This window comes from Streptomyces sp. 6N223, assembly GCF_052246635.1.
Classification (GTDB): domain Bacteria; phylum Actinomycetota; class Actinomycetes; order Streptomycetales; family Streptomycetaceae; genus Streptomyces.
The window spans coordinates 54,285-110,964 of the sequence record NZ_JBQQCA010000018.1; the positions used below are offsets into that span (position 1 = coordinate 54,285).

47 protein-coding genes and 2 pseudogenes (2 of these 49 only partly in view) are annotated in these 56,680 nt (G+C 73.1%); 24 read left to right on the forward strand and 25 right to left on the reverse strand.

Features of this window, described 5'->3' with window-relative positions:
- The 4 genes in view from ACTWQH_RS13940 to ACTWQH_RS13955 are tightly spaced (at most 11 nt apart) and all read right to left on the reverse strand, a layout consistent with a single transcriptional unit that may run on beyond the window.
- A protein-coding gene (locus tag ACTWQH_RS13940) for an ABC transporter permease (protein ID WP_443286813.1) crosses the window boundary here: on the reverse strand, positions 1 to 146 show its 5' portion. 820 nt of this gene lie to the left of the window's left edge; the window shows 146 of its 966 coding nt (coding positions 1-146); its start codon is at positions 144 to 146; its stop codon lies beyond the left edge, outside the window.
- An 11-nt stretch (positions 147 to 157) separates the two neighbouring features.
- On the reverse strand, positions 158 to 1,714 hold the full coding sequence (locus ACTWQH_RS13945) for an ABC transporter substrate-binding protein (RefSeq protein ID WP_443286814.1): 1,557 nt from the start codon (positions 1,712 to 1,714) through the stop codon (positions 158 to 160).
- Positions 1,707 to 2,669: an NAD-dependent epimerase/dehydratase family protein gene (locus ACTWQH_RS13950; RefSeq protein WP_443286815.1), complete on the reverse strand. Its 963-nt coding sequence runs from the start codon at positions 2,667 to 2,669 to the stop codon at positions 1,707 to 1,709. Before ACTWQH_RS13950 ends, ACTWQH_RS13945 begins: the two co-directional genes overlap by 8 nt.
- Positions 2,666 to 3,547, reverse strand: coding sequence for an SMP-30/gluconolactonase/LRE family protein (locus tag ACTWQH_RS13955; RefSeq protein WP_443286816.1), 882 nt, complete (start codon positions 3,545 to 3,547; stop codon positions 2,666 to 2,668). The genes ACTWQH_RS13950 and ACTWQH_RS13955 overlap by 4 nt, the downstream gene beginning before the upstream one ends.
- A 302-nt stretch (positions 3,548 to 3,849) precedes the next feature.
- Here ACTWQH_RS13955 and ACTWQH_RS13960 point away from each other — a divergent pair, with 302 nt between their 5' ends.
- From ACTWQH_RS13960 to ACTWQH_RS13975, 4 genes are read left to right on the forward strand one after another with little or no spacing between them, the layout of a single operon-like run.
- Entirely contained in the window at positions 3,850 to 5,082 is a 1,233-nt protein-coding gene (locus tag ACTWQH_RS13960; protein WP_443286817.1) for an ROK family transcriptional regulator, read from the forward strand.
- A complete protein-coding gene (locus ACTWQH_RS13965) occupies positions 5,079 to 6,200 on the forward strand; it encodes a mandelate racemase/muconate lactonizing enzyme family protein (RefSeq protein WP_443286818.1) in 1,122 nt (373 codons plus the stop codon). The genes ACTWQH_RS13960 and ACTWQH_RS13965 overlap by 4 nt, the downstream gene beginning before the upstream one ends.
- A complete protein-coding gene (locus tag ACTWQH_RS13970; protein ID WP_443286819.1) occupies positions 6,197 to 7,432 on the forward strand; it encodes an SDR family oxidoreductase in 1,236 nt (411 codons plus the stop codon). Before ACTWQH_RS13965 ends, ACTWQH_RS13970 begins: the two co-directional genes overlap by 4 nt.
- Positions 7,429 to 8,379: a dihydrodipicolinate synthase family protein gene (locus ACTWQH_RS13975; protein WP_443286820.1), complete on the forward strand. Its 951-nt coding sequence runs from the start codon at positions 7,429 to 7,431 to the stop codon at positions 8,377 to 8,379. The genes ACTWQH_RS13970 and ACTWQH_RS13975 overlap by 4 nt, the downstream gene beginning before the upstream one ends.
- Here ACTWQH_RS13975 and ACTWQH_RS13980 read toward each other — a convergent pair.
- Positions 8,348 to 9,382: a hypothetical protein gene (locus ACTWQH_RS13980; protein ID WP_443286821.1), complete on the reverse strand. Its 1,035-nt coding sequence runs from the start codon at positions 9,380 to 9,382 to the stop codon at positions 8,348 to 8,350. The two genes, ACTWQH_RS13975 and ACTWQH_RS13980, sit on opposite strands and share 32 nt — an antisense overlap.
- A gap of 324 nt (positions 9,383 to 9,706) precedes the next feature.
- On the opposite strand from ACTWQH_RS13980, the gene ACTWQH_RS13985 reads away from it, so the two are divergent.
- Positions 9,707 to 10,864: an ROK family protein gene (locus tag ACTWQH_RS13985; RefSeq protein WP_443286822.1), complete on the forward strand. Its 1,158-nt coding sequence runs from the start codon at positions 9,707 to 9,709 to the stop codon at positions 10,862 to 10,864.
- A 12-nt stretch (positions 10,865 to 10,876) separates the two neighbouring features.
- On the opposite strand, the gene ACTWQH_RS13990 is transcribed toward ACTWQH_RS13985, so the two are convergent.
- Positions 10,877 to 11,002 (reverse strand): hypothetical protein, encoded by a 126-nt coding sequence (locus ACTWQH_RS13990; RefSeq protein WP_443286823.1) that lies wholly within the window; start codon positions 11,000 to 11,002, stop codon positions 10,877 to 10,879.
- 52 nt (positions 11,003 to 11,054) lie between these two features.
- On the opposite strand from ACTWQH_RS13990, the gene ACTWQH_RS13995 reads away from it, so the two are divergent.
- Entirely contained in the window at positions 11,055 to 11,735 is a 681-nt protein-coding gene (locus ACTWQH_RS13995; protein ID WP_443286824.1) for a GntR family transcriptional regulator, read from the forward strand.
- Here ACTWQH_RS13995 and ACTWQH_RS14000 read toward each other — a convergent pair.
- The gene (locus tag ACTWQH_RS14000) at positions 11,724 to 13,142 is read right to left on the reverse strand and encodes an aldehyde dehydrogenase family protein (protein ID WP_443286825.1); all 1,419 of its coding nucleotides are present in this window, start codon (positions 13,140 to 13,142) and stop codon (positions 11,724 to 11,726) included. The two genes, ACTWQH_RS13995 and ACTWQH_RS14000, sit on opposite strands and share 12 nt — an antisense overlap.
- A gap of 82 nt (positions 13,143 to 13,224) precedes the next feature.
- On the opposite strand from ACTWQH_RS14000, the gene ACTWQH_RS14005 reads away from it, so the two are divergent.
- Positions 13,225 to 13,836, forward strand: a complete 612-nt coding sequence (locus tag ACTWQH_RS14005) for a bifunctional 4-hydroxy-2-oxoglutarate aldolase/2-dehydro-3-deoxy-phosphogluconate aldolase (RefSeq protein WP_443286826.1) — start codon at positions 13,225 to 13,227, stop codon at positions 13,834 to 13,836.
- A gap of 59 nt (positions 13,837 to 13,895) precedes the next feature.
- On the opposite strand, the gene ACTWQH_RS14010 is transcribed toward ACTWQH_RS14005, so the two are convergent.
- The 3 genes from ACTWQH_RS14010 to ACTWQH_RS14020 form a co-directional block, all read right to left on the reverse strand.
- Positions 13,896 to 14,747 carry a helix-turn-helix domain-containing protein gene (locus ACTWQH_RS14010; protein ID WP_443286827.1) on the reverse strand — a complete coding sequence of 284 codons (852 nt, stop codon included), beginning with the start codon at positions 14,745 to 14,747 and terminating at the stop codon, positions 13,896 to 13,898.
- A gap of 200 nt (positions 14,748 to 14,947) precedes the next feature.
- Positions 14,948 to 15,787, reverse strand: coding sequence for an SAM-dependent methyltransferase (locus ACTWQH_RS14015; RefSeq protein ID WP_443286828.1), 840 nt, complete (start codon positions 15,785 to 15,787; stop codon positions 14,948 to 14,950).
- A 141-nt stretch (positions 15,788 to 15,928) separates the two neighbouring features.
- Positions 15,929 to 16,459: a DinB family protein gene (locus tag ACTWQH_RS14020; RefSeq protein ID WP_443286829.1), complete on the reverse strand. Its 531-nt coding sequence runs from the start codon at positions 16,457 to 16,459 to the stop codon at positions 15,929 to 15,931.
- 195 nt (positions 16,460 to 16,654) lie between these two features.
- On the opposite strand from ACTWQH_RS14020, the gene ACTWQH_RS14025 reads away from it, so the two are divergent.
- From ACTWQH_RS14025 to ACTWQH_RS14060, 8 genes are all read left to right on the forward strand, one after another.
- Positions 16,655 to 19,870 carry an amidohydrolase family protein gene (locus tag ACTWQH_RS14025; RefSeq protein ID WP_443286830.1) on the forward strand — a complete coding sequence of 1,072 codons (3,216 nt, stop codon included), beginning with the start codon at positions 16,655 to 16,657 and terminating at the stop codon, positions 19,868 to 19,870.
- Positions 19,871 to 20,020: 150 nt separating this feature from the next.
- A complete protein-coding gene (locus ACTWQH_RS14030) occupies positions 20,021 to 21,043 on the forward strand; it encodes a LacI family DNA-binding transcriptional regulator (protein ID WP_443286831.1) in 1,023 nt (340 codons plus the stop codon).
- A 129-nt stretch (positions 21,044 to 21,172) separates the two neighbouring features.
- A complete protein-coding gene (locus ACTWQH_RS14035) occupies positions 21,173 to 22,426 on the forward strand; it encodes a sugar ABC transporter substrate-binding protein (protein ID WP_443286832.1) in 1,254 nt (417 codons plus the stop codon).
- A 24-nt stretch (positions 22,427 to 22,450) separates the two neighbouring features.
- Complete coding sequence (locus ACTWQH_RS14040; protein WP_443286833.1) at positions 22,451 to 23,416, forward strand: carbohydrate ABC transporter permease; 966 nt, start codon at positions 22,451 to 22,453, stop codon at positions 23,414 to 23,416.
- On the forward strand, positions 23,413 to 24,258 hold the full coding sequence (locus ACTWQH_RS14045; protein ID WP_443286834.1) for a carbohydrate ABC transporter permease: 846 nt from the start codon (positions 23,413 to 23,415) through the stop codon (positions 24,256 to 24,258). Before ACTWQH_RS14040 ends, ACTWQH_RS14045 begins: the two co-directional genes overlap by 4 nt.
- A 29-nt stretch (positions 24,259 to 24,287) precedes the next feature.
- A complete protein-coding gene (locus ACTWQH_RS14050; protein ID WP_443286835.1) occupies positions 24,288 to 26,312 on the forward strand; it encodes a glycoside hydrolase family 31 protein in 2,025 nt (674 codons plus the stop codon).
- A gap of 89 nt (positions 26,313 to 26,401) precedes the next feature.
- Positions 26,402 to 29,026, forward strand: coding sequence for a cellulosome protein (locus tag ACTWQH_RS14055; RefSeq protein WP_443286836.1), 2,625 nt, complete (start codon positions 26,402 to 26,404; stop codon positions 29,024 to 29,026).
- A gap of 120 nt (positions 29,027 to 29,146) precedes the next feature.
- The gene (locus ACTWQH_RS14060; RefSeq protein WP_443286837.1) at positions 29,147 to 29,956 is read left to right on the forward strand and encodes an SAM-dependent methyltransferase; all 810 of its coding nucleotides are present in this window, start codon (positions 29,147 to 29,149) and stop codon (positions 29,954 to 29,956) included.
- 79 nt (positions 29,957 to 30,035) lie between these two features.
- Here ACTWQH_RS14060 and ACTWQH_RS14065 read toward each other — a convergent pair whose 3' ends face one another.
- Positions 30,036 to 31,592, reverse strand: a complete 1,557-nt coding sequence (locus ACTWQH_RS14065; protein WP_443286861.1) for an SPFH domain-containing protein — start codon at positions 31,590 to 31,592, stop codon at positions 30,036 to 30,038.
- A 70-nt stretch (positions 31,593 to 31,662) separates the two neighbouring features.
- Entirely contained in the window at positions 31,663 to 32,358 is a 696-nt protein-coding gene (locus ACTWQH_RS14070; protein WP_443286838.1) for an ATP-binding protein, read from the reverse strand.
- Positions 32,359 to 32,372: 14 nt separating this feature from the next.
- Between ACTWQH_RS14070 and ACTWQH_RS14075 the strand changes: the two genes are divergently transcribed.
- Genes ACTWQH_RS14075 through ACTWQH_RS14085 form a run of 3 tightly spaced genes read left to right on the forward strand, consistent with a single transcriptional unit; the run spans position 32,373 to position 36,720 of the window.
- Entirely contained in the window at positions 32,373 to 33,218 is an 846-nt protein-coding gene (locus tag ACTWQH_RS14075; protein WP_443286839.1) for a helix-turn-helix domain-containing protein, read from the forward strand.
- Positions 33,219 to 33,234: 16 nt separating this feature from the next.
- Entirely contained in the window at positions 33,235 to 33,510 is a 276-nt protein-coding gene (locus ACTWQH_RS14080; RefSeq protein WP_443286840.1) for a DUF397 domain-containing protein, read from the forward strand.
- A gap of 60 nt (positions 33,511 to 33,570) precedes the next feature.
- Positions 33,571 to 36,720: a WD40 repeat domain-containing protein gene (locus tag ACTWQH_RS14085; RefSeq protein WP_443286841.1), complete on the forward strand. Its 3,150-nt coding sequence runs from the start codon at positions 33,571 to 33,573 to the stop codon at positions 36,718 to 36,720.
- A gap of 72 nt (positions 36,721 to 36,792) precedes the next feature.
- On the opposite strand, the gene ACTWQH_RS14090 is transcribed toward ACTWQH_RS14085, so the two are convergent.
- The 6 genes from ACTWQH_RS14090 to ACTWQH_RS14115 all read right to left on the reverse strand — a co-directional run bounded on the left by ACTWQH_RS14090 (position 36,793) and on the right by ACTWQH_RS14115 (position 42,919).
- A complete protein-coding gene (locus tag ACTWQH_RS14090) occupies positions 36,793 to 37,599 on the reverse strand; it encodes an SGNH/GDSL hydrolase family protein (protein WP_443286842.1) in 807 nt (268 codons plus the stop codon).
- 186 nt (positions 37,600 to 37,785) lie between these two features.
- Entirely contained in the window at positions 37,786 to 38,355 is a 570-nt protein-coding gene (locus ACTWQH_RS14095) for a TetR/AcrR family transcriptional regulator (protein WP_443286843.1), read from the reverse strand.
- A gap of 4 nt (positions 38,356 to 38,359) precedes the next feature.
- A complete protein-coding gene (locus ACTWQH_RS14100) occupies positions 38,360 to 39,976 on the reverse strand; it encodes an MFS transporter (RefSeq protein WP_443286844.1) in 1,617 nt (538 codons plus the stop codon).
- A 97-nt stretch (positions 39,977 to 40,073) separates the two neighbouring features.
- Positions 40,074 to 40,874: an ABC transporter permease gene (locus ACTWQH_RS14105; RefSeq protein WP_443286845.1), complete on the reverse strand. Its 801-nt coding sequence runs from the start codon at positions 40,872 to 40,874 to the stop codon at positions 40,074 to 40,076.
- On the reverse strand, positions 40,871 to 41,521 hold the full coding sequence (locus tag ACTWQH_RS14110; RefSeq protein WP_443286846.1) for an ABC transporter ATP-binding protein: 651 nt from the start codon (positions 41,519 to 41,521) through the stop codon (positions 40,871 to 40,873). The genes ACTWQH_RS14105 and ACTWQH_RS14110 overlap by 4 nt, the downstream gene beginning before the upstream one ends.
- 99 nt (positions 41,522 to 41,620) lie before the next feature.
- Positions 41,621 to 42,919 carry a preATP grasp domain-containing protein gene (locus ACTWQH_RS14115; protein ID WP_443286862.1) on the reverse strand — a complete coding sequence of 433 codons (1,299 nt, stop codon included), beginning with the start codon at positions 42,917 to 42,919 and terminating at the stop codon, positions 41,621 to 41,623.
- Positions 42,920 to 42,969: 50 nt separating this feature from the next.
- Between ACTWQH_RS14115 and ACTWQH_RS14120 the strand changes: the two are divergent.
- A pseudogene (locus ACTWQH_RS14120) lies at positions 42,970 to 43,068 on the forward strand (helix-turn-helix domain-containing protein); the annotation flags it as partial.
- Positions 43,069 to 43,223: 155 nt separating this feature from the next.
- Here ACTWQH_RS14120 and ACTWQH_RS14125 read toward each other — a convergent pair.
- Both ACTWQH_RS14125 and ACTWQH_RS14130 read right to left on the reverse strand, forming a co-directional pair.
- Positions 43,224 to 43,370, reverse strand: coding sequence for a hypothetical protein (locus ACTWQH_RS14125; RefSeq protein ID WP_443286847.1), 147 nt, complete (start codon positions 43,368 to 43,370; stop codon positions 43,224 to 43,226).
- A 47-nt stretch (positions 43,371 to 43,417) separates the two neighbouring features.
- Positions 43,418 to 44,266: a response regulator transcription factor gene (locus tag ACTWQH_RS14130; protein WP_443286848.1), complete on the reverse strand. Its 849-nt coding sequence runs from the start codon at positions 44,264 to 44,266 to the stop codon at positions 43,418 to 43,420.
- 202 nt (positions 44,267 to 44,468) lie between these two features.
- Between ACTWQH_RS14130 and ACTWQH_RS14135 the strand changes: the two genes are divergently transcribed.
- From ACTWQH_RS14135 to ACTWQH_RS14150, 4 genes are all read left to right on the forward strand, one after another.
- Entirely contained in the window at positions 44,469 to 45,146 is a 678-nt protein-coding gene (locus ACTWQH_RS14135; RefSeq protein WP_443286849.1) for a lytic polysaccharide monooxygenase auxiliary activity family 9 protein, read from the forward strand.
- Positions 45,147 to 45,259: 113 nt separating this feature from the next.
- On the forward strand, positions 45,260 to 46,627 hold the full coding sequence (locus tag ACTWQH_RS14140; protein ID WP_443286850.1) for a glycoside hydrolase family 6 protein: 1,368 nt from the start codon (positions 45,260 to 45,262) through the stop codon (positions 46,625 to 46,627).
- 29 nt (positions 46,628 to 46,656) lie between these two features.
- Positions 46,657 to 47,613, forward strand: a complete 957-nt coding sequence (locus ACTWQH_RS14145; RefSeq protein WP_443286851.1) for a DUF389 domain-containing protein — start codon at positions 46,657 to 46,659, stop codon at positions 47,611 to 47,613.
- 7 nt (positions 47,614 to 47,620) lie between these two features.
- Complete coding sequence (locus tag ACTWQH_RS14150) at positions 47,621 to 48,427, forward strand: Fpg/Nei family DNA glycosylase (RefSeq protein ID WP_443286852.1); 807 nt, start codon at positions 47,621 to 47,623, stop codon at positions 48,425 to 48,427.
- A 6-nt stretch (positions 48,428 to 48,433) separates the two neighbouring features.
- Here ACTWQH_RS14150 and ACTWQH_RS14155 read toward each other — a convergent pair whose 3' ends face one another.
- The 4 genes and pseudogenes from ACTWQH_RS14155 to ACTWQH_RS14170 all read right to left on the reverse strand — a co-directional run bounded on the left by ACTWQH_RS14155 (position 48,434) and on the right by ACTWQH_RS14170 (position 53,002).
- Positions 48,434 to 50,587, reverse strand: a complete 2,154-nt coding sequence (locus ACTWQH_RS14155; RefSeq protein WP_443286853.1) for a PQQ-dependent sugar dehydrogenase — start codon at positions 50,585 to 50,587, stop codon at positions 48,434 to 48,436.
- 143 nt (positions 50,588 to 50,730) lie between these two features.
- Positions 50,731 to 51,678 carry a sugar phosphate isomerase/epimerase family protein gene (locus ACTWQH_RS14160; protein ID WP_443286854.1) on the reverse strand — a complete coding sequence of 316 codons (948 nt, stop codon included), beginning with the start codon at positions 51,676 to 51,678 and terminating at the stop codon, positions 50,731 to 50,733.
- Positions 51,679 to 51,961: 283 nt separating this feature from the next.
- Positions 51,962 to 52,696 (reverse strand): annotated as a pseudogene (locus tag ACTWQH_RS14165) (lytic polysaccharide monooxygenase auxiliary activity family 9 protein); the annotation flags it as partial.
- Between the two features lie 174 nt (positions 52,697 to 52,870).
- Entirely contained in the window at positions 52,871 to 53,002 is a 132-nt protein-coding gene (locus ACTWQH_RS14170) for a hypothetical protein (RefSeq protein WP_443286855.1), read from the reverse strand.
- Positions 53,003 to 53,060: 58 nt separating this feature from the next.
- Between ACTWQH_RS14170 and ACTWQH_RS14175 the strand changes: the two genes are divergently transcribed.
- Positions 53,061 to 54,998, forward strand: a complete 1,938-nt coding sequence (locus ACTWQH_RS14175; RefSeq protein WP_443286856.1) for an autotransporter — start codon at positions 53,061 to 53,063, stop codon at positions 54,996 to 54,998.
- A gap of 133 nt (positions 54,999 to 55,131) precedes the next feature.
- Here ACTWQH_RS14175 and ACTWQH_RS14180 read toward each other — a convergent pair whose 3' ends face one another.
- Positions 55,132 to 56,680, reverse strand: partial view of a vWA domain-containing protein gene (locus tag ACTWQH_RS14180; protein ID WP_443286857.1) — the 3' portion only. It continues 251 nt past the right edge of the window; only the last 1,549 of its 1,800 coding nucleotides appear in the window; its start codon lies beyond the right edge, outside the window — the gene reads right to left on this strand; the stop codon is at positions 55,132 to 55,134.

The window sequence follows — 56,680 nt, forward strand, 5'->3', positions numbered from 1 at the left end:
GCCGGGTCGGCCTGCTCGCCGAGGATCGTGCCTGCCGGGCTGCCGGGCAGCAGGGTCGTCATCAGGAAGACGACGACCGAGGCGAGCACGATGGTGACCAGGGCCGCGGGGAGGCGGCGCAGCAGGAACGCCGTGATGCCGGCCATGTGTACTCCTCTTACTCCAGCGTCGCGTCGGCGAGGAGCAGTTCGTCCCACACGGAGTAGTCCCACTGCTTGACGCCGAGGGTGACCGTGGTGTTGGTGCCCTGCACCAGGTCGCAGCAGAACGCCTCTTCCAGCAGGAACTCCGTCAGCGCGTCGTACGCCGTGCGCTGCTCCTGCTCGCTCTCCGCTCGCAGCGCGTCCTCGGCGAGCGTCTCGTACTCGGGTGAGGAGAAGTTGAAGAGGTTGTCGGTGACCCGGTAGGGCGCGGCGGAGAAGATGAGGTTGGTGGGGGTGAGGGCGCTGTAGCCGTGCTGCGCGATGTACAGGCCCTCGTAGGTGTAGTCGCGGTTGTACTCGTCGATCTGCGCGGCGGTGAGCACCTGGATGCTGGGGCGCAGACCCGCCTCGCGGAGGTTGAACTCGACGATCTCGGCGACCTGGCTGGTTGCCCCCGCCGTCTGGAGCTTCACCTCGGCGCCGTCGGCACCCGCGTCGCGGAGCATCTGCTTGGCCCGGTCCAGGTCGCGGGCGTAGCGGTTGCCGAGTTCCTCGTTGTAGGCGGGGCTGGTGGCGGACCACGGGCTGGCGGTGGCGTTGGCCTGGCCGAGGTAGACGTCCTGCTTGATGCGCTCACGGTCGATGGCGTAGTGGATCGCCTGGCGGACGCTCTTGTCCGACAGCAGCTCGACGTTGACGTTGGCCCCGAGGTAGATGCCGCCGCTGTAGTTCTCGTACGGCGTGGCGGTGAAGCGGTCGTCGCCCTCGATCTGGCGGAGGTCCTGCGGGGTGAGGCCGGTGGCGAGGTGAAGCTGGCCCGAGCGGAGGGCCGACATCCGGGCCTCGGGCCGGGTCATGATCCGCACCAGGATGCTGTCCAGGCGCGGCCGGCCGGCGTCCCAGTAGTCCTCGTAGCGATTCAGACGCAGGCTGACGCCCTGCTGGTACTCGCCGAAGGTGAAGGGGCCGGTGCCGATGATGCCGTTGGCCAGCGACAGCGCGTCCGAGGTGGTCTCCCGGTCGAACACGACCATCAGCGACAGCATGTCGAAGAGGTTGTTGACCGGCTCGGTGAGCGCCAGCCGCACGGTGCGGCGGTCGGTCACGTCGATGCTGTCGAGCATGTTGACCAGCCAGGCGAAGGCGAACGGCGGCTGCGCCTCGCGCAGGAACTCCAGCGTGAACTTCACGTCCTCGGCCTCGAAGGCGCGGCCCGAGTGCCAGGTCACGCCGTCCCGCAGGGTGAGGGTGGTGACCCTGCCGCCCTCGCTGTCGGTCCACTCGGTGGCAAGGCGCGGCTGGACCTCGCGGGTGGTGCGGTCCAGGCGTATCAGGGTGTCGAAGACCTGCATCCGCCAGGTGGCGTTCTGCGCGGACTGGTTCATGCCGTTCTGGGCGATCAGGTCGGACGCCTGGGCCACGACGAGCTCGCCGCCCGGGCCGCCCCCGCCGCCTTCGTTCTCCTGGTCGACGGCGGACTCGCACGCGCTCGCGCCGAACAGCGCCGCCGTGCCGGCCGCGCCCCAGCGCAAAACGTTCCTCCGGCTGGCCGTGCGAAGTATGTCAGGCATGGCTGGTGATCTCCGTGTCGTGGTGCGGGTCGTGGTGCGAGTGGTGGTGCGGGTTCTCGTGCGCGTCGCGGGCGCCCCGCGGCGTGTGCTCGTCGCGCCAGCTGCGGCGGGGCCGCCAGCCGAGCAGCCGCTCGGCCCGGTCCAGGGCCCACACGGCGGCGTTGCCCGGGATGGGGCGGCGCAGCTCGGTGGCCGGGTGGTGGGTGCGCAGCAACTCCTCGGTGGGCAGCTCGCTGAGCGTGTCGGCCGCCGCCACGCCGATGACCTCGCAGCCGAGGCCGGGCGCGGTGAGCGCCGCGCGGCAGGCGGAGACGGCGTCGTCGAGGTGGAGGTAGGTCCACAGCGCCCGCTTGGCGCTGGCCGGGTCGGCCGCCACGCCGGCGACGCGGCGCCGCATCCGCTCGCCGGAGACGACGGCCGGCATGCGCAGCACGGCGACGGACAGGCCGTGGGCGCGGTGCATCATGGCGGCGGTGGCCTCGTCGGCCTGCTTGCTCAGCCCGTAGGGGTCGGCGGGGCGCAGCGGGTGGTCCTCATCCAGCGGCGCGTAGCCGGGGGAGACCTCCTCCGGGGCCCAGAAGATGCCGTACGCCGAGCCGCTGGAGGCGAGCACGGCGCGGCGTACGCCGTGGGCCGCGGCGGCGCCCAGAACGCCGAAGGTGACGCTGGTGTTGTGGCTGAAGACGACCTCGGGCCGGTGGCGGCGGGGGTCGCGGATGGCGGCCAGGTGCACGACCTGACCGATGCGTTCGGCGGCGAACAGCGCGGCCACGGCGTGCGGGTCGGCCAGCTCGGTACGGCGCCAGCGCACGCCTGTCGGCAGGCCGTCGGGCGGGCGGGAGCGGTCGGCGGCGACGACGGGCAGGCCGTCGGCGGCGAGCGAGGCGACGAGGGCGCTGCCGAGCACCCCGGCGGCGCCGGTCACGAGGATGCCGGTCTGGCGCCGCGGGCTCATCCGGCCCACTCCCCGGGCGGGCGGCCGGTGGTGCCGGTGGCGCGGGTTCCGACGGCGAAGATGCCGCCGGCGTATGGCTGTTCACGCGGGTCGCCGTCCTCGGGGCGGGCGCTGGCGGTGGTGACGAAGAGGGTGTCCAGGCCGGGGCCGCCGAAGGCGAGGCTGGTGACGCGCTTGACGGGGATCTCCACGGTGCGGTCCAGGCGGCCCTCGGGCGTGTAGCGGCGTATGGCCCAGCCCTCCCACAGGGCGGTCCACACGCAGCCGTCGGCGTCGACGGTCAGTCCGTCGGGGCGGCCGCGGTCGACGTCGGCCAGGCGGCGCCGTCGGGTGATGGCGCCGGTGGCCGGGTCGTGGTCGAAGGCGTCGATGCCGCCGGTGGGGCTGTCGTTGTAGTACAGGGTGCGGCCGTCGGGGCTCCAGTCGAGGCCGTTGGAGGTGGTGACGCCCGTGAGCATCCGGTGCACGCCGCGGTCGGGATCGAGCCGGTAGAGCGCCCCCGAGCCGGGAGTCCCTCCGCAACTCCCGGCCCAGAGGCGGCCGGTCGCGTCGCAGCCGCCGTCGTTCAGACGCCCGCCGTCCCGAGCGACCGCCACGGTCGCGACCGGTTCGCGGGCCCCGCCGTCCTCGTCGCACGCGACCAGGCTGGCCTCGGTCGCCACCACGAGTCCGCCGCCGGCCCGCAGCAGCACCGCGCCGACCCGCCCGCCCATCTCCACGTGCGTGTCCCGCCCCGTCGACGGGTCGAACGCGTGGACTTCCCCCAGGCGTACGTCCACCCAGCGCAACACGCCACTCGGGCCTCTCGCGTCCCACACCGGACCCTCCGCGATGCGGGTGCGGGCGTCGAGTGCGAGGTCAACGAGGTCAACGGCCATGCCGCGCACCGCCTCCTAGCGGTTCGGTCCGGCTGTGTCGGCTGGGTTGGTGCGTAGGTGGGTGGGGGGTCCGGCTGTCGGCTGCGGATTGACTCGGAGTTAATTCAGCCATGAAGATAATGAGGTGACAGGGCGTCGTCAAGGCGTTGAACCACAGGCGGTCCGTCACGGCGTGGCCGGGCGGGACCTGGCGTGGCCGCGGCGGCACCGGCGTTGACGCACGGGCGGCCTGATATTATTTTCTATACACAACTTATCTGCACAGGCTTATCCGGCTGTGGGGACTGGCTGGGAGTTCTTCCGTGAGGTCACATGACGTGCGGCGCCGCAACACGGCGGCCTTCGTGCGTGCGTTGGCCTCCTTCGGCCCCAAACCCCGCGGCGAGCTGGCCGCCATGCTCTCCGTCAGCCCCGGCACCGTGACCCGTATCGCCGCCGAGCTCTCCGCCGCCGGCGTGCTCCAGGAGCTGCCCAGCCAGCCCTCCTCCGACGTCGGGCGGCGCCGCGTCCCCGTCCAGCTGCGCGCCGACGGATACGCCGCCCTCGGCGTCCACATCGGCCTGCTGCAGACCACCATCGGCCTGGTCGGCCTGAGCGGCGCCGTCATCGGCGACCCGCTCGAAGTGCCCCACACCAGCGACTGCCGCCCCGGCGAGGTGCTCCGCGAGGCGGCGCGCGGCGCCGCGCGCCTGACGGGCGGTCACCCGGTCCGCGTCATCGGCACCGGCCTGTGCGCGGGCGGAGAGATCGCCGACGGCACCACGCGCTTCCACCGCATCGACACCCTCGGCTGGCGCGACGTCGACGTGGCCGCGCTCGCCGACGGGCGGCTCCCCGAGCCGCTGCTCGCCGACAGCACCCACCGCGCCCTCGCCCGCGCGGAGATGCGCTTCGGCGCCGCGCGCGGCGAGACCGACTTCGTCCACCTCTTCATCGGCAACGTCATCGGCGCCGGCGTCGTCCTCGGACCGGGCCGGCGCCGCGCCCCCGGGGACGCGCCGCCCTCCCAGCCCTCGCCGCGCCTGGCCGACGTCGCGCACCTGCCGCTGTCCCGCTCCGCGCTCGGCACCTGCGCCTGCGGGCGCCCCGCCTGCCTGACCTCGGTCGCCGGCGACCAGGCGGTCTGCGACCGCGCCACCCGCGAGGGCTTCCCCGCCACCCGCACCCTCACCAGACTCCACCGGCGGGCCCGCGAGGGCGACCGGGCCGCGGACTACCTGCTGCGCGACCGCGCCCGCGCCGTCGGCGAGGCCGTCGCCATGCTCTTCGAACTCCTCGCACCCAGCCGCGTCTTCGTCTCCGGCAGCCCGCTGGCCGTGCCCGGCCACCTGGCGGAGATCCGCGGCGAGGCGGCGCGGCGTTCGCAGGTGCGCATGGACGTGGAGCGGGTGATCGTGCCCAGCGCGCTCAACCGGCACGCCCGCGTGCTGTCCGCCGCGACCGCCGTGCTGGAGCGCTTCTACGACGACCCGGTCGGCGTCCTGGCCGCCGCGCGGCCCGCGCCTTCCCCATCCGGATCCGGAGGTACCGCATGAGCTGGCGCATCACCGACGTCCGACTCCGCCGTTTCGTGGCCACCCCCCGCTCCACCTGGATGTTCCTGGAGACCGAGACCGAGAACGGCACGACGGGCATCGGAGAGTGCTCCGACAGCGGCCAGCCGGGCCGGGTGCCGTACGCCGTCAAGCGGCTCGCGGAACGCGTTCGCGGCAGCGACGCGCTGGCGGACCGGGAGGAGCTGTGCGCCCGGCTGCGCCGGGAGTGCGCGGAACTCGCCGATCCCAAGGAGCGGTTCATGCAGCGCACCGTCATCGGCGGCCTCGACATGGCGCTCGCCGACATCGCGGCGCGTGCCGAGGGCGTGCCGCTGTGGCGGTGGCTGGGCGCCGAGCCGCGCGAGCGGGTGCCGGTCTACGCCAACATCAACCGCAGCGGGGGGCGGCGCCGCCCCGAGGCCTTCGCGGCGAAGGCGGCGGCGGCCGTCGCCGACGGCCACGAGCGGGTGAAGGTGGCGCCCTTCGACGGCCCGCCGCTGCCCGGCCGCACGATCGTCGAGACGGGCATCGCGATCGCCGCCGCCATCCGCGAGGCCATCGGCGGCGGGCCGGCGTTGATGATCGACGTCCACCACAAGCTCGACCGCGACGAGCTGGCGGCGGCGCTGCCGCGCCTGGACGAGCTGGGCATCGCCTGGCTGGAGGACGCGGTGGACGTCACCGACCCGGAGGCCGTGCGCTGGCTGGCCGCCCGCACCAAGGCGCCGCTCGCGGGGGGCGAGACGCTGCACACCCCCGAGCAGATCGACGCGGCCCTGTCCACGGGCCTGCTGCGGGTGCTGCTCCTGGACCCCAAGTACACGGCGGGCCCCACGCGGCTCGCCCGCCTCGCGGAGCGGGTGCGGGGCGTGGACGTGACCTACCACAACCCCTGCGGCCCCATCAGCACGGCGGTGTGCGCCCATCTCGCGGGCCTCCACCCGGAGTTCACGCTCCTGGAGTGGATGTACGGCGAGGACGTCGACCGCCCGCCGGTCGTCGACCCGCCGGAGCACGTCAGCGCCGCCCACCTGACGGTCCCGACGGGCCCGGGTCTCGGCGTACGCCTTGCCCCGGGGCTGCGCTGCCTGCCGGAGGACGGCGAGGAGGGGCGATGAGCGCCGTGGGGGAGCGGAGCGCCGCCGCCGGTCCCGTGGCGGCGGCCGCGAGCAGGCCGCCGGGCGCCGGGGACCTGCCGTGGACTTCCGGCGGCTCGCGGGCGTCGGCCGACGCCGCGCAGGCGGGACCTCCGACGGCGCCGGAGAGGGCCGACCGCGGCGGCTCTGCCGCCTCCCGCACCGCCATCGCGGCGGGTGCGCGGGGCGTTGCCGGGCAGGCCGGGGATGCGGTGCGCCCTGGTGGCTCACCTCGCCCGTCGGCGAACGGCCGGTCGCGGGCGGCCGCGACGGGCGGCGGCTCCGCCGCCCGGGGCGTGGCCGGTGACGCCGCCGCTCGTGCCGCCGGCGAGCCCGCCCCGGGCGACGCCGACGTCCCGCACACGGCCATCGTCACGGGGGCGCGTGGCGGCATCGGGCGGGCCGTGGTCGCCCGGCTCGTCGGCCGGGGCATACACGTCGTCGCGGTGGACGCGGCGCCGCCGCCCGAAGCCGACGCCGACGCCGAAGCCGACGCCGCCGTGGGTGCCCGCGGCCTCGGCGTCAGGGCCTACGCCGCCGCCGACGCGGCACGTCACGCGGTCCCCGGCGCGCCCGGCGGCCGGTTCGCCGACGCCGCCGAGCCCGCCGCCGGCTCCTCCGCCCGCGTCACCGCCGTCACCGCCGTCACAGGCGATATCACCGACGAGGACACCCTCGCCGCCGCATTCAACGCCGCGCCGACGCCCGTCACCTCGCTGGTGACCTGTGCGTTCACCGAGGAGCGGGCCTCGCTGCGCGAGGTCACGCGCGACGGGTTCGCGCGGACGCTCGACGTGTTGCTGACCGCGAGCTGGCAGTGGGGTGCCGCGCTTCGCGAGCGGGCAGCGGGCAGGCCCGCGGCCATCGTGCACGTCGCCAGCGTGCAGGCGTTCGGCGCCATCGAGGACAACGGCCCCTATGCCAGCGCCAAGGCGGGCCTGGTCGCGCTGACGCGCGCCATGGCCGTCGAGTGGGGACCCGACGCCATCCGGTGCAACGCGCTCGCGCCCGCGTTCGTCGCCGTGCCGCGCAACGCGGGCGTCTGGCAGGACCCTGCGCGCCTGGCGCGGATCGAGGCGCGGTACCCGCTGCGCCGCTCGCCGACCGCCGAGGACGTGGCCGCCGCCGCGTGCTTCCTGCTGTCGCCCGACGCCGCCGCGATCACCGGCGTGTGCCTGCCGGTGGACGGCGGCCTGCTCGCCGCGCTGCCGTGACCGCCGACGTCATGGCCCTCCGGGGCGTCAGCCCGGTGCTGCCCACCCCGTTCGCGCCGGACGGCGCGCTGGACCGGCGCTCCTTCGCCCGCGTCGCCGAGCACGCCTGGGGGCTGGGCGTCGCATCCGTGATGTATCCCGGCTTCGCGTCGGAGTATCGCTCCCTCAGCGAGGCGGAACGCCGGGCCCAGCTCGCCGACCTGGTGCGGGCGGCGCCGCCCGGCCGCCTCGTCATCGGTGCCGTCTCCGACCACGCCACGCGCGTCGCCGCCGAACGGGCCCGCGACTACGCCGAGCTGGGGGCCGGCGCGCTGAACATCCTCCCGCCGCACCTGGGCGATCCCCCGCGCGCGGCCGTGCTCGACCACCTCGCGGCCGTGCTGGAGGCCGCCGCGCCGCTGCCGGTCATCGTCCAGTACGTGCCGCGCGAGACCGGCACCGAGCTCACACCCGAGGAACTGGCCGCGCTCGCCCGCGAACGTGCCAACCTCGCCGCCGTCAAAGTGGAGTGCCGCCGGCCCGGGGCGTATATACGCCGTCTGCGCGAGCTCGGCCTGCCCGCCCTCGTCGGCAACGCCGGGATCGACCTGCCCGAGGCGCTGGACGCCGGGGCCGTCGGCGTGCAGCCCGGCGGCGGATTCACCGACCTCTACACGGCGTTGTGGAGCCAGTGGGGCGACGGGGGGCAGCGGCGCGGCGCCGCTCTCGCGCTGCACCGCCGCCTCGCCCGCCACCTGGAGCGCTGGTGGCCCCGGCACGGCTGGACGCTCGCCATGGCCAAGGCCATCGCATGGCGCCGCGGGCTCATCGCGAGCCCTCACTGCCGCGCGCCGGGCCCCAGCGTGCCCGCCGACCCGGGCGATGCGCACGTCGCCGAAGCCGACCGCTTCATCGCCGAGTTCGGGCTGCCCCCGCTCAATTCGACTGGCCCTCGGACATCAGCTTGAGGTCCTGGTACGCCTGGCCGTCGGGCGAGGGCGGATCGTTCAGCCAGTCCGAGCGCGCGTCGAAGAACTCCATCTCGATCACGCCGAGCGCTGCCAGCTCGTCCATCACGCCCCGCACACCCTCGATACACGCCGCCCGGTGCTCGTCGGTGCCGCGCGCGTCCGTGCCGCCCGTGGTGTTGAGGTCGCACCCGTACTCCGCGATGAGGATCGGCTTGGAGGCGAAGTTCTGCTGGGTCGTGGAGTTGTCCACCAGCCACTGGGTGCGGCTGAGCATCTTCTCGGCCAGGCGTTCTGGCGCCTCGTCCTTTCGGATGTACGGATCGTGGCCGACGATGTCGACCACGTCGTTGCCGGGCCACAGCTCGGCATACAGCGACCGCCACTGCTCGTATCCCTGGAGCACCCAGACGAGCTTGACGTTGTCGGCGCCGACGCGCTCGCGCGAGTCGGCCACCCGCTGCCACAGGCCCCGGAAGTCGGCGGTCGTGAAGCCCGAACCGGCGGTGTTGACCACCTTGTTCTCCGGCTCGATCTCGATGGACAGCCAGCAGTCGGGGCCGCAGTGGTTCTTCAGGTCGGTCATGACCTGGTCGATGGTGTCGTCGTACGCCCCCGAGGCGGTGTACGCCCAGTCCTCGCCCGCGGGGCGGGGTTTCCAGGAGATGTGCAGGGGCTGGCCGCTCTCCGCCGCGGCGATCTCCTGGTCGGTCATCGGGGGCGGGTCCTCCGGCGCGTGGTAGTTGCGCCAGTGACCGGCGAAGTTGCCGTAGGTCTCCTCGGCCGCCTCCATGCGCGCCAGCCAGCCCTCGGGTTCGGTGTTGTCGCCGGGGTGGTGGTTGCGCCAGTGGCCGAGTTCGGGGAGGGGCGCCTGGCTCGTCGCCGGGCCCGGCGCGGCGTCTAACGCCGCTTCCGAGCCCGCCGAGGGCGTGGCTCCGCCTCCCAGCACGGCGACCACGACGGCCACGACGGCCGCCGCCCTCGTCCGTGGATGGGTCCGCATCGTCTCTGCTCTCCTCCCAGTGGATGGATTAGCTTCAGAGGGGAGATAATCTGATTATTACCTTCACAGTGAAGTTAATGCCTCCGACCGGCCACGGGTGTGCGGCCGACCCGTGCCGTGGTCCGGCTCCGCCCCTGTTGAGGTGTGGTTGACGTCGGCCGTCGGAGTCTGATTAATTTCACTCAGCAGAAATGTCTCGCTACCCGAGGCAACACAAAGCAACATCACGCAACACCCCGCAGCCAGACGGATGGCCGAGAAAGGACGGGTGGCATGCGGAACAGGAGCGCAGTCTCGCCTGCACGCGCGGCGACGACTCCGGACGTGCGGCGTCACAACGTGGCCGCGCTGCTGCGCGTGTTGCTGGAGAGCGGACCGACGCCCCGGATCGACCTCGCGCGCCGCCTGGCGCTGAGCTCCGGGGCGACGACCCGGATCACCGCCGACCTCACCCGCGCCGGGGTCCTGGAGGAACTGCCCTCCGTGCCCTCCCACGAGGCCGGGCGCCCGCGCGTGCCGCTCGACCTGGCCGCCGGCCGCTTCCACGCCGTCGGCATCCACGTCGGCCTGCGCCGCACCACCATCGGCCTGGTCGACCTGCGCGGCCGCCTGGTGGGGGAGACCGTGCGCATCCCGCACGACGGCCAGCTCGACCCCGCCGTCGTCGTCGGCGAGGCCGGCGACCACGTGGCCCGGCTGGTCAAGGGCACCTCGGCCCGCATCATCGGCACCGGCTTCGCGACCGGCGGCCGGGTCGACTCCACCACCGGCACCATCCGCGAACACGACGTGCTGGGCTGGGTCGACGCCGACATCCCCGCCCTGGCCGCCGACCGCTTCCCCGGCCTGCTCCTCGTCGAGTCCACCCAACGCGCCCTGTGCCGGGCCGAGATGTGGTTCGGCGCCGACCGCGAGCTGCGCGACTTCGTGCTGCTCTTCGTCGGCAACGCCATCGGCGCCGGCATCGTCATCGGCCGCAGCCTCCACCACGGCCAGGGCGACGGCGCCGGCCAGATAGCCCACCTGCCGCTCTCACGCCCCGCCCAGATGCCCTGCGAGTGCGGGCGCAACGGCTGCCTCATGTCCGTCGCCGGCGACCGCGCCGTGCTCTACCGCGCCGTCCGCGAGGGGCTGCTGGCGGAGGGCCAGACCGTCCACGACCTCGTCGCCCTGGCCGACGCCGGGGACGCCGTCGCCGACTACCTCCTGCGCGACCGCGCCCGCGCACTCGGCGAGGCCGTCGCCATCGTCATCGACCTCCTCACGCCCGACCAGGTCATCCTCTTCGGCACCCCGCTGCTGGCCCCCGCCCACCTCGCCGAGATCCGCGCCGAGGCGCTGCGCTGGGCCGGCCGCGACGTCGACGTCGAGGCCATGATCCGGCCCAGCACCCTCGGCGACAGCGCCCCCGTCGTCTCCGCCGCCACCTGCGTCCTCGACCGCTTCTACGCCGACCCCTTCGCCCACCTCAACCCGGCGTAGCGGGCCGGCGGTTCAGCCGTTCATGGCGGTCAGCAGCACCGACAGGTCGTCCACCATCTCCTCCTCGGTCAGCGCCCGGGTGCTGAAGTCGCCCGCGTCGAAGAAGCCGCTGCCGTAATCGTCCGCCTCGTAGAGCATCGAGCCCGCGTCACAACACGCCCTGTAGATACATAATGTAGAATCCGCTGCCATGCTCGAGCTCGACTCCCTCCCGCCGCTGGCCCCCGCCGGCAGCCTCGTCGACCGCATCCACGAGGCCCTGGGCACCGCCATCCTCAGCGGCGGGCTCGACCCGGGCACCCGGCTGCGCGAGATCCCGCTCGCCAAGCACTTCGGCGTCTCCACCACCCCCCTCCGCGAGGCCCTGCGCCGCCTCGACTTCGAGGGGCTGATCGACCTTCACCCCCGGCGCGGCGCCGTCGTCGTCGACCTCGACCCCGCCACCGTGGCCCAGCTGTACGAGATCCGCGCCATCCTGGAGACCGGCGCCGTCCGCCGCGCCGCCGAGGCGGGGCCCCGGGAGGCGGACCTGGCCCCGCTGCGGGCGCTGATGACTGAGGCGAGCCACGTGCTCCACGAGCCGACCCAGGTGGCGTTCAACCAGATCGACGTGCGGCTGCACCGCGCCCTCAACGAGCTGTCCGGCAACCCGGAGCTCGCCGCCCTCGCCGAGCGCACCCACCGCCGCATCCAGGCCGTCCGCGTCCGCTGCGCCGTCCACCTCCCCGGCCGCCCCGCGCTCTCCCACGCCCAGCACCAGGCCGTCATCGACGCGGTGCGCGACGGCGACCCCGACCGGGCCGAGACCGCCGTGCGCGAGCACGTCGAGTCGGTCAAGTCCAGCGTCCTCCAGGTGCTCTCACGCGCCTGACTCCGACGCCCGACGACCCGGCACCACGGCCACCGACTGGTGCGCCAGGAACGGCGCGAGCCCCACGGCGCCCCCCTCGTAGCCGATCCCGCTGTCGCCCCGCCCCCCGAAGGGCACCTCGGGCGTGGCCGGCGTCGCGATGTTGACCCCCGCGATCCCCACGTCCATCCGCGCCAGCAGATCCGCCCCCGACGTCGCGTCCCCGGTGCACACATACGCCGCCAGCCCATGCGCCGTCCCGTCCGCGTCCGCCAGCGGCTCCGCGACGTCGGCGAAGGAACGCACCATCGCCACCGGCCCGAAGATCTCCCGCCGCCACTCCGGCGCCGCCGCCGGCGGGTCGATCACCAGCGTCGGCGGCACCCACGCCCCCGGCCCGCCCGGCGCCTCCCCCCGGTGCACCTGCGCCCCCGCGTCCGCCAGCGCGCCCACGGCCGCCTCCAGGCGCACCGCCTCCTCGCGCGTCCGCACGGGCCCCAGCGCGCTGCCCTCGTCCAGCGGGTCGCCCACGACCAGCGCCGAGACCCGCTTCCGCAGCCGTGCCAGGAACGCCTCGCGCACCGTCTCGTGGACCCACACGTTGTTCGCGGCGATGCACGAGGCGCCGTTGTTGCGGAACTTCGCCACCATCAGCGTGTCGGCGGCGTGGTCGACGTCCGCGTCCGGCAGCACCAGGAACGGCGCCCGCCCGCCCAGTTCCATCACCACCGGCGTCAGCGCCGCGCCCGCCTCTCGCGCGAGGGCCCGTCCGGCCGCGGTCGAGCCGGTGAAGTGCAGCAGCCGCACCCGCCGGTCGGCCAGCCACGCCCCCACCACGACCGGCCCGTCCCCGGCGACCGTGGCCAGCAGCCCCTCGGGCAGCTCGGACCGGCACAGCTCGGCGAACGCCCGGCTGGACAGCAGCGACAGCTCCGAGGGCTTGAAGACGACGCCGCACCCGGCCGCCAGCGCGGGCGCGATCTTCCGCGCCGGGATGGAGACCGGGAAGTTCCACGGCGTCACCACGGCGGCCACGCCCACCGGTTCGCCGCGCACCAGGTGGCGTATGCCCTCGCGCACCGCCAGCGCCCGGTCGGCGAGCGTGGCGTGCGCCAGGTCGGCGTAGTAGTCGAAGTAGTCGGCGGAGAGGGCGAGTTCGGCCAGCGCCTCGCGGTGGCACTTGCCCGTCTCGCGGGCCACGGTCTCGGCCAGGCCCCGGCCCTCCTCGGACCGCAGCCGGGCGGCGATCGCGCGCAGCCGGGCCGAACGCCGGGGGACCGGCAGCCCGCGCCAGGACGCCATGGCCCCGGCCGCCGCCTCGACGGCCGTCGCCGCGTCCCGCTCGGTTCCGGCGGCGACGCGCGCCATCTCCTTGCCGGTGGCCGGCTCCACCACGGCGAAGGCCTCGCCGCTCCTCACGTTGGCCATCCCTGCGGCCATTCCTGCCCTCCCATCCGAGCGTGCGGACAATGCATAATGCGTAAGATTCCAGAGATCGGGAGGATGCGCCATGCCGTTGCCGGACGTCCTGATCATCTACCGGGGCCTCACACCCGACGCGGTGTGCGAGGCCACCGAGGCGCTGCTGGGGGAGGGCCTGACCGCCTTCGAGGTCACGCTCGACACCCCGAACGCCCTCGACGCCATCGCCGCGCTCGCCGACCGCTTCGCCGACTCCGTCCACGTGGGCGCGGGCACGGTCCGTGCCGTGGCCGACGTGAAGAACGCCGCCGCCGCGGGCGCCACCTTCCTGCTCTCCCCCCACCTCGACCCGGACGTGGTCGCCGCGACCAAGGACGCCGGACTCACCTCCGTGCCCGGGGCGTTCACCCCCACCGAGGCGGTCCGGGCGCGCGCCGCCGGGGCGGACCTCGTCAAGATCTTCCCCATCGGGCCCGTCGGCGCCTCCTACATACGCCAGCTCCGCCAGCCCCTCCCCGACATCCCGCTGCTGGCCACGGGCGGCGTCACCGCCGCCCTCGGCCGCCAGTGCCTGCGCGCCGGCTGCGCGGGCGTCGGCGTCGGCGTCGGCCTCATCGACCCCACCGCCGTCAGCGAACGCCACTGGCCCAGCCTGGCCGCCAGCGCCCGCCGCTACCTCGCCGTCCTCCGGCAGGGCTGACAGCGCTCGCCCGCCTCACGCCTCCCGCTCCTCTCGCCCCCCGCCCCCCGCCAGCCGGGCTACGTCTCCCGCATCATCCGGTGCAGCAACTCCCTGCTCGGGCCCGGCTCTTCCGCCTGCACCGCCAGCTGGTTCATCAGGTGCAGGTACCGCTCGACCTCCGCCGGCCGCGTCGGATACACGGCGTTGGTCAGCTGCTCCAGGAACACCACGTCCGGGAAGGCGCCGCCCGGCAGCCGCACGATGCTGACGGGCCCGCCCGCCGCCGCGTGCCCGCCGGCGTGAAACGGCATCACCTGGATCGTCACGTGCGGCAGCTCGCTCATCGCCACGAGGTGCGCGAGTTGCCGGCGCAGCGTGGCCAGGCCGCCGACCGGCCGCCGCAGCGCCGCCTCGTCGATCACCGCCCACAGCCGGGCCGGACGCTCCCTGTGCAGGATCCGCTGCCGCGCCAGCCGCAGCTCCGTGCGCCGCGCCACCCGGCGTTCCCACCCCGGGGCCGCGAACCCCTCGCGGATCCGGCCGAGGCGTATGACGGCACGCGCGTAGTCGGCGGTCTGGAGCAGGCCCGGCACGAACTGCACCTCGTACCCCCGGATCACCCTCGCCGCCTGCTCCACCCCCAGATACGTCTCGAACCACGACGGCACCACGTCGGCGTACGCCTGCCACCACACCGGCACGTTGGCCTGCTCCGCGAGGGCCAGCAGCGTGGCCCGCTCCGCCTCGTCGGTGACGCCGTACCCCGTCAGCAGGTCCGCCACGTCGCGCGCCTTGCACCCCGTGCGGCCGCGCTCCAGGCGGCTCATCTTCGACTCCGAGGCCCGGATCGCCCAGGCCGCCTCCGCCCGGCTCATGCCGCACGCCTCCCGCAGCTCCCGCAGCCGCGCCCCCAGTATGAGCCTGGGCACCGCGGGCCCCGCACCCGCGCCCGCCCCTGCGCTCGCTCCGGTGTCGGTCCGCCGGCGTTCGGTGGTCCCGGCGGAAGTACGGCTCGTCGCCTCGATGGCTCCCATGTCTCAACTGCCTGCCTGTGTGTGCGGGTGGTGCGGGTGGTGCGGGGTGCTTCGGGGTGCTTCGGGTGGCGCGAGCGGCTGGCTGTGACGCGCGGTCAGGGCTTGCGGCCCACCGCGCAGAGCACGTCCACGTCGGCGGGCTCGCCGAACGCCGCCGCCTCGGGCCGCCAGCGGCTGCACATGACGAACCCGGGCTCGACCAGCTCGAGCCCGTCGAAGAAGCGTCTGATCTGTGCGCCCGGCCGCAGCTTGTAGGGGATGGCGCCGGTGTCGTCGTATCCCTGCTGGGCCTCCTCGAACGCCGGGCTGAAGTCGCGGGTCCCGTCGTAGAGCGCCAGGTAGCTCCCGGAGGGCAGCGGCGCCAGCAGCCGCCCCGCGATCGACAGCGCCTCGTCGTCGTCGGAGACGTGCCCCATGATGCCCATCAGCATCAACGCCACGGGCCGGCCGAAGTCCAGCCGCTCGCCGACCTGGGCGAGAACGCGCTCCGGCTCGCGCACGTCGGCGTCGATGTAGTGCGTGGCGCCCTCGGGGGTGGAGGTCAGCAGCGCGCGGGCGTGCGTGAGCACCAGCGGATCGTTGTCCACGTACACGACGTGGGCGTCGGGGGCGACGCGCTGCGCCACCTCGTGGGTGTTGTCGACGGTCGGCAGGCCGGTGCCGATGTCGAGGAACTGCCGGATGCCCGCCTCGCCCGCCAGGAAGCGCACGGCCCGCGTCAGGAACACCCGGGAGGCGCGGGCCGCGTCGATGATGCCGGGGAACGCCGCCACGTACGCGTCGCCCGCCTCCCGGTCGACGGCGTAGTTGTCGCGCCCGCCCAGCCAGTAGTTGTAGATGCGGGCCGAGTGCGGCACCGAGGTGTCGATCTCGACGGGCGCCTCCCCGCCTGATCCGCCCGATCCGTCCGCGACGACGACGCCATCCTCGGTCACCGGTCAACTCCCCTCGGTAGCTCGCCCTCCCAACGTAAGCCGCCGAGGCGTAACCCACAAGCGACCCTGGGTTGACAGGGCAACCGACTGGTCAACCAACTGGTCAACCGAATGGTCAGCCGCCAGGTCAGACGCCGGTGACTACCCGTCCACCCCGGTCGCCCCGTCGATCTGCTCGCGCAGGATGTCGGCGTGCCCCGCGTGCCGCGCCGTCTCCTCGATCATGTGGACGTAGATCCAGCGCAGCGAGACCCGGCCAAGCCGCGGGTGCGGCACGGACTCGTCGAGGGCGGAACCGGCCGCGATGCGGCGCGACTCCTCGCACGCGCGCTCGTACTCCGCCACCAGCGCCGGCACCGTCTCGTCCTCGCCCAGCTCCCAGCTGTCCTCCCGGCCCCCGACGTGCCCACCGATCTCGGCGTCCGAACGCCCCGCCCACCGCCGCTGGAACCAGCCGCGCTCCACGCCCGTCGCGTGCTTCACCAGCCCCGCCAGCGTCGTCATCGACGGCACCAGCCGCCGCCGGGCGTCCGCCTCGGACAGCCCCGACGCCTTGCGGACGAGCACCCCCCGGTAGAAGTCGAGAAACGCCTCCAGCACCTCGCGCTCGCCGCCCGTGCCGGCCAACTCGTCGGGCGCGAGCGGCGGATCGGGCTGTGGTTCGACCGACATGCCGACGATCGTAGAACGCCCCGCGCCGCGCCGCCGCTTCGCCCCTCTCGACACCGTCGTCTCCAGACCGTCCTCTCCAGGCCGTCCTTAAGGCCGCCTAACGCCGCCCTCCCCGGAATTCTCGTGCGCCGGATCGGGCCGTAGATTCGGCCGAAACCAAAGCTTCGATCACGTTTGATCAAAGGGGACATGGCGATGGAGCTTTCACGGAGAACACTCATCCGCCGCAGCGGTCAGGCGGCGGCCGGTGCCGGAGCCCTGTGGGTGGGCGGCTCGTTAGCCGGCCTCGCCTCCGATGCCTCGGACGCCACCGAGGCCACCGAAGGCGACACCCGGAGCATCACCGTCAGCGAGGCCACCAACGCCTCCGCCGCCCTCTCCCCGGACGGCCGGACCATCGTTCTCGACCTCCTCAACCTGCTGTGGACCCTCCCCGCCCGGGGCGGCGAAGCCAGCCGCCTGACCGGCATCGACCAGGAGGCGTCCGAGCCCGACTTCTCACCCGACGGCCGCCACGTGGTCTACCAGTCCTACGCCGACGGCAACTTCCACCTCTGGCTCGCGAACGCCGATGGCACAGGAGCCCGGCAGCTCACCGAGGGCAGCGCCGACCACCGCGAGCCCCGCTTCTCCCCGGACGGCAGGCGGATCGCCTACGCGGCCGAGACGGACGGGCGCTACGCCATCCACGTGCTCGACCTCGACACCGGCGAGAGCGGGATCTGGGCTCCCGGCACGGACGCCACCGCCGAGGCCACCACCCAGGAGGCGCAGCCCTTCTGGCACCCCGACGGCGACGCCATCGTCTTCACCAGCGGCCAGGGCGACGCCCCGCAGAGCATCGTGAGGGCCGACGCCGACGGCACCCGCACCACGCTCGTCACCGTCACCGAGGGCCGCGTCGCGGGCCCGTCGCTCTCACCCGACGGCGCGAGGCTGGCGTACGTCCACCTCACCTCCTCGGCCGCCAACCTCGTCGTGGACGGGGAGACCATCTCCGACGACGGCGAGGAGGTCTTCCCCTTCGCCGCGCGCTGGGCCGCCGGCGACGAGGTGCTCTACACGGCCGACGGGAAGATCCGGCGGCGCACACTGACGGCCACCTCCGGCGCCAACCCCGGCGCCAACCCCGGCGCCACCCCCGGCGCCGCCGCCGTCGCGGACGTCCCCTTCACCGCCCACATCACCGTGCCGCGCGTCCCCGAGCGGCCGGCCGCGCGGGACTTCGACTCCACCGCGCCGCGCCCGGTCAAGGGCATCCTCAGCCCGTCGCTGTCGCCCGACGGCCGCCGGATCGCCTTCGCCGCGCTCGGCGACATCTGGGTCGGCCGCATCGGCTCCACGCCCAGGGCCGTTGTCTCCGACGGGAACGTCAACGGCGACCCCGCCTGGCACCCCGACGGGACCAGCCTGGTGTACGTCAGCGACCGCGGCGGCGGCGCCTCCGACCTGTGGATCCACGACCTCGACAGCGGCGAGGACCGGCGCCTGACTGACCTTCAGGGCCAGGTGTCCGCACCGGTCTTCAGCCCCGACGGCACGACCGTCGCCTTCAGCTTCTGGTCCGCGTACGTGTACACCGTCGACGTCGCCTCCGGCGCCGTGCGCGAAGTGAACCTGGTGTCCAGCGGGATCGGAAGGACCACCTTCTCCGCCGACGGCACCAAGCTGTCCTGCGCCGCCCTGGTGCCCGCCACGCCCCGCTACCGGGAGGGCGTCAACCGCGTCCTGACCATCGACCTCGCCAGCGGCGAGACCCACTACGACGAGCCGGCGCCGGGAAGGTCCCTCGCCAACCGCATCGACGCCGGCCCCGTCCACTCTCCCGACGGCCGGCACACCGCGTACGTCGTCGGCGGCACCCTGCACCTCAGCGCCCTCGACGCCGCCGGGCGGCCGACCGGCCCCGCCCGTCAGCTGAACGCCGAGACCGCCGACTCCCCGAGCTGGAGCGCCGACTCCCGCTCCCTGCTCTACCTCTCCGACGGCCGGCTGCGCCTCGCCGACGCGCGCACCGGCCGCGCCACTACGGTCCGGACCGGGCTGACCTGGCGCCAGGCCCGGCCCACCGGCCGCACCGTCGTGCAGGTGGGGGCGCTGTGGGACGGCACCGGCGAGTCCCTGCGGCAGGACGTGGACATCGTCATCGAGGGCAACCGGATCGAGCAGGTCGTGGCGCGCGGCGCCGTCGCCGGCGACCGCACCGTCGACGCCCGCGACCTGACGGCGATGCCCGGCATGATCGCCCTCCACGAACACGCCCCCTGGCAGCGGGCCGAGACCATGCGGCTGTGGCTGGCGTTCGGCGTGACCACGCTGCGCTCGCCCGGCGGCGCGCACTACGCGTCGGTCGAGGCCAAGGAGGCCATCGACTCCGGACGCCGCACGGGCCCCCGCCTCTTCGTCGGCGGCGACGCGCTCGAAGGCACCCGCACCTACTACGGCGTCGGACGCCCCACGACGAGCGAGGAGGAGGTGGAGCGCGAGGTGGCCAAGGCGGCGGCGCTCGGCCACGACCTGCTCAAGACCTACGTGCGGCTGCCGTACGCCCTCCAGCGCGCGGGCGTTCAGGCGGCCCACCGCGCCGGACTGCCCGTCACCTCCCACTATCTCTTCGGCCCGCTCGGCTTCGGCGCCGACGGCGTGGAACACATCGGCGGCACCAGCCGCTACGGCCGCCGCCAGAAGGAGACCCACCTCGGCCACACCTACCAGGACGTGACCGAGCCGCTCGCCGCCTCCGGCATGGTCTTCACGCCGACGCTCGCCCTGTCCGGCGCCGGCCTGTCCAGCACCGGCCCCGCGCTGTACCGGCACGCTCAGTGGGCGGTCGACGACCCGCGGCTGACCTCGCTGATGAGCGCGGCGGAGTACCAGCAGTTCAGCACGGCCGTGGCCGACGCGCAGGCGACCGAGCCGACCGACGCGCTGGCGTTCGCCGCCCGGCAGGGCGCGACGATGCGCGCGCTGCTGCAGGCCGGGGCGCGGGTGGGGGCCGGCACCGACAGCCCGCTGGTGCCGCAGGCCATCTACTACCACCTGAACCTCCAGATGATGGTGCGGTACGGCGCCAGCCCGTACCTGACGCTGCGCGCCGCCACGGTGACGGGCGCGCGGGCGGTCGGCATGAGCGGCCACCTGGGCACGGTGGAGCCGGGCAGGCTCGCCGACCTGGTGCTGGTGGAGGGCGACCCGCTGAGCGACATCAACGCCGCCGCCGCGGTACGCCAGGTGGTGTGCGGCGGAGTCGTGCACACGGTGGACGAGCTGGTGGCCGGGGGGTCGTCACCGGAGGCGCGGGCCGCCGCCGCCACGACCACGACCACGTGGGCCGAGCCCGTGCCGCGAGGTCCGGCCCGCGAACGGTACTGGTGGCACCGCGAGGAGCATGCGCACGACACCTGCTGCTGACCCGCTGCTGAGAGCCCCGGGCCCGGCCGGTCTCAGGACGTTTCCCCCAGCGTCTTGAGGCGGGCCGGGCCCCGGTGCTAGCGTCCCTCCCCAATCGAACCGGTTCGACGAGCGGTCCGGGCGGCGCGGTGAGGTGGAGGCGGAGGCGGCATGGTGACCATCGGCGACGTGGCACGGGCCGCCGGCGTCTCCCGTTCCACGGTCTCCTACGCCCTCTCCGGCAAGCGCGCGATCTCCGACGAGACGCGGCGGCGCATCGACGACGCCATCCGGAACCTCGGCTTCACCCCGCACGCCGGGGCCCAGGCGCTGGCCACCTCCCGGACCAAGGTCGTCGGCCTCATGCTCCGCTTCCACGAGGACGAGTTCGCCCCGGCGATGCTCCAGTACGTGCTGCCGGTCTCCGACACCGCCCGCGAGCTCGGCTACGACATCCTCATGGTCACCGACGCCGACGGCGCCGCCGCGCTGCGCAGGATCACCGGCGCGGGCAAGGTCGACGGCCTGGTGCTCCTCGACGTGACCCACGACGACCCGCGGGTGGCGGCGCTGCGCGGGGCCCGGGAGCCGGGCGTGCTCATCGGCCTGCCCTCCGACACCGAGGGCGTGGACGTCTTCGACCTGGACTTCGCCGCGGCGGCCCGCACCCTCGTGAACCACCTCCATGCGCTCGGGCACCGCGAGACCATCCTCGTCACGCCGCCCGAGGACGTCTTCTCCCGCGGCGCGCCCTACAGCTGGCGCTTCCGCGACGCCGTGGTGGGGCACGCGCGGACGCTGGGCATGACGGTCCACGCGCACTACGGCGAGGCGCGGCAGCCGGGGATCGCGCACAGCCTGCACGCGATCCTCGACGCCCACCCCGGGGCGACGGCAATGGTCGTGCACAACGACGGCTCGGTCGCGGCGTTGCCCATGGTGCTGCACGAGCACGGCGTGCGCGTGCCGCACGACCTGTCCGTCGTCAGCCTCTACTCGCACGACTTCGGCCGGACGTTCGCACTGCCCTACACCGCTGTGGAGACCTCGCCCGACGAACTCGGACGGCTCGCCGTGGACCTGCTGGTGCGGCGGATGGCCGGGGGCCGGGCGGAGGGCGAACGCCTCGGCCCGCCCGGGGTGAACCTCATCCCGCCACGCCTGACCGACCGGGGCAGCACCGGCCCGGCGTAGGGCAAGGCACGACACAACAAGAGACACCACCAGAGTCACGCTGGACGGCACGCGCCCACTTGTCGAACCGGTTCGACAGTTCGACGGCCAGCACTGCATTCATACCGGCGTTCAGAGAGGAACACGGCCATGGCAGGGACGAGAACGACAAGCACCGCGGCGGCCATCGCGATGACCGCCCTGGTCGCCGTGGGAGCGACCGCCTGCGGCGGCTCCGGCTCCGGCGGCGACGCGGACAGCGGCACGTACACCTTCTGGGACCCCTACCCGCAGTTCGACGAGGGCTCCGAGTGGGCCCGCCTGGTCAGCGACTGCGGCGAACGCGCCGGCGTCACCGTCGAGCGCACCGCCTACGACACCTCCGACCTCGCCAACCGCGCGCTGCTGGCCGGCCAGCAGGGCAACTCTCCCGACGTCATGCTCGTCGACAACCCCGTGGTCTCCACCCTCGCCGAGGCCGGCATCCTCAACACGACCGAGGACCTGGACCTGGACACCTCCGGCTACGAGCAGAACATCCTCGCCGCCGGCCAGGTGGGCGGCGACACCTTCGGCGTCCCGATCGGCGCCAACACCCTGGCCCTCTACTACAACGCCGAGGTGCTCGACGACGCGGGCGTGGACCCCGCCTCCGTCACCGACTGGGACTCCCTGACCGCCGCCCTCGAACAGGTCACGGACGCCGGCCACAAGGGCATCACCTTCTCCGCCATCGGCACCGAGGAGGGCACCTTCCAGTTCCTGCCGTGGTTCTGGGGCGCCGGCGCCGACCTGCGCGAGATCGACTCCGACGCCGCCGTGGCCGCCGTGGCCCTGTGGCAGGACTGGCTCGACCGCGGCTTCGCGCCCAACTCGGTCATCAACAACACCCAGACCACGAGCTGGCAGGAGTTCGCCACCGGCGACTACGCCTTCGCCGAGAACGGCACCTGGCAGCTGGCCAACGCCGAGGACGCCGGCTTCGACTACGGCGTCATCACCATCCCCGCCCGCGACGGCGGCGCCGCCCCCGTCCCGACCGGCGGCGAGTTCCTCACCGTCCCCGTCCAGACCGACAGCGCCCGCTACGACGTCTCCACCCGCATCGTCAACTGCCTCACCCGCGAGGACAACCTCCTGGCCACCGACACCACCCTCTCCTACATAGCCCCCGTCGCCGCCGTGCAGGACCGGCAGCGGACGGACGACGCCGCGCTCGAGCCGTGGGTCGAGGCCGTCGGCTCCGCCAAGGGGCGCACCAGCGACGACCTCGGCACGGACTACCCGGTCATCTCCGAACAGCTCTGGACCGCGGTCAACAGCGCCCTGTCGGGCGCGCAGGACGCGCGGGGCGCGCTCGGCGCCGCGCAGGAGGCGGCCGCCGCGGACACCGCAGGCGAGTAGACCGGAACAGCCGGAGTGACCGACATGGCCAGCGCACCCACCGTCAGCAAGCGCGGCGCGCCACCCGCCGCCCCGCCCGCCGGGCCGCGGGGCCGGCGGCGGCGCCACCTGCCGCCCCAGGCCGTCGCCTGGTGCTTCCTCGCCCCGCTCGTCCTCTACCTCCTGGCGTTCTACGCCTACCCCCTCTACCGCAACGTCGAGCTGTCCCTGAAGGACTACACGGTGGCGTCGTTCGTCCAGAACAACGCCCCCTTCGTCGGACTCGACAACTACGCCGAGATCCTCGACAGCCCCACCTTCGGCCCGGCCCTGCGCAACACCCTCCTCTTCACCTTCGTCTCCCTCGCCTTCCAGTACGCCATCGGCCTGGCACTGGCGGTCTTCTTCCACCAGCACTTCCGCCTGTCCGCCACCCTCCGCGCCCTCTTCCTCGTCCCCTGGCTGCTGCCGCTGATCGTCTCCGCCTCCACCTGGTCGTGGATGCTCAACAGCGAGTCCGGCGTGGTCAACGCCGCGCTGGAGGCGTTCGGCATCGGCCAGATCAACTGGCTGACCTCCCCCGACTGGTCGCTGGCCGCCGTCACCCTCGCCAACATCTGGATCGGCATCCCGTTCAACCTGGTGATCCTCTACAGCGGCCTGCAGACCATCCCCGCCGAACTCCACGAGGCCGCCGCGCTCGACGGCGCCACCGCCTGGCAGAGGTTCTGGCGCATCACCTTCCCGCTGCTGCGCCCGGTCTCCGCCATCACCCTCCTCCTCGGCCTCGTCTACACCCTGAAGGTCTTCGACATCATCTGGATCATGACCCGGGGCGGCCCCGGCGACTCCTCCACCACCCTGGCCACCTGGGCGTACGACGAGGGCTTCGGCTCCCTCGTGCCCCACTTCGGCCCGGCCGCCGCCGTCGCCAACGTCCTGATCCTTCTCGCCCTGGCCTTCGGGCTGCTGTATATCCGCACACAGCGCCGGCAGGAGGTGTGGTCATGAAGCAGATGAAGCAGATGAAGCGGAAGAAGCGGAAGACCACCCGGTGGAAGACGGCCGCCGGCCTCGCCCTGACCGCCGTGATGCTCTTCCCCGTCTACTGGATGGTCAACGTCTCCCTCACCCGCCCCGAGGACATGCGCCGGGAGACGCCGCACCTCCTGCCGCTCGACCCCACCTTCGAGGGCTACGACGCGGTGCTCCGCGACCAGCTGCCCTACCTGCGCACCAGCCTCCTCATCGGCCTGGGCACCGTCGCCCTCACCCTCGTCATCGCCGCGCCCGCCGCGTACGCCCTGGCGCGGCTCCGTCCCCGCGGCGGCGGCCTGCTCTCCTTCGTCCTCCTCGTCGCCCAGATGATCCCCGGGATCATCATGGCGATGGGCTTCTACGCCATCTTCCTCAACCTCGACATGCTCAACACCTGGTGGGGCCTGGTGATCGCCGACTCCACCATCGCGGTGCCGTTCGGGGTGCTGATCTACGCCGCGTTCATGGCCGGCATCCCCGAGGAGCTGATCGCCGCCGCCCGCATCGACGGCGCCGGGCCGTGGCGCGTCTTCCGCTCCGTGGTGCTTCCCGTCAGCCGCAACGCCACCGTCACCGTCTCGCTCTTCGCCTTCCTGTGGGCGTGGTCGGACTTCATCTTCGCCAGCACCCTCGACGGCGGCGGCGAGCAGCAGCCCATCACCCTCGGCATCTACCGCTACATCGGCAACAACAACCAGGAGTGGAACGCGATCATGGCCACCGCCGTCGTCGCCTCGATCCCCGCCGCCATCCTGCTGGTCATCGCCCAGCGCTACGTCGCCGCCGGCGTCACGGCCGGCGCCGTCAAGAACTGACACAGCATCAGAGGAGAGAGACACCACACGTGGTCACCTTCCGCACCCCCGGCGGCGCGCTTGAGGTCCGTCACCGCCACGAGGTCCTGCGCATCGAGCCGTGGGGCACCGACAGCGTCCGCGTCCGCGCCGCCCAGTACCGCATCCCCGCCGAGAGCCACGGCGCCCTGGCCGACACCCCGCCCGCCGTCACCGCCGCCCCGGTCACCGTCGGCGCGACCCACGCCACCCTCGTCAACGGCGAGATCACCGTCGACGTCGACATCGACACCTCCGCCGCCTACCCCGAGCCGCTGCTGACCTTCTCCCGCACCTCCACCGGCGAGACCCTGCTGGCCGAGTCCCGCGAGCACTTCTGGATGCCCGGCGCCCGCGCGTACCAGGGCAACCGCTCCGGCGCGTACGAGATCCACCAGCAGTTCGAGGCGTACGCCGGCGAGCGGCTCTTCGGCCTCGGCCAGCGCACCCACGGCCGCCTGGACCTCAAGGGCCTGTCCCTGGACCTCCTCCAGCGCAACGCCGAGGTCTCCATCCCCTTCGTCCTCTCCTCCCGCGGCTACGGCCTGCTGTGGAACGTCCCGGCCGTCGGCCGCGTCGAGTTCGCCGAGAACGCCACCCGCTGGCAGGCCGCCCAGGCCCGCGAGATCGACTACTGGATCACGGCCGCCCCCACCCCCGCCGGCATCCTCGGCCGCTACGCCGACGCCACCGGCCACCCGCCCGAGCTCCCCTCCTGGGCCAGCGGCTTCTGGCAGTCCAAGCTGCGCTACCGCGACCAGGACGAGCTGCTGGCCGTCGCCCGCGAGCACAAGCGCCGCGGCCTGCCGCTATCGGTCATCGTCGCCGACTACTTCCACTGGTCGGCCATGGGCGACTACCGCTTCGACCCCGCCGAGTGGCCCGACCCGCGCGCCATGGTCCAGGAGCTGCGCGAGATGGGCGTCGAGCTGATGGTGTCCATCTGGCCCACGATCTCGCCGCTGTCGGAGAACTACGCCGACTTCCGCGACCAAGGGCTGCTCGTCGGCTCCGACCAGGGCGTGGAGTTCCACCAGACCATCCAGGACAAGGGCATGGCCGCGCCGATGCCGGTGGCGTTCTACGACCCCACCAACCCCGCCACCCGCCTCCACGTCTGGGGCCTGGTCACCCGCAACTACCTCGATCTCGGGATCCGCGTCTTCTGGCTGGACGCCTGCGAGCCCGAGCTGAACCCGGCCCACCCCGCCAACCTCACCCTCTACGCCGGGCCCGGCTCGGAAGTGGCGAGCGTCTACCCGCGCGAGAACGCCCGGCTCTTCGCCGAGGGCATGGCCGCCGCCGGGGAGGAGCCGACCGTGCTGCTGTGCCGCTCGGCCTGGGCCGGCTCGCAGCGCTACGGCGCCGCCGTCTGGTCCGGCGACATCCCCGCCACCTGGGACTCCCTCGCCCGCCAGCTCCGCGCGGGCCTGAACGTCGCCGTCTCCGGCATCCCGTGGTGGACCACGGACATCGGCGGATTCCACGGCGGCGACGCCCGCGACCCGGCGTACCAGGAGCTGATGGTCCGCTGGTTCCAGTACGGCGTCTTCTGCCCGCTGTTCCGGCTGCACGGCGACCGCGAGCCGCGCACGCCGACCGGATACGCCCAGACCGGCGGCCCCAACGAGGTCTGGTCCTACGGCGAGCGGGCCTACGGCATCATCGCCGCCCAGCTCCGGCTCCGCGAGCGGCTCCGCCCGTATATCCACGAGCAGATGCGCCGGGCCGCCCGGACCGGGCTGCCGCCGATGCGGCCGCTGTTCGTCGACTTCCCCGAGGACGAGGCCGCCTGGGGAATCGACGACCAGTTCCTCTTCGGCCCGGACATCCTCGTCGCGCCCGTCACCGCGCCCGGCGTGACGAGCCGCGAGGTGTATCTCCCGCCGCTCCCGGACGGCCGCGCCTGGACGGACGCCAGGACCGGCCTGCTCCACGAGGGCGGCCGGACCGTCACGGCAGAGGCGCCGCTCGACAGCATTCCCGTCTTCACCGTCGAAGGATCCGGCGTTTCCATCAGTTCTCACCAGCCATGACGCCAGGAGCCCCCACAATGGTGCGAGACAGATCATTCAGACCAAAGCGTCTCAAGCTGCTCGCAGCAGGAGCGATAGCGACCACCCTCATGGCGACCTTCCTCACCACCGGCACCAGCGCCCAGCCGGGCTCCCCGGCGCAGGGCGAGACCATCACGATCGACCTCGGCACCGACACCGGCCCGTTCCACGGCGGCGCCAGCGGCACCCTCTACGGCGTCTACGGGGACGGCGTCCCCAGCGCCGCCGCCCTGGAGGGCATGCACGTGCGCACCGTCTCGACCAAGGCCCAGGACGGCGTTCAGCACCCCGGCGCGGACGCGCTGGAAATCCTCCGCCCCTTCGTGGATGCGGGCGGCGAGGACGTCTACGTCTACATGACCGACATCTACCGGGGCTTCCCCTACCAGTGGCCCGGCGACACGGGCGAGGCCCGGCTGAACGACTTCAGGGAGAAGATCCGCACCCAGGTCGAGCAGGCGCAGAGCATGGGGGAGTACGCCGACCACATCGTGTGGGTGCCGTTCAACGAGCCCGAGGGCAACATGTTCGGCACCGGCGAGTGGTCCTACAACGGCGTCTCCTGGCGCGACGACCCGCAGCACTACTTCGCCGCCTGGGAGGAGGTCTACCACCTCATCAAGGACATCGACCCCGACGCCCGCATCGCCGGCCCCAACACCAGCGTGCTCTACGACGAGGTGCGCGACTTCCTCGCCTTCGCCCGCGACAACGACGTGCTGCCCGACGTCATCACCTGGCACGAGCTGTCCACCCCGGCCACCATCCGCACCAACGTCGACAGGTACCGGCAGTGGGAGGAGGAACTCGGCATCGGCCCGCTGCCCATCAACGTCAACGAGTACGGCCACAACTACCACCTCTCCGTCCCCGGCCAGGTCGTGCAGTGGATCTCCGCCATCGAGGAGTCCAAGATCGACGCCGACCTCGCGTACTGGAACATCGACGGCAACCTCAACGACTCCGTCAGCCAGGCCAACCGGGTCAACGGCCAGTGGTGGCTGTTCAACGCCTACGGCCAGATGACCGGCCACACCGTCCAGGTCACCCCGCCCCACCCGGGCGAGCAGTACACCCTCCAGGGCGTCGCCACCCTGGACACGTCCAAGCGCCAGGCCCGCGCCCTCCTCGGCGGCGGCAGCACCGCCACCGACGTCGTCTTCGACACCATCGACCCGGCGGTCTTCGGCGACACCGTCCGCGCCACCGTCCAGGAGATCCCCTGGAGCGGCCAGCTCGGGGACTCCGCCGCGCCGCTGCGCCTGTCCGACACCGAACTCCCCGTCGAGGACGGCCAGGTCACCCTCCCGCTCGGCTCCCTCAACGAGATGTCGGCGTACCAGGTCATCCTCAGCCCCGGCGGCAACGGCGCCGAGCCCGCCCCGCCGTCCGTCCCCTCATGGCGCCAGACCTACGAGGCCGAGGACGCCGCCCACACCGGCACCGGCTACAGCCTCAACGGCCCCGAGGGCTCCCCGGACGACGTCGGCGGCTTCGCCACCTCCGGCGGCTACGACGTCGGCGGCCTGCGCACCGGCTCCGACGTCGCCCTCTCCTTCGACGTCACCGTCCCCACCACCGGCACCTACGACCTGAGCGTCTTCGCCAACTCCCTCAACACCTACGACCTCGTCGCCGAACAGGGCCCCACCAACGTCTTCCTCCGCGTCGACGGCGAACAGCCGCAGGAGCTGCGCCTGCCGCTGGGCTACAAGTGGGTCGTCTGGGACCACGCCGACACCACCGTCGAGCTGCCCGAGGGCCGGCACACCATCACCCTCGCCGCCCAGGACCCCGAACTCGGCGCCACCCAGGGCGACGCCATCGTCGACAAGATCGACCTCTCCCTCCGCGACGAGAACGTCACCGCCCCCGCCCTCCACGAGGCCGAACACGCCACCCTGACCGGCGAGGCCACCCTCGGCTACGGCCCCCGCACCACCGCCACCCTGGCGAACGGCGGCGCGGCCACCTTCTGGGTCCACTCGCCGGCCGCCCGCCGGACCACGGTCTCCATCGCCCACGACGGCGGCGGCACCGCCTCCCTCGCCCTCAACAACACGCTCGTCGAGGGCGTCACCGCCGGCGGCGACCGGCCCGGCACCACCGACATCCCCCTCTTCCTCTCCCAGGGCATCAACAAGATCACCCTCACCGGCGCCTCCGGCGCCCTCGCCGTGGACCGCCTGCTGACCTCCACGCCCACCGACGGCCCGCCGCCCGCCGCCTACCAGGCCGAGGACGGCGAGCTCACCGGCGCGGCGACCGCCACCGACGCGTACGCCTTCGCCACCGGCGGCGCCTCCGTCACCGACATCGGCGACGGCCCGGCCAACGCCCTCACCCTCACCGTCAACGCCGAACGCGCGGGCCAGCACGCCGTCACCATCCGCTACTCCAACGCCGAGGAAGCCCCCGCCACCCACTACAACCCCGACCCCGTCGCCCGCCACGCCGACATCTCGGTCAACGGCGGCGACCCGGTCCGCGTCCTCTTCCCGCCCACCCTCCACTTCAACAATTTCGCCGAACTGACCATCCCCCTCACCCTTCAGGAAGGCTCCAACACCCTCACCTTCACCTCCGAGGAGCTCCCCAACTTCGACGGCGAGACCTACAACCAGTACCAACAGCGCTCGAAATACGCCCCGGTCATCGACCAGCTGACGGTGGCCCCCCTCGCCGAGCGCTGATTCCCTTCACGTTCGCCTTCACGTTCCCCTCCACGCGCCCCCGCGACCGGACACGGCCGTGGGGACGCGTGGCGTGAACGCCGGTTTTCTTAACGGCCCGTCACGTGAGAATGTTTCCCCATGGCAATGGCAGACGACGCACCACCCCCACCCGGGATCGACATCTCCGTCCCCCGCTCGGCCCGCGTGTGGAACTACTGGCTCGGCGGCAAGGACCACTACGCCGTGGACCGCGCCGCCGCCGACGCCTACACCGAGATCTTCCCCGGCATCGTGGACGTCGCCCGCGTCTCCCGCGCCTGGCTCGGCCGCTCCATCCGGTACCTGGGGGGGGAGGAGGGCGTACGCCAGTTCCTGGATGTCGGCTCCGGCCTGCCGACCGTCGACAACACCCACGAGATCGCCCAGCGCGTCGCCCCCGACGCCCGCATCGTCTACGTCGACCACGACCCCCTCGTCCTCGCCCACGCCCGCGCGCTCCTCACCTCCACCGACGAGGGCGCCACGGCGTACGTCAACGCCGACCTGCGCACCCCCGACAAGATCCTCGACGAGGCCGCGAACACGCTCGACCTCGACCAGCCCGTCGGCCTGATGCTCATCGGCGTCCTCGGCCACATCGAGGAGTACGACGAGGCCCGCGCCATCGTCGGCGCCTTGCTGGAGGGTCTGGCCCCCGGCAGCTTCCTCACGCTCTACGACGGGATCGACTCCGAGATCTACGTCCGCGCCAACAACTTCTACAACCAGCAGGGCGGCATCCCGTATATCTCCCGCTCCCCGGAGATGATCGCCGGCTACTTCGAGGGCCTGGAGCTCGTGCCCCCCGGCATCGTCGAGCTGAGCACCTGGCGCCCCGACCCCACGGAGATCGGCACGCGGGTGGGCACGCCGGTGGACGCCCACGGCGGCATGGGCAAGAAGGCCTGAGCGGCGACGGCCGCTCAGGCCTGCTGCGACCTCGACATCCAGAAGTGCCGGCACGGTGGCCGTGCCTGCCGCACACCGGTCAGGAGGTCATGGTCGTCCGCGCGTGCAGACCGACCACGGTGCGCAGGGCGGGCGGCAGCCAGCCCTCCGACGCGAGATCCACATGGCCGGAGAGCCCGTCCACGATGCCGGACGCCGTGGGACGGCCGGCCGGGTCGTCGTCGCGGCAGCGCGCGACGATGCCCTGGAGGGACGACGGCAGCATCGCGAGGGCGGACGCCAGCGGCTCGTCCCCGGCGCCCGCGGCGTGGCAGAGCACCGCGCCGAAGGCGTAGACGTCCGCGGCGAAGCCGGCCTTCTCTCCCCTCAGCTGCTCCGGCGCGAGGAAACCCTGCGTACCGACCACCTGATGCGTGCTGGTCAGGGCCGTGCTGTCGAGAGCCCGCGCGATGCCGAAGTCGATGATGCGCGGACCCGCCTCCGCGACGATGATGTTGCCCGGCTTCAGATCCCGGTGAATGATCCCGCAGGCGTGAATCCCCGCCAGCCCCTCGGCAACGCCCGCCGCGAGCGCGTACAACGACCGTGCGGGCAGCGCCCCGTGCTGCCGCAGCACCTCGCGCAGCGTCGGCCCCGGGATGAACTCGCTCACCAGCCACGGCCTCTCGGCCTCCGGGTCGGCGTCGACGACCTGCGCGGTGTAGAACCCGCCGACCCGCCGCGCCGTCTGGACCTCTCGCGCGAACCGCTGCCGGAAGCCCGGGTCATCGGCGAACCCACGCCGCAGCACCTTGACCGCCACCAGCCGACCTCCCGGCGTGTGACCCAGATACACCGTCCCCATGCCGCCCTGCCCCAGCCGGGCCCGCAGCACGTAACGCCCGAGGCGCGCCGGGTCCTCCTCGCGCAGCGGCAGCGGCTGCTCCCACGCGGGCGCGGGCAACGGCGGCGTGTGCGCCCCGGGCTCGGGAGCCTTGACGACCTTCGTGTCCGCCTCCTGCCTCAGCAGGGCCGCCACCTCGCGCTCCGTCTCGGCCCTCAGCAGCGCGGCACGCTTCTCGCCCTCCGCCTGGAGGATGGCGGCGCGCTTGTCGTGGTCGGCGCGTATCTGCTTCTCCAGCGCGTCCTGGATGGAGGTCGGCGGCTCGATCGCCTTGAGCTGGACGCGGTTGACGCGAATGCCCCACTCGCCGGTCGCCTCGTCCAGCACGCCGCGCAGCGCGGCGTTGATCTCCTCGCGGGAGGCGAGGGTCTGCTCCAGGTCCATGCGACCGACGATGCTCCGCAGCGTGGTGACCGTGAGCTGCTCCATGCCCGCGATGTAGTTGGTGACCTTGTACGTGGCGGCCCAGGCGTCGGTCACCCGGTAGTGGACGACCGTGTCGATGTGCACCACGAGGTTGTCCTGGGTGATCACCGGCTGGGGCGGGAACGGCACGATCTGCTCGCGGAGGTTGATGCGGTAGCGGACCCGGTCGATGAACGGAACGATGACGCTGAGACCGGGGTCGAGCGTGCGGATGTGGCGGCCGAACCGCTCCACGATGGCGGCGTTCCCCTGCTGGACCACGTGGATCGCCTTGACCAGCGCCACGACCACCAGTACCACCACCAGTACCACCACGACCGCCAGCACGATGATCGCAGCGTCCACCGTGAACTCCCCCGTTCCGTCGCCGCCTTGGTACGTCGTGGAGCTCAGTCTGTCACCAGGTGAGGCGAAGACGAAGGCGAGGAGGACGGAGACGGAACCCGAAGGTCGGCGCGGAACGCGGAGTCCCTTCGCCGCCGCCAGCCTCGCGCGGTGCGTCAACGCCTGCCCCCAACGCCTCCCGTTCGCGCACACGTTCCGGTACCGGCTTGACGCTGAGCTGAAAGAAGACGCGCTTGGCCTGGCCGCCGACCGCCTCGATGCCCCAGGACTCCGACAGGTCCCGGACCATGGCGAGCCCCCGCCCGTGCTCGTCCTCGGTCCCGGCGCGCGTGGCCTGCGGACGGCCGCCGCCGAAGTCGGTGACGCCGACGGTGAGATGCCCGCCCGCGACGCCGATCTCGACGATGAACTCGCTGCTCGCGGGCGCGTGGACCACGGCGTTGGTGGCGATCTCCGAGGTCAGCAACTCGGCCACCTCCGCCACGTCGTCACCGCACTCCCACGCGAGCACCGCGTTGCGCACGGCCTTTCTCGCGCGACGCGGGGCCCCCTCCGTCGCCCAGTACCGATAGACCCGCCTCATCCCACCACCATCCACGCTCAGTTGACGCGCCGCCACCCGAAGTAGGCGATCCCGTGGACACGCTAGACCTCGCCGTGACACCATGACAAGTGCCAAATCTGCACTCGTGCATGTGTGTGGTTTGGTGGCCGGGTCTGCCTGGACGGGGGCGGGCCGAAGACGCATTCAGGGAGGGATGCATGCCGAGCACGTTCCGCAGCCGCAGGCTCGGGGCTGAGCTGCGCGACATTCGTGACAGGTCGGGGATCAGCTCGGAGGTGGTCGCGAAGGAGATGGGCTTCTCGCGCCCGAAGCTCACCCGCATCGAGCAGGGCGAGGTGAAGGTCTCCAAGAACGACCTCAAGGCTCTGCTGCACCTGTACGGGGTGGACGATTCCGAACGGGTGAACCATTACATCGAGGCGGCGCGCGACGCGCACAAGTCGGGCTGGTGGAAGGCGTACCAGGACTCGCTGCCGCGCAGCTACACGGACTTCATCTCGCTGGAGACGGAGGCCACGGAGATCAAGAACTTCCAGCCGATCCTGATCCCGGGCCTCTTCCAGACGGAGGCGTACACGCGGGCGGTGATCCAGGCCAACCCGACGGTCATCCCGCCCGCCGGCATCGATGAGCTGGTGAAGATCCGCCGCGAGCGGCAGGCCGTTCTGGAGCGCGAACAGCCGCCCCGCGTCTGGGCGATCATCGGTGAGTCCGCCATCCGCCAGGCCATCGGCGGCGCCCAGGTCATGCGCGACCAGCTCGCGCGACTCGAGATGCTGACGGAGTACCCGAACGTGGTCATCCAGGTGCTGCCGCACAGCGCGGGCGCCCACGCCGGGCTGAACGGCGCGTTCGTTATCTTCGGGCTGCCGAAGGACCCGGATGTGGTGAGCGTGGAGAACATGACGGGCACGCTGTACATGGAGCGGCCGGGCGAACGCCAGAGCTACGGTGAGGCGTTCGACCACCTCAGGGCGGCCGCCCTGAGTCCGGTCGACTCGCTCGCGCTCATCCAGCGGGTGGCGAGCGACATGAAGGAATAGCGGGAAAGGGAAGACGATGGCATCCCGGGACGGGGTAGGGCCGTGGCGCAGGAGCAGCTACAGCGGCGGCAACGGCAACTGCGTGGAGGTCGCGCCGCTCGCCTCATGGCGTAAGAGCAGCCACAGCGGCACCAACGGCGACTGCGTCGAGGTGGCCGCCTTCGCGGCCCACGATGGCCGCGCCGTGCGGGACTCCAAGGATCCGTCGGGGCCCGTGCTGACCTTCGGCGATGCCGAGTGGTCGGCGTTCATCAGCGGCGCGAAGCGGGGGGCGTTCGCCTCCGGCCGCTGACATCGAGGCGTCCGCCGCCGCCTGGTGGAGGACGCCTCTTTAACCCCCTAGTAGAGTCCCGTGACCATGGACCTGAGCGGACGCACGGTCGTGCTGTACGGGGACTTCGACCCGGCGGTGACACGCCGCCTGACGGCGCTCGGCGCCCGCGTGGCGGAGACGGTGACCGACGAGACGGACGCGATCTTCCTCGCCTTCGGCGCGCGCGGGCCGATACCCCGGACCGACGCGATGCTGCGCACGCCGTACTTCGACGAGGAGGCGCTGCTGGGGCTGCTGGAGCGTCAGGAGGCCCAGCGGACCGGCAACGGCGCCTTCGCCGCCGCCCGGGAGCACCCGCCGCTGTTCCTGCCGCCGGGCGCCCTGGACGACGCGGGCGACGCCAAGGCGCTGTGCGCCCTGCTGGAGGACGCCGACTGGTCGGCCTTCACGCCCGACCGCGACCTGCCGGCGCTGCGCGCCTGCCTCACCGAGCTGGAGCGGGTCGAGGGCGGCGTGACCGACGCCCATCGCCTCGCCACGCGGCGGCTGCTCGACACCGGCACGGCGCGGCTGCTGCACCCGTACGGCCACGACGTGGAGATCGTCGGTCACGCGCTGAGCCCGGACGGCCGCTACCTCGCCACCGGGAGCTGGACGGGCGACGACTACGAGGCGGGCGGCGTTCTCCAGGTCTGGGAGGTCGCCACCGGCCGGTGCGTCAACACGGTGACCGACATCGACGGCGGCGTGGGCTGGCCGGACTACGCGCGCACGATCCAGTGGTCGGCCGACGCCCGCCGCCTCGCGGTCGCCTTCTGCACCAACATGGTCGGCGTCTGGAGCGCGGACGCGGACAGCTCCCTGCCGGTCGCGACGATCGACGTGTCGGACGGCAACTCGCGGCCCTCGGAGTTCGCGCTGTCGCCCGACGGGCGGCGCGTCTACCACCACTGCGGCACCAACGGCGACGGCGGGCTCCAGGGCTGCCTCGTGCCGCTGGAGCGCGGCCGGCTGAGCTGGCTGCCCAACCACGTGGACGACGACCACCCCTACCTGATGACCCGGCGGATGCCCGAGGTGGTGCGGGCGGAGTTCGAACGCCCCCAGCGGGGCGACGACGGCGACTTCCGGGTCGGGCAGTGGATCGAGCGGCCGGTCTGGTCGCCCGACGGCAGGCGGCTCTTCGGCTCCAACGCCCTGTGCCTGGACGCCGAGAGCCGCGAGGTGCGGTGGTACACGCCTGCCACGATGGCCATGCCCAGCCCGGACGGCCGTCTCGTCGCCGCCGTGACCGATGACGGGTTGTTCATCCGGGACGCGGCCGATGGCCGGATCCGCTTCGGCCCGCTCCCCTTCACGGGGCCCTGCTCGCTGCACTGGACCGCCCTGAGGGGCGGCGGCAGCCGGCTGGCCCTGCTGACGAGCTGGCAGGACATGGACCCGCCCGCCGTCCACCTCTTCGACGACGACCGCCAGGTGGGGAGCGCCTCGATCCCGCACGCCGAGTGGCCGGACGACGAGCCGTGGGTGGGGGACCGCGCCCCGTGGGCGTGGGCGCCGGGCGGGGAGGAGGCGGCGTTTTTGACGTGGGAGGACACGGTCCAGGTCTGGTCCTTCGCCGATCCCGCGCGCGCCCGGCGACTGCGGATACTGCCCGCCGAGGACGCGCACGCGGTGCACTGGGGGGCGGAGGACACGCTGGTGCTGGTGGGCGCCACGCGCGTCCGGTTCGTGCGGGCCGGGACCGGCGAGGACGTGGGCGACTTCACCTTCCTGCGGGTTCCCGAGGGGCGGCGGCCGGTGGAGGGGGACGCCGCCGTCGACTTCCGGGAGCGGATCTTCGCCCTGGACGAGGACACGTGGGCCATGACGCTGGCGCCCGACGCCGTGATCGTGCCGCCGGCACCCGGCCCTGGCCCCGGCCCCGGCTCCGGTCCGGGACACGGTCCGGAGCACGGCCCGGGACACGGCCGGGCACAGGGCCGGGCACCCGGCCGGGCACCCGGCCGGGAGGAGGCGTTGGACTCCGTCCTCGCCTGGGCGGTCGGACGCCGCCACGCCTGGCCGGTGCGGTGGGGCGAGCTCCGCGTGGTGCCCGACGCCCTGGCCGCCGTCGAGCTGCCCGGCTCGCAGGAGGCCGAGATGCTGCGCGAATACCGCGAGGAGCTGGCGGCGCCCGTCGAGGAGCCCGTGCCGTGGCCGCCGCCGAACACGGCGACCGCGGACGATCTGTTCAACGCCGCGCACCGCAGCCTGGCCACCCTGGAGCGCGACCGCTGGGGCTATCACACCGGCCGTTACCTGCGTGTCGCCGCCCGGCTCCGCGCCCGGCGCGGCGGGGCGGCGGCCGCGATGGCGATGGTGGCGGACATCCCCTACGTGGCGGAGGGCATCGCCGCGGCGTCCGACGTGACGATGATCCTCGCGCGCGGGGGGCGAGCGAACGCGGCGCGTGCGGCGTTCGACCGCGCCGAGACCCTGCTGGCAAGGGCCGTGGCCGCCGGGGAGGAGCTGGACGCCGACACCGCCTCGTCCTTCGCGGGCGCCTGCCGCGCGATGGGCGACGCGGCCCGCGCCGAGGAGTGGTTCCGGCGCGCCCGCGCGGCCATCACGGTCGAGCCGAACCCGTGGGAGGACCACCTGGCGGTGATGCACTCGATGCTGGAGTGCGGGCGGGAGGACCTGGTCCGCGAGCTGCTGGCCGACCGCGACAGCCACCCGCCCGCCGGCTTCCACAGCGAGCAGGACTGGATGGTGTACCTGGTGCGGGGCGGGCGCATAGACCTGGCGCGGGAGTTCCAGGCGCTGCCGGGCTGGGAGGTCCCCTACGAGGTGCTGCGCGCGCTGGCCGAGGCCGGGCGGCCCGACCTCCTGGAGGGGTGGGGCGGGCACAACTGGGCGCTCGAGGACGAGCTGATCGAGCAGGCCGAGCTGGCCGCGTGGGAGGGCACCCTGACGCCCATCCGGCCGCTGACGCCGACCGAGCGGGACGTGGAGGAGCTGGCCGAGGGCTACGCCGAGATCCTGCGCACGCCGCACGCCAAGCGGCAGCGGCCCATCCGGGTGCTGATCGACAAGGCAGCCGCGTGCGGGCATCTCTCGGCCGTGCTGGACCTGCTGGAGCTGGTGCCGAGCAGCCACGACATCAACGACCGGCCGGGCGTGGCGTTCGGGGCGCTGTGGATCGCGCTCACCGGCTCCAGGGGCGGCATCCGCATGCCGTGGTGACCAACGCGGCGCCGGGAGCCCGGTGCCGCCGGACTCCCCGCGCGTCTTCGGTTGTCAATCCGCTCAGTCTGTTCAGTCGTTGGCGTTGAGGACCGGCAGGTAGCCGCTGCCGTGGCCGAGGGCGGTGGGGTGGTAGGACTCCCAGACCGTGGTCGAGAGGTCGTGGAGCCAGTCGTCGCCGGAGCAGAGCTCGTGGCCGTCGAAGGTGGTGCGGACGTCGCCGAAGCGGAAGCCGTGGGCGGCGGCGCGTGCGGAGATCACGGAGTTGAGCAGGTCGGCGGCGTCGTTGATGGCCTCGCGCTTGGTCTCGCCGATGCCGATGCACCACCACGAGGGCTCGATGTACATGCGCGGGTAGCCCATGACGACGACGCGCGCGTTCGGGGCGCGGGCGCGGATGGCGCCGTAGACGGTGCTGAGGCGGCCGGGGAGGGTGCTGCTGATGAACGTCCTGGCCGTCTCGACGCGGTCGAGGCAGGCGTCGACCGTGCCGATCACGCAGGTCGTCATCACGTCGGCGAACCCGGCGTCGTTGCCGCCGATGCTGATGCTGACCAGCCCGGTGGACGAGTTGAGCGCCCCCAGCTGGCTGCTGGTCACGTCGCTGGTCACGGCGCCGGAGCAGGCGGCGAAGGAGAACGAGGAGGGGCTGTTGGCGGCGGCCCAGCGCGCGGGGTAGGCGTTGTTGCTGCGGTGGCAGTCGCCGCTTGAACTGATGTAGCTGCCGGCGCCGTTGCCGGAGGAGTAGGAGTCGCCGAGGGCAACGTAGGCGGGTCCGGCCGCTTGTGCGGAACCCGTGCCCAGCAGGGTGAGGAGGAGAGCGAAGGCGAAGACGAGGACGGATGCTGCTGACGCGGATCTGAAGCGGGTCAGTCTCACGGAACCTCCATCGGCAGGATCACTGCGGGAGTTGTTGTAGCAGGCAACCCGCGTAGATGGAAGTGTTCATGCCAATAGTGGAGAGGTGTTGACCGGCGCGTGCGCAAGCCCTTTCCGTGTGGGGAACCGCGCGCAACCCGGAGTTCACCCCGCGCGCTTCAGGGCGGGGCGGGAGGGCTGCCGGCGTTATGGGCCGGTGCCCAGCAGCGCCTTGCTGAGGACCGCCAGGATGTGGTCGGGGTCGGCCTCGCGGTCGTCGAGAAGGATCGCCGCGCACAGGCCGTCGGACACGGCGACGAGGGCTTCGATCGCGTCCGGGTCACCGGTCCGTGTCCGGGCGAGCTCCGCGACGTTGTCGCGCCAGCGGCGCGCCACGGGACGCAGGGCGGGCCGGCGAGCCGCCAGCGTCGACAGCTCGCGTTCGGCGAGCGCGCGCTCGCGGCCGGGTCCGGCGGATTCGGCGATGAGCCGGGCGAGCCCGTCGAGCGGGTCGTCCTCGGTGTCGATGAGCTGGCGGATGCGGCGGGTGTACGCGTCCGCGACGCTGGTCAGGGCGGCCACCAGCAGGTCGTCGAGGGTGGCGTAGTAGTAGAGCGTCAGGCTGGTGGTGATCCCAGCCTCCTTGGCGACCGCCCGATGGGTGACGCCGGCGGCGCCGTCGCGGCGGACGATGGTGAGCGTTGCCTCGATGATCTGGGCCCGGCGGCGTTCACCGCGCAGCTTGCGCCTGTCGACCGTTTCCTGTTCAGCCGCCATCGTCTCACCCGTTGTCGCCGCTCCCGTGGGTCGAGGCTATCGGCTCGGCCCCGGGGTTGGCGTCGCCGAGGGGCCGGACGTGCCGCAGTGTCGTGAAGCAGGCCAGCGAGGCGGCCGCTACGGCGATGCCGGCCGCGACGGCGGCGGTGTTGAGGCCGCCGGTGAAGGCGGCTCGTGCGTGGTCGAGAGCCAGGGCCGGCAGCTGGTTCGCCGGCAGCTGGTCCATGAGGGACTGGTCCATGGCGGACTGGTCCAAGACGGACGACGCTCCGGAGAGGCTGTCGGCGTACGCCTCGGCCGCGGACGGGGACAGCCAGGCCGGGGCCTCGACCCGGCTCCGGTAGATCGCCGTGGTGAGGCTTCCCAGGAGCGCGACCCCTGCCGCGATGCCGAGTTCCTGCACGGTCTCCGACAGCGCGGCCGCCGATCCGGACTTCTCCGTGGGTGCCGCACCCACGACGATGTCCGTGCCGAGTGCGGCGATGACCCCGAGTCCGAGGTAGACGAACGCGAATCCGGCGACCACGCTCAGCTTGCTGTCGGTCCCGGCGAGGGCGAGCAGCGCGTATCCGGCGAGCGACAGCGCCAGGGCGGCCGACATGACGACGCCGGGTGACACGCGACCGGCCACGAGGGGCGCTCCCAACGCCCCGATGAGCATGGCCAGCGCGGGCGGGCCCATCCACAGCCCGGCCGTCGTGGGGGAGAGGTCCTCGACGAACTGCAGGTACTGGGTGACCAGGAACATCACCCCACCGAATCCGACGAGGCCGATCAGCAGGACGCTCAGGGCCGCGGAGAAGGCCCGGCCGGTGAAGAGCTGCATGTCCAGCAGCGGCTCGCTGAGGCGCAGTTGGCGGCGTACGAAGGCGACCGCGGAGCCGCCACCGAGGAGGACGGCGCCCAGCGCCTGGGGGTCGATGCCGTGGGTGGCCGCGTGCTTGATCGCGTAGACGACCGGCAGCATCGCCGCCAGGGACAGCCCGACGCTCAGCATGTCGAGCCGGCCGGCGCGGGTCCGGAACTCCGGCAGGAGCGATGGCGCGCCGGCCAGCACGAGCACAGCGACCGGCACCGCGATGAGGAAGACCGCACCCCACCAGAAGCCGGAGACCAGCACGCCGCCCACAATCGGGCCCGCGGCCATCCCCAGGGCGAACATCGTGGCCCACACGCCGATCGCCAGCGCACGTTGCCGGACGTCCGTGAACATGGTGCTGATGAGTGACAGCGTCGAGGGCATGAGCGTCGCTCCGGCCACGCCCAGCAGCGCCCGCGCCACGATCAGCCACAGGGCGTTGGGGGCGAACGCCGCGAAGACCGAGGCCGCGCCGAACGCGGCCATGCCGATCATCAGCAGCCGGCGGCGCCCGACCCGGTCGCCCAGCGTCCCCATCGTGATCAGGAACCCCGCGATGAAGAAGCCGTAGGCGTCCATGATCCACAGCGTCTCGGTCGTGGTCGGCTCCAGGTCCGCGGCCAGGCTCGGAACGACGAGGTAGAGCGCCGTCACATCGAGCCCCAGCAGCATGGTCGGCAACGCCAGGAGCGCGAGACCACCCCACTCGCGCAGCCCAGCACGCGCCGACTGTGCCGGCTGCGCCGACTGCCTCGCGCTCATCCCGTCTCCTTCCCCCCGGACTAGTTGAACTCGTGTACTAGTTGTACCATGGTTCAAGATTGGTGGGGATGATGCCGGAAGGAGTCCCGAGCAGCGGCTAGTGCTCCGCCGTCCGCGCGATGTGCCTCAGGCGGTGGTCGGGGGTGAAGAGGCGCCGGATCAGGCCCAGGGTCACGACGGCCGTGGTCGTGGCGACCGAGCCGAGGACCAGGAACATGACGACGGCCTGGACGAGGACCGCCTGCGTGGGGGAGACCCCGGCGATGATCAGGCCCGTCATGGCGCCGGGGAGGAAGACGAGACCGGTGGCCTTCGTCGTCTCGATCTGGGGGGAGAGCGCCGAGCGCAGGGCGGAGCGGACGTAGGGGGCGGCGGCCTGGCGGGAGGGGTGGCCCAGGGCCAGGCGGGCCTCGACCTCGGGGCGTTTGTCGCGGAGTTCCTCGACGAGGCGGCGGGCGGCGACCACCGTGGCCGTCATGGAGTTGCCGACCATCATCCCGGCGATGGGGACCACGGTCTGGCTCCGCAACGGCAGGACGCCCAGGCCGAAGACGACGCCCAGGCTGATCACGGCGGCGGTCGCGAAGGCGGCGATGGAAAGGGGCAGGATGCGCGGCACCTCGGGGGCGCGGCGGCGCGCCACGTCACCGGCGTAGGCGATCATGGCCGCGACCCACAGCCAGGACCACGCCAGCGAGCGGCCGGGCTCGACGAGGAGGGCCAACGCCCCGCCCACCAGCAGGAGTTGCACGAGCGCGCGGGCCGCCGCCCACAGGATCTGGCGTTCCAGGCCGAGCCGCCGCCACAGTGAGACGGCCGCCGCGACGCCCACCAGGGCGAGGGAGACGGCCAGCCCGGCCGCGCTGATCAGGTCGTCGTCGTTGCCGAGGGCGTTCACGCCGCGTCCTCCTCCTCGTCGTCCGCCGCCGCCCGTCCGCCGACCACGCGCAGCACCCGGTCGGCCATCCGCTCCACCTGCGCCGGGTCATGACTGACCCACAGCACGGTCGTGCCCTGCCGGGCCCGCTCCCGCACGGCCTCCTCGATCAGGGACGCGGCCTCGGCGTCCAGCGCCGAGGTCGGCTCGTCCAGCAGCAGCACCTCGGGCTCGGTGATGAGCGTGCGGGCCAGGCAGACCCGCTGCGCCTCGCCGCCGGACAGCGCCGTGGCGTCGCGGTCGAGCCAGTCCGCCTCCTCCAGGGCCACCCGCGCCAGGGCCTCGCGCATCTCCGCGCGGCTCACGTCCGGCCGGGCCGTGAGCAGGTTGTCGGCGACCGAGCCGGGGAACGGCGTCGGCCGCTGGAAGACCATGCCGACCTCGCGCCGCAGCCGCAGCGGGTCCAGCTCCGCCACATCCCGGCCGCGGAAGAGGACCCGGCCCGAGGTCGGCACCTCCAGGCGGTTGCACAGCCGCAGCACCGTGCTCTTCCCCGCCCCCGAGGGACCGACCAACGCCGTCACGCCGTCCGGCGGCACCCGCCCGGAGAACCCGTCCAGCGCCCGCACCCCGGCGCGCTCCACCACAACCGTGTCGAAGACGAACATGGCGTGATCCTCGCATCGCCGCGACACATCGCCGCGACAAGCCGAGTTGCCCGCCGCAGGCGCAGCACCGCGCGCTGCGGCAGGGGTCCGCCAGCGGCTTCACGGCGCGCGACTCCCGTCGCGTAACAGCGCGTGCAGCTCGCGCTCCAGGCGTTCGGCCCGCCCGCGGTCCGGCGCGACGACGGCGTAGTGCCAGCCGGCGGAGTGCCGGCCGGCGTCCGGCGCGGTGGCCTCGGCGGAGAACACCACGCCCTCCGCGCGTTGACGGTTCCAGGCCAGGCCCGCCTTCCGCAACAGCGCCTCCGCGCGGGCCACGTCGCCGTGGTGAGGGCCGGGGCGGGAGTCGATGACCCAGGCCGGGGACGGCGTACGCGACAGGCGGCGGGCCAGGGCGTGGCGGGCGGTGGTGGCGGTGCGGCGGACGTTGGACTCCAGGGCGCAGAGGCGGGAGCCGGGGCCGGCGGTGAGGGCGGCGTCGAGGCTGAGGCGGCCTCGGTAGCCGCGCTCCGCGAGATGGGTGCCGAGCCGCAGCGCCGCGTCGGCCAGCGCCGGGGGCGGGTCGGGCAGCGGGGAGACGAAGCCGTGGAAGGCGTTGCCCCGGGTGCGCATCTCGCCGGTGTAGACGAGCTCGGGCCCGGCGGGCGTGACCTCGACCTGGGCGCTGACGTCGCGGGCGACGGGCAGGTGCTCCTCGACCACCCAGCCCTCGGCCTGCGGGCCGAGGGCCGCGCGGTGGGAGGCGAGGCGTTCGTCCAGGGCGTCCAGGGCGTCCAGGCCATCGGCTCGCGCGAACGACATGTGCCCGTGGCCGCCCGCCGCCCGGGCGGGCTTGAGCAGCACGCGCGGATGCGCGGCCAGCATCTCGCGCACGGCGGCGGCGAGGGCCGGCCCGTCGTCGGGGCAGAAGCGGCCCGCCGGGACGCGGATGCCGAGCGCGACGGCCGTCTCGCGGAAGCCCCGCTTCGTGTTGAGCGCGAGGGCCGACGCCAGGGCGCTGTCCGGCACGCCGCCGGGCCCGTAGGGGTGGACCGGGACGCCGAGGCGGGCGGCGAAGTCGACCGTGCGGTGGTCGAGCACCATCGGCAGCAGCTCGATGCCGGGGCGGGCGGCGACGGCGGCCCGCAGGCGCCGGCGCAGCCCGGCGGAGGACTCGACGGCGTCGGCGAGCGGCACCGTGGGATCGGGCGGGGCGGCCAGCAGCGTGATCGAGGCGGGGTCGAAGCCGAGCAGCCCGCAGACGTACGCCGTGAACGCCTCGCTCACCGGGAACTGCGTCACCAGCACGTCACCCGGCCGCATCAGCCACAGCTTGCGGGAGGACTGCACCATGCCCTGGAGGTTGAGGTCGGGGGAGTGGGGGCCGCCGACGGTGTCGGAGACGAAGTTCGCGAAGAACACCAGCTTCAACTGACCCTCCTTGCAACAGAGTTCGCGCTGACAACGAGCGGATCCATCCGGCTCGGGAGCAGGAGCCGTTGCTGGCCCGTACCTTCGCCGGTGCCCGCGTGGTCTACAACGATGGTCTGCGGACGCGGATCGAGGCGTACAGGCGTGGGGGAGCCGTTCATCGCGGACAACCAGGTGCGGAAGCTGGTGACGACCCAGGCGAAGAAGACCCCTCAGCGGGCACGCCCATGCTCCGCGTCAACCTCCTGGGCTGGTCGGCCCGCCAGCGCGTCGAGCACCCCCCCGACCGCGTCCGTCACCAGGTCCCGTCCGGTGTAGGGCGGCTGGCCAGACCCGAGATCAGCAGGACGAGGGGGTCTCCCGCCCGCCCGAACCCCTGCACGCACAGGCGGATGCCGCTGGCGGACACCGTCGTCTCTTCCTCACCGGTGATGCCGGTCATGTGAGGGGAGACCGCACGGGGAGACGAAGCTCATCGGCGGCGGAGGCTCAGTTCGCCGAGTTCGCCCCCGCGCCCGAGGCGTTCGCCGAGGTCTCGCCCTTCTTCGGGAGCAGACCGAAGGACTGGGCCCGCAGCACCGCCGACAGGCGGTCGGTCACCTTCAGCTTGCGGTAGAGGTGCTCCACGTGCTTGTGCACCGTGCGCGGCGATATCCCGAGGCGCCGCCCGATCGCCGTCGCCGGAAGTGAATCGGCCAGCAGCGTCAGCACCGTGATCTCGCGCGGCGTGAGGTTGTGCTCCCGGGCCAGCTCGTCCAGCCCGGCCGCCGCCCCCGCGTCGGCGAGCGACCGCCAGCGCTCGAGCTGCTGCTGGTGGGCGTCCACGGCCACCAGCAGCGGCCGCACGCGGCGGGCGTAGGCGCGTTCCCGCTCCGTGAAGTCCCCGTCCGCGTCGGCGTGGTACGCGACGAAGCCGCGCGTGGTCCCGGCGGGCGCGGGCAGCGGGATGCCCAGCACGTGGCCCGCGTCGAAGTACTCCCGGCTCAGGCTCGCCGCCCGGCTGCCACGCCACGCCGTCTCGCCCGCCACCTCGGCGGCGGTGCGCGGCTCGGCGTCGGTGCGCGTGGCGTAGTGCCGCGCCAGCGGGTGCCCGGCCAGCATCAGCCGGCGCGAGACCTCGGCCATCCGGCGTTCGTCGAGCGAGGCGGGGGACCAGGCCACCGGCCTGCCCTCGCGGCGCGTCCAGTTGGCGCGCGTCAGGCTCGCCCTCGGGGCGTGCAACGCCCGGCCGAGTTCGGCCAGCACCCGGGGCCAGGGGGGCTCCCCGGCCCGACCGCTGAGCACGTCGGTGGCGAGATCCAGCATGTTGTCGTAGTCGCGTTCCGTCAAAGCCGCCATGTCACGCAGCCTGCCAGTGGGACGTTGTGGATTCGATGGAGGGGCGTTGAAGGGTCGGCGGGGGACGTCCGGGCATGGCGCGGAGTGAACGTTTTACCAAGATGTCATCGGGTAATGTGCCCGTTAAACTTGGGAGCGCTCCCATCGCCGGATACACCACCCCCACACCCCCCATACCTTCCGGAAGACGGAGTACGCGCACATGCATGCACACACGCAAGCCCAGCCCCGCAGGTGGACGCTGCGGGTCCTGGCGCCGCTCCTGGCGGCGTCGCTCGGCCTGATCCTCTTCCCGTGGACGGACAGCGCCGATGCCCACGGCTCGGTCGTCGACCCTGCGGGCCGCGCCTACGGCTGCGCGGAGCGCTGGGGCGAGGACCACCAGAACCCGGCCATGGAGCAGGAAGACCCCATGTGCTGGCAGGCGTTCCAGGAAAACCCGAACACCATGTGGAACTGGATGAGCCTTTTCCAGGAGAACCTGGCCGGCGACTGGAAGTCGGCCATCTCGGACGGGAACCTGTGCAGCGCGGGTGACGCCCAGGGCGGCCTGGCCAGCTCGCTCGACGAGGTCGGCGCCTGGACGCCGACCGATGTCAGCAACACCTTCACCCTCAACCTGCACGACAACGCCAGCCACGGCGCCGACTTCATCGAGGTCTACGTGACCAAGCAGGGGTACGACCCCACCAGCGAGCCGCTGGGCTGGGACGACCTGGAGCTGGTGAAGACGACCGAAAGCTACCCCCAGCAGGAGGACTACGTCGTCGAGGACATCAGCGCCCCGGGACGCACCGGACACCACGTGGTCTACACGATCTGGCAGGCGTCTCACCTGGACCAGACCTACTTCATCTGCTCTGACGTGAACTTCGGCTGAGCCTGAGCCTGAGCCTGAACCTGAAGCCACGCCCGGAGAACGGCCCCGCCGGACGCCGCCGCGTCCGGCGGGGCCGTCGCGGAGGAGACGGACAGAGAGACGGAGAGGCCGTCATGAAGGCCGCGAACGCCGTGAACGCCGTGAAGCTCGCCCTCGTCCTCGGGTTCGCGCTGACCCTGGCCGCGCCGGTCTCGGCCCCTGCCGCGAACGCCACCGCCACCGCCACCGCCCAGCCGCCGAACAAGGCCGGCAATCCCTACGCCGGCGCGCGGGTCTACACCAACCCCGAGTGGTCCGCCCACGCCGCCGCCGAGCCCGGAGGCCAGGCCGTCGCCGGCGAGCCCACCGCCGTGTGGCTCGATCGCATCGCCGACATCGACACCCAGAGCGACGCGATGAACCTGCGCGAGCACCTCGACGAGGCCCTGGCCCAGGACGCCGACGTCGTCCAGCTCGTGCTCCACGACATCCCCGGCCGCGACTGCGACTGGCTGTACACCACCGCCGAGCTGGGCCCGGACGAGCTGCCGCGCTACCGCGAGGAGTTCATCGACCCCATCGTGGAGATCATCGCCGACCCGGCCTACGCCGAGCTGCGCGTCGTCGCCGTCGTCGAGCCCGACGCCCTGCCCAACCTGGTCACCTTCGCGGGCGGCGGCCCGGCCGCCACCGCCGGCTGCGAGCAGGTCTACGCCAGCGGCGTCTACCTCGACGCCATCGGCTACGCCCTCTCCCGCCTGGGCCCGCTGCCCAACGCCTATCCCTACCTCGACATCGGCCACCACGGCCGCCTCGGCTTCGACGACACCCTCCGCGAGGCCGCCGGCCTGGCCGAGCTGGCCGCCGGCGCCTCCGGCTCCTCCCCGGCGTACGTGCACGGCCTGGCCACCAACGTCGCCGACTACTCCGCCACCCGGGAGCCGTACTTCTCCGTGGACGACGTGGTGGACGGCGTTCCGGTGCGCGAGGGCAGCAGCTGGCTGGCGGGGAACGCCTTCGCCGACGAGCTGCCCTACGCCCGGGCGTTCCGCGAGGCGCTGATCGCGCGCGGCTTCGACGAGGGCCTCGGCGTGCTGATCGACACCTCCCGCAACGGCTGGGGCGGCCCGGACCGCCCCACCGGCCCCGGCCCGCGCACCACCGCCGAGGAGTACGTCGAGGGCGGCCGCGTCGACCGCCGCGTCCACGCCGCGAACTGGTGCAACCAGGCGGGCTCCGGCCTCGGCGAGCGCCCGGCCGCCGCGCCGGAGCCGGGCGTCGACGCCTACGCCTGGATCAAGCCGCCCGGCGAGTCGGACGGCTCCAGCATCCCGCTGCCGATCGAGGGCGGCGGCTACTCCCCCATGTGCGACCCGACGTACGGGGGCGGCTCGGCCAACGCCTACAACCCCACGGGCGCGCTGCCGAACGCCCCGCTGAACGGCGAGTGGTTCCCCGCGCACTTCCAGGAGCTGCTGGCCAACGCCTGGCCGCCCGCGTGACCGGTTCGGGCCCGAACTAAGCTGCCCGCATGCTGCATCTGCGGGTGATCAGCCCCGCCGCCCGCACCGATGCCGTCGTGGCGCTGATCCAGGACACGGTCGGCACGGCGCACCTGGTGGTGCTGCCGGGCGCCGCGCGGGATCCGGTGGGGGACGTGGTGCAGTGCGACGTGGCCCGGGAGGCCGCCGACGAGCTGCTGGCGGAGCTGCGCGGCCTCGGCCTGCCCGAGGCCGGCGCGGTGATGGCCGAGCGCGTCGAGCTGTCGATGTCCGAGCGCGCCGCGCGCGCCCAGCAGGACGCGCCCGGCGCGGGCATGGACGCGGTGGTCTGGGAGTCGCTGAGCGAGGCCACGCAGGAGGAGTCCCGCCTCAGCCTCACCTACCTCACCTTCCTCACGGTCGCGACGATGCTCGCGGCCTGCGGCGTGATGCTGGACAGCGCCATCCTGCTGGTCGGGGCCATGGTGGTGGGCCCGGAGTTCGGCCCCCTGGCGGGGGTGTGCACCAGCCTGGTGCGGTGGGCGCCGCGCCAGGCGATACGCCCGCTGGCCGCGTTGCTCGTCGGCTTTCCCGTCGCGATGGGGCTGACCAGTGCCTTCGCCGCTCTGCTCGAGGGGCGGGGGCTGTTCTCGGAGGAGCGGTTCTCCCAGCCGCACCCGGCGGTGGAGTTCGTCTGGCAGCCGGACGAGATGTCCTTCGTCGTGGCGATCCTCGCCGGGATCGCCGGGATACTGTCGCTGACCTCGGCGAAGTCCGGTGCGCTGGTCGGGGTCGCGATCTCGGTGACGACCGTGCCCGCCGCCGCCCACGTCGCGCTCGCGATGACCTACGGGCACCAGTCGGACGCGCGCGGCTCCCTCATCCAGCTCGGCCTGAACCTCAGCGGCATCCTGCTCGCCGGAACCCTGACGCTGCTGGCGCAGAAGCTGTTCTGGGAGGGCGTGCGCAACGGGCGCCGGCCCCGGCGCGCGCCGAGTGGCACATGATGGAGGCATGCCCGAGGGAGACACCGTCTGGCAGGCCGCGCGGCGGCTGGACGACGCGCTGGCCGGGCACGCCCTGGTCCGCTCGGACCTGCGCGTGCCCCGCCTGGCCACCGTGGACCTGCGGGGGCGCGCCGTGCTGGAGGTCGTGCCGCGCGGCAAGCACCTGCTGACCCGCGTCGAAGGCGGCCTGACTCTCCACTCGCACCTGCGGATGGACGGCGCCTGGCACGTCTACGGGCCCGGCGAACGCTGGCGCGGCGGCCCCGGGCATCAGATCCGCGCCGTCCTGGCCACGGCCGAGCGCACCGCCGTCGGCTACCGGCTGCCGGTGCTGGAGCTGCTGCGCACCGCCCAGGAGCGGCGGGTCGTCGGGCACCTGGGGCCCGACCTGCTCGGGCCCGACTGGGACCCGGAGGAGGCGCGGCGCCGCCTGCTGGCCGAGCCGGCGCGGCCGCTCGGCGCGGCGCTGCTGGACCAGCGCGTGATGGCGGGCATCGGCAACGTGTACATGGCCGAGCTGTGCTTCCTGGCGCGCGCCACGCCCTGGCTGCCGGTGGGCCAGCTCGCTGCCCCCGCGGAGCTGATCGACGCCGCGAAGCGGCTGCTGGAGGCCAACCGCGACCGGCTGGGCCGCACCACGACGGCCGCCGGCCTCCGGGAGCGGCTGCACGTGTACGGGCGGGCCGGGCGCCCGTGCCTGCGGTGCGGCAACGCCGTGGCGTTGGCCTCCGCCTCGCACGAGGCGCCCGGCCGTGAGCGTCCGACCTACTGGTGCCCGGGCTGCCAGCAGGGGCCGGGCCCGGGCACCGGCTGACCGCGATCAGCTCGTCGGCGTCAGCACCACCTCCGTGCTGCCGGTGAGCGGGGGCAGGCCGTCCTCGCCCGGGTCGGTGTAGCTGGCGTTGAAGACGCCGCGCAGCTCGTCCTCGCCCGGGTCGTGGCCATCGGGCAGGGAGGTCTGGATCGTCCCCTTGCAGCCGGAGGCCGTGGTGAGCGGGTGCCCGTGGTCGTCGTGGCCCAGGATGTAGGACACGGTGACGGCCGAGCAGTCCACCTGCTGGTCGTCGGTGACGCTCACCTCATAGGCGACGCGGTCGCCGAAGGCGAAGGAGTCGCCCTCCTTCGGCGTGACGAAGGTCAGCTCGGGAGTGGCGTTCCCGACCACGATGTCCACCTCCGCCGAGGCCGCCCGGCCGCGGTCCCAGCCGCCGGCGTCGGTCACCCGCAGGTTCGCGGTGTAGGCGCCGACCCCCTCGTAGGTGTACGTCGGGTTCGCCGCGCGGGAGTCGATGTCCCCGTCGGAGTCGAAGTCCCAGGCGTACCGCAGCCGGTCACCCTCGGGGTCTTCCGTGCCCTCGCTGGAGAAGCGGACCGTCAGCGAGGTGTCCTGCGTGCTGGTGACGTCCGCCGACGCCACCGGCACCGGGGTGTGGTTGCCGTGCGGCCCCAGGTAGTCGATGCGGGCGACCTGGGCCTCGGGGTTCTCCAGGAAGTAGCCGTTGCCGTACTCCAGGACGTACAGCGCGCCGTCCGGGCCGAACTCCATGTCGATCGGGCCGATGATGTCCATCGACGCCAGCACGTCCTGGACGCCCGTCAGCTCGCCGGTCTCCTCGTCCAGCTCGAAGCCCTTGATGTAGTTGCGGGTCCACTCGTAGAAGAGGGGTATGCCGTCGTACGCGCGCGGCCAGGCGACCGGGCGGGGGCGCAGGGACGCCAGCGGGTTCCAGTCGTACGCCGGGCCGGCCATCGGGCCGATGCCGCCGGTGCCGAGCTCGGGGAACTCCTCGGACTCCCCGTAGCCGTACCACATCTCCGGCTGCACCACCGGCGGCAGCTCGGTCATCCCGGTGTTGTGCGGCGAGGCGTTGACCGGGGCCGCGCAGTCGAAGGGCTCGCCCGAGGCCTGGGTGGCGAAGTCGTAGTCGACGTACGGCAGCTCGGGCGTGGCGCAGTACGGCCAGCCGTGGTTGCCGGCCTCCTCGGCCGCGAACCACTTGCCGGTGCCGGCCGGGCCGCGCGCCGGGTCGGCCTCGCCGGCGTCGGGCGAGTAGTCGGCGACGTAGAGCGCGTCGGTCTCCGGGTCGATCTCGATGCGGAAGGGGTTGCGCAGCCCCATCAGGTAGATCTCGGGCCGGGTGTCCGGCGTGCCGGGCGCGAAGAGGTTGCCGCTCGGGATGTCGTACGAGCCGTCGCGGTTCACGTCGATGCGCAGCACCTTGCCGCGCAGGTCGTTGGTGTTGGCCGCGCTGCGCTGCGCGTCGTACGCCGGGTTGCGGTCGGGGCGCTCGTCGATCGGGGCGTAGCCGCCGGAGGAGAAGGGGTTGGTGTCGTCGCCCGTGGACAGGTACAGCAGGCCGTCGCTGTCGAAGACGATGTCGCCGCCGACGTGGCAGCAGATGCCGCGGTCCACCTCGACGTCGAGGATCCGCTGCTCGCTGGAGAGGTCGATCTCGTCGCCGACGAGCTTGAAGCGGGAGAGGCGGTTGACGCCCTCGAAGGGCTCGAAGTCCTCCGGGTCGCCATTGAGGGGGGCGTCGCCCTCGTTGACGTCGGGGGTCTCCGGGTCGTCCAGCGGGGTGTGCATCGGGGGCGCGTAGTAGAGGTAGACCCACGTGTTGGTGACGCCGTTGAAGCCGGGGTCCACGGCGATGGACTGCAGGCCCTCCTCGTCGTGCTGGTAGACGTCGAGCTCGGCGGCCAGCGTGTTGAGGCCGGTGCCGGGGTCGTTGAGCCAGACCTGGCCGCTGCGGGTGGTGTGCATCACCCGGCGGTCCGGCAGCACCGCGAGGTCGATCGGCTCGCCCGGGGTGTCGTTGAGGGTGACCTTCTGGAAGTCCTCCTCCGCGGGCGTGTCCGGCTCGGGCGAGGGCTCGCGGGCGAGGGCGGCGGGTGCGGGTGCGGTGAGGAGAGACGCGGCCAGGGCGGCCACGGCGGCGGACAGGAGGGTGACGCGGGTGGTGCGCGAGCGCATGTGCGGACCTTTCGTGCAAACGAAACAGGCGCGGGATGCGTGGGGGTCCGTAGGGAGGAGGGTGGCGAGCGGTCTCGGCGGCGAACCGCCGGGGGAACCGACGGACGAGCCGGGGGACGAGCCGACGGACGAGCCGAGGGGCGTCAGGACGGGAAGGAGAACGAGCGCAGGTAGGCGTAGCCGATCTCGGCGGTCTGCTCCGGCGTGACGTCGGGCGTGTCGTTCTCCACGATGTACTCCAGCACCTGGTGGGCGCGGAAGACGCGGGCGAAGTCGATCATGCCGGTGCCGAGGTCGGCCATGTCGCCGGTGTCGGGGTCCCGGTCCTTGACGTGGTACTGGAGCACCCGCTGCGGGGCGGAGCGGATGACGTCGATCGCGAAGCCCTCGGGGTCCTCGACGCCGTCGCCGCTCTCGATGCCGCCGGTCACCGCCCAGTAGATGTCGATCTCCAGGTGGACCAGCCAGGGGTCCAGCTCGTTGGTGAGGATCTGCCACGGCGTCAGGCCGTTGCCGAGGTCGATGGTGAACTCGTGCGCGTGGTTGTGATAGCCGTAGCGGAGACCGTGGCAGCGCGCCTCGGCGGCCTCGTTGTTCATCTGCTCGGCCCAGCGCTTCCAGTCGTCGGCCTTCTCCGATATCAGGTAGGGCACGACGGAGAACCGCTGGCCGAGGGTGACGGCGTTCTCCAGCTTCTTCTCCAGCGCGGCCTCGTCGGGGGCGATGCCGTCGTGGGCCGAGGTGGTGCGGATGCCCAGCTCGTCGTGGAAGGCGCGCAGTTCGGCGGCGGTGCGGTCGTAGTAGCCGGCCTGCTCGACCTTGGGGTAGCCGAGGTCCGCGATCGTGCGCAGCGTCGCGTCGTAGCCGGGCGAGCCGCCGAGCGCGTCGCGCATCGTGTAGAGCTGGATGCTGATGTTGCCGGGCGGCACGAACGCCCAGCGGCCGGGGCGGGTCCGCGGACGCGGCGCGCGGGCGGCGTTCGCGGCCGGGGCCGCGGCCACCCCCGCCGCGAGCGCGGCGGCGCCGACCGCGCCCGCGGCGGCGCCCCGCAGCAAGGAGCGCCTGCCGGTGGCGCGCCGGGTGCGTGCCATGGAGAGCGCTCTGTCATTCGGAAGTCCGTAGCACATGGCGGCTCCTGTGAAAGTGGTTCGGAACTGCGGCCAACGTAGAAACGGCTTTGTGCGTCGTCAATAGAAGTTTCAACACTTTCCTTCGAAACTTCAGAGGTATGAGCGCAAAGTGTGCGGGCGTGCACGCATACGGAAAGCGCCCCCGCGGATGCGGGGGCGGGCGGTGAGGGCCGCGCATGCCGCGGGCCCGCCGGTCAGCGCCCGGCGGGCCCGCGAGGAGTGAACGAGCGGTCGTGCGTCAGAAGGTCACTTCGCCGCTGCCGCCGTCGAAGACCACGTCGGAGCAGGCGTAGAAGTCCTCCGGGCTGTCGGACCGGGTCCAGTGGATGAACATGATGTGCTGACCCGACTTCTCCGGGAGCTGGAGGTCCCAGTAGTAGGCACCGCCCTCGTCGCCGGCGCCGCCCTCCTGCGGCGGGTCGGTCACCGTCTGGACCTCCTCAAGGTCGCTCCACGCCAGCGGCTTGTCCGGCGTCCAGCTGTCCTTGGTGAAGTAGACGATGAAGTCGCCCGGGTGGGCGGCCCAGTTGCTGTACCGGATCTCGATGGTCGAGCCCGCCGTGAGGTGGGTCGTCGGCCAGTCGGCGCGCGCGGCGTTGTACGAGGAGAAGTCGTACGGTCCGTTGTGGCCGCCGCTGCAGATCTCACCGTCCGGGATGTAGCCCTCGGTCTGGCCGTCGGCGTTGGAGTCGAGCACGGCGAACCAGTTGTACAGCGGCGTCGTGCCCGTCTCCGCGACCGCGTCGGCGCAGGCCGGGTTCGAAGGCGTCTGGTTGCCGCTCTCGACCATGTCCTTGTAGCACAGGTACGTGCGCGAGCCCGGCGACATGGTGACGCCGTGCGCGGACGAAGGAGTTGGCAGCGACGCCACCACGAGAGCCAGCAGCGCGGCTCCGAGAAGGCTCAGGACGCGAGGCGACCGGAACCGCGACCGCTGCCGGTCGCCCCGGTGCCCCGCGTCGGGGTGTCGATTGGCCATGTGGGGGGTCTCCTTAGGAGTTTTCGCCACGACAGGTGCCCGACCGCACCTGGTCCTGCGACCCATCGCGGCATCTGCCAGCCGTTCATGGGAGCGCTCCCGCAGCAACGGTAGCGCCCCGTTGGCCATTGCGTAACCGGTTCTCAGCCACGATCTGGCCGATGCATGGCACATTCAACGAAGTCGCATCGCCGCGACCCGGAGTCCGCGGTTGAGGTACGCCAGGACGGCCAGGTCGGCCAGGACGCGGCGGTGGCCGCTGCTGATCGCCCGGGCCGTGGCCGTCGTGGTCAACCTCGCCCTCACGATCCGAGGTCACGCGGCGATTTCCGTTATCCGCCGCCCCGCCGCGCGTCCCCCGGGCATGAGACGTTTCCTGCGCGCCGGGGCCGTGCTCGCGCTGCTGCTCGCGGCGTTGGCCCCGCCGTCACTCCTCACCGCCGCCCGTGCCGACGACGCCCACGACATCACCGCCGACATCCGTGACGGGCGCGACGTCGTGCTCGCCGGCGACGCGGTCGTGCGGCTGGCCGACGGCGAGACGACGACCTACGACGGCGTCATCAGCGGCGTGGGCACGCTGCGCGTCACGGGCGGCGGCACGCTGATCCTCACCCGGGACAGCGACTTCGAGATCCCCGAGGAACGCCAGCGCCAGAGCGTCAGCGTGCAGGGCGGGAACCACCCGTACACCACGGTCAGCGACCCCGACCCGCCCGCCGTCATCGTCGACCCCGGCGCCACGCTCCAGTACGGCACCGGCGGCACCACCGGCCTCATCGGCCACTTCCCCTACGCCACGCCCGGCTTCCGCCTCAACCAGAACAACATCCAGGTCGACGGAACCCTCCGCCTCTCCCTCACGACCAGCTTCAACCTCGGCACCATCAGCGGCTCCGGCCTGGTCACCCAGCCGCGCTTCCTGTGGGGCACGCTCGAACTCGCCGGCACCCACCCGTTCTCCGGCGTCATCGACAACGGCACCGGCACGGCCGCCGGGCGGCCGGAGTTCCCCGTGGCGCTGCCAGGCGCCCGCGCCATCCTCAACCAGGGCACCTGGACCGTCGACACCCCGCTCGGCCAGACCATCACCCTCAACCAGGACTTCTACCAGCGCGAGTACGGCAGCGACATCAACGTCCAGTCCCGCCCCGGCAGCCGCGTCGTCCTCGGCGGCACCTACAGCTACTCCGACACCGGCGGCGACACCGACCCCTCCCTCAGCGACCCCGCCCTCAACTGGACCCCCATCGACCACGACCTGAACAAGCGCGGCACCAACATCAAGGGCGCCGACGTGCAGTGGGGCGACGGCACCACCAGCGAGATCTTCATGCCCGGCACCGCCGAGACCGTGTACATCAACCTCCTGGAGGCCAACGGCGTACGCTCCGGGCTCACCTTCGCCTACAACGGCCCGGTCACCCTCGGCGCCCCGATCGGCGGCGGCGTCTTCCACGACACCCTCGCCGCCCCCGGCCAGGGCGACATCGTCATCGCCTCCATCCCCGGCAACGACGTGACCTTCGCCGCCCACCAGTACTACGACGGCGCCACCACCGTCGAGCGCGGCGCGGTGCTGCGACTCGGCACCGGCGAGGCGGGCGGCGACGGCGGCCTGATGACCGACGGCGCCCACAGCGAGGTCGTCCTCGACGGCCGCCTCGTCGCCCAGAACGCCGACGAGCCCGTCACCCTCTCCCGCGTCAGCGGCTCCGGCTCCCTCACCCAGGACGGCCCGGCCGGCACGGTCCTCGCGGGCGAGGTGAGCTACACCGGCCGCACCACGATCGCCCGTGGCACCCTCACCCTCTCGGCGGGCTCGCTCTCCCGCAGCAGCGGCGTACGCCTCACCTCCGCCGACGCCACGCTCGACCTGCGGCAGGCGGGCGGCGACCAGACCCTCCAGCACCTGACCGCCACCGAGGGCGCCGCCATCCTCCTCGCCCCCGACGCCACCCTCACCGTGGAGGGAAAGCCCGTCGGCCTCTCCACCGACACCATCACCCTCGACGGCACGCCCTACGCCGTCCACCACACCGCCGACCGCATCCGCCTGACCGCCCTCCCACCCGAGGCCACCGCCCCGGAGCCCTCCGCCTCGCCCTCCGCCACCGCCTCCCCGAAGCCAACCCCCACGGACGACGCCGCCACCCCCGCCCCCGACCCCACCCCCGCCGCGGACGCCCTCTCCGCCTCCGACGCCCCACCCGCCTGGCGCTACCCCGCCGCGGGCGCGGCCCTGGGCCTCGTGGTCGTGGCGATCGCCGCCTCATGGCTGCTGCGCCGGCAACGGTCCTAACCCTTGCGGGCCAGGATCTGGATGGCTGCCGTGACGTGGGGCCTCAACCGTCCACTGCGACGAAATGGCACGCAACAGCGATCAGCAGGTGCATCCCGTCGCAGTCGTGGCGATCAAGGCGGCCCGATGCCCTTCACCTCACATGAAAGACCGGCCCCCGGGCCGTGAACGGCAGGCGGGCGCCGCGTGGGATCAGGAAGGCGTGGTCGCGGCGGACGCGCAGCACGTCGCAGTCGCCGTCCGTGATGACCAGCAGCGGGGCGTCGGCGGGGAAGTCGCCGGCGCGGTGGAGGAGGTCGATGGCGGGCTGCAGGACCGTGCCGCCGCGCCCGCGCACCCGCGCGCGGGTGGCGATCTCCGTGACCGGCAGGTACCCGGCGTCGTGAGGGGCGGCGTCGCAGAAGACGACGCGGGCGGCGGGGACGTCGCGGGAGGAGGCGTAGGAGGCGATCGCGCCCAGCGCCTTGCCGAGGAGGGTACGGCTCATGGAGCCGGAGGTGTCAAGGACCACGCCGAAGGTGCAGCGCGGCACCTCCTCGGGCGGGAAGTAACGCCCGGCGCGCGGGATGCCGGGCGTGGCCGCCTGGCGGCGCGCGGGGCGGGCGTAGGTGCGCACCGGCTCCGGCCGGGGCACGTACTCGTCGAACCAGCGGGCGAGCTGGGCATCCCAGGGCAGGGGCGGGTGGGACAGGGCGCGGATCTCCTCGACCAGGCCGGCCGGGAGCAGGCCGCGCGTCTGCCCCTGCTGGTGCATCTCCAGGCCCTGGGTCAGGCCACGCCGGTAGAAGTCGTCGAGGTCGACGTAGTCGCCGGGGCCGCCGAGGGGGATGAGGGGGTTGTCGAGGATGTCGGGCCGGCCCCTGCCCGCCAGCGTGGCCAGGCGCCGCATCCGCCGCAGGTCGGTGACGATGCGGTCGTAGACCTCCTCGGCGGACAGGCCCGCCAGCGACGCGTCAAACAGCAGCCCCTCCGGCATCTCGCCCACGCGCATCTCGCGCAGCCAGCCGTTGATGACGTAGTCGCAGGCCACGTTGAACAGGTACGGGTCGCGCCCGCCGCGCCGCTCGCCGTGCCGCAGGGCGGCGTGCAGCATCTCGTGGGCGAGGACGAAGCGCCACTCCTCGTCGGTGTGCCGGCGCAGCGGGTTGATGTAGATCTCGCCGGCCTCGGCGCTGACGGCGGCGGTGGAGATGCCGTGGGCGCGGGCGAGTTCGGCGTCGGCGACCAGCTCCATCCCGGCAGCGACGCCGCCGAGGAGCGGATAGGAGGAGACGAACCACGACAGTGCCCGCTCCCAGGGCCGCAGCGGGCCCTCGCGCCGCCGCCCGCCCGCCTCGTCCATGGTGGCGGAGACGGTGCGGGCCAAGGCGTGGGCGAACGCCAGCTGCCAGTCGGGCGGCTGGCCGGCGTAGGGGGACCACCGCACCAGCAGCTGGTCGGGCTCGCCGCCGGCCGTGCCGAGGCGCTCGTACGCCGCCGGGATGCCGGAGGCGGAGGCGCGCCAGCGGGCGGCGAGTTGCTCCTCGTCGCCGTCCGGGTAGGAGGCGGGCAGTCCCTCGGGCGGCTGCCCGACGGTGAAGGTGAGCAGGAAGCGGTTGACGACGGCGCAGCGCGCGGTCAGGTCGAAGCGGTCGGGCTGCGCGCGCGGCTCCTTGGCGGCCGGGACGTGCCCGAAGCCGAGG

What these genes read in the sequence shown, in the direction of transcription:
- ACTWQH_RS13945 (WP_443286814.1), bottom strand. Translation starts at nt 1,714, where the DNA reads ATGCCTGACATACTTCGCACGGCCAGCCGGAGGAACGTTTTGCGCTGG.
- ACTWQH_RS13950 (WP_443286815.1), bottom strand. Translation starts at nt 2,669, where the DNA reads ATGAGCCCGCGGCGCCAGACCGGCATCCTCGTGACCGGCGCCGCCGGG.
- ACTWQH_RS13955 (WP_443286816.1), bottom strand. Translation starts at nt 3,547, where the DNA reads ATGGCCGTTGACCTCGTTGACCTCGCACTCGACGCCCGCACCCGCATC.
- ACTWQH_RS13965 (WP_443286818.1), top strand. Translation starts at nt 5,079, where the DNA reads ATGAGCTGGCGCATCACCGACGTCCGACTCCGCCGTTTCGTGGCCACC.
- ACTWQH_RS13970 (WP_443286819.1), top strand. Translation starts at nt 6,197, where the DNA reads ATGAGCGCCGTGGGGGAGCGGAGCGCCGCCGCCGGTCCCGTGGCGGCG.
- ACTWQH_RS13980 (WP_443286821.1), bottom strand. Translation starts at nt 9,382, where the DNA reads ATGCGGACCCATCCACGGACGAGGGCGGCGGCCGTCGTGGCCGTCGTG.
- ACTWQH_RS13990 (WP_443286823.1), bottom strand. Translation starts at nt 11,002, where the DNA reads ATGCTCTACGAGGCGGACGATTACGGCAGCGGCTTCTTCGACGCGGGC.
- ACTWQH_RS13995 (WP_443286824.1), top strand. Translation starts at nt 11,055, where the DNA reads ATGCTCGAGCTCGACTCCCTCCCGCCGCTGGCCCCCGCCGGCAGCCTC.
- ACTWQH_RS14000 (WP_443286825.1), bottom strand. Translation starts at nt 13,142, where the DNA reads ATGGCCAACGTGAGGAGCGGCGAGGCCTTCGCCGTGGTGGAGCCGGCC.
- ACTWQH_RS14005 (WP_443286826.1), top strand. Translation starts at nt 13,225, where the DNA reads ATGCCGTTGCCGGACGTCCTGATCATCTACCGGGGCCTCACACCCGAC.
- ACTWQH_RS14020 (WP_443286829.1), bottom strand. Translation starts at nt 16,459, where the DNA reads ATGTCGGTCGAACCACAGCCCGATCCGCCGCTCGCGCCCGACGAGTTG.
- ACTWQH_RS14025 (WP_443286830.1), top strand. Translation starts at nt 16,655, where the DNA reads ATGGAGCTTTCACGGAGAACACTCATCCGCCGCAGCGGTCAGGCGGCG.
- ACTWQH_RS14030 (WP_443286831.1), top strand. Translation starts at nt 20,021, where the DNA reads ATGGTGACCATCGGCGACGTGGCACGGGCCGCCGGCGTCTCCCGTTCC.
- ACTWQH_RS14035 (WP_443286832.1), top strand. Translation starts at nt 21,173, where the DNA reads ATGGCAGGGACGAGAACGACAAGCACCGCGGCGGCCATCGCGATGACC.
- ACTWQH_RS14040 (WP_443286833.1), top strand. Translation starts at nt 22,451, where the DNA reads ATGGCCAGCGCACCCACCGTCAGCAAGCGCGGCGCGCCACCCGCCGCC.
- ACTWQH_RS14045 (WP_443286834.1), top strand. Translation starts at nt 23,413, where the DNA reads ATGAAGCAGATGAAGCAGATGAAGCGGAAGAAGCGGAAGACCACCCGG.
- ACTWQH_RS14055 (WP_443286836.1), top strand. Translation starts at nt 26,402, where the DNA reads ATGGCGACCTTCCTCACCACCGGCACCAGCGCCCAGCCGGGCTCCCCG.
- ACTWQH_RS14060 (WP_443286837.1), top strand. Translation starts at nt 29,147, where the DNA reads ATGGCAATGGCAGACGACGCACCACCCCCACCCGGGATCGACATCTCC.
- ACTWQH_RS14070 (WP_443286838.1), bottom strand. Translation starts at nt 32,358, where the DNA reads ATGCGTCTTCGGCCCGCCCCCGTCCAGGCAGACCCGGCCACCAAACCA.
- ACTWQH_RS14075 (WP_443286839.1), top strand. Translation starts at nt 32,373, where the DNA reads ATGCCGAGCACGTTCCGCAGCCGCAGGCTCGGGGCTGAGCTGCGCGAC.
- ACTWQH_RS14080 (WP_443286840.1), top strand. Translation starts at nt 33,235, where the DNA reads ATGGCATCCCGGGACGGGGTAGGGCCGTGGCGCAGGAGCAGCTACAGC.
- ACTWQH_RS14095 (WP_443286843.1), bottom strand. Translation starts at nt 38,355, where the DNA reads ATGGCGGCTGAACAGGAAACGGTCGACAGGCGCAAGCTGCGCGGTGAA.
- ACTWQH_RS14100 (WP_443286844.1), bottom strand. Translation starts at nt 39,976, where the DNA reads ATGAGCGCGAGGCAGTCGGCGCAGCCGGCACAGTCGGCGCGTGCTGGG.
- ACTWQH_RS14110 (WP_443286846.1), bottom strand. Translation starts at nt 41,521, where the DNA reads ATGTTCGTCTTCGACACGGTTGTGGTGGAGCGCGCCGGGGTGCGGGCG.
- ACTWQH_RS14125 (WP_443286847.1), bottom strand. Translation starts at nt 43,370, where the DNA reads ATGACCGGCATCACCGGTGAGGAAGAGACGACGGTGTCCGCCAGCGGC.
- ACTWQH_RS14130 (WP_443286848.1), bottom strand. Translation starts at nt 44,266, where the DNA reads ATGGCGGCTTTGACGGAACGCGACTACGACAACATGCTGGATCTCGCC.
- ACTWQH_RS14135 (WP_443286849.1), top strand. Translation starts at nt 44,469, where the DNA reads ATGCATGCACACACGCAAGCCCAGCCCCGCAGGTGGACGCTGCGGGTC.
- ACTWQH_RS14140 (WP_443286850.1), top strand. Translation starts at nt 45,260, where the DNA reads ATGAAGGCCGCGAACGCCGTGAACGCCGTGAAGCTCGCCCTCGTCCTC.
- ACTWQH_RS14145 (WP_443286851.1), top strand. Translation starts at nt 46,657, where the DNA reads ATGCTGCATCTGCGGGTGATCAGCCCCGCCGCCCGCACCGATGCCGTC.
- ACTWQH_RS14150 (WP_443286852.1), top strand. Translation starts at nt 47,621, where the DNA reads ATGCCCGAGGGAGACACCGTCTGGCAGGCCGCGCGGCGGCTGGACGAC.
- ACTWQH_RS14155 (WP_443286853.1), bottom strand. Translation starts at nt 50,587, where the DNA reads ATGCGCTCGCGCACCACCCGCGTCACCCTCCTGTCCGCCGCCGTGGCC.
- ACTWQH_RS14160 (WP_443286854.1), bottom strand. Translation starts at nt 51,678, where the DNA reads ATGGCACGCACCCGGCGCGCCACCGGCAGGCGCTCCTTGCTGCGGGGC.
- ACTWQH_RS14175 (WP_443286856.1), top strand. Translation starts at nt 53,061, where the DNA reads ATGAGACGTTTCCTGCGCGCCGGGGCCGTGCTCGCGCTGCTGCTCGCG.